At 59.8% G+C, this 57,671-nt stretch carries 42 protein-coding genes and 1 pseudogene (1 of these 43 running past the window's edge); 15 read left to right on the forward strand and 28 right to left on the reverse strand.

Annotated elements, in window-relative coordinates:
- Positions 1–369 precede the first annotated feature (369 nt).
- Entirely contained in the window at positions 370–666 is a 297-nt protein-coding gene (locus DL891_RS14105) for a PLP-dependent transferase (RefSeq protein WP_198668922.1), read from the forward strand.
- Positions 663–1,193, forward strand: a complete 531-nt coding sequence (locus DL891_RS14110) for a YbaK/EbsC family protein (protein ID WP_157962521.1) — start codon at positions 663–665, stop codon at positions 1,191–1,193. The genes DL891_RS14105 and DL891_RS14110 overlap by 4 nt, the downstream gene beginning before the upstream one ends.
- A gap of 86 nt (positions 1,194–1,279) precedes the next feature.
- On the opposite strand, the gene DL891_RS14115 is transcribed toward DL891_RS14110, so the two are convergent.
- The 6 genes from DL891_RS14115 to DL891_RS14140 form a co-directional block, all read right to left on the reverse strand.
- Entirely contained in the window at positions 1,280–2,098 is an 819-nt protein-coding gene (locus DL891_RS14115) for a nuclease-related domain-containing protein (RefSeq protein ID WP_157962522.1), read from the reverse strand.
- 564 nt (positions 2,099–2,662) lie between these two features.
- Positions 2,663–4,282, reverse strand: a complete 1,620-nt coding sequence (locus DL891_RS14120) for a thiamine pyrophosphate-binding protein (RefSeq protein ID WP_111721099.1) — start codon at positions 4,280–4,282, stop codon at positions 2,663–2,665.
- A 34-nt stretch (positions 4,283–4,316) separates the two neighbouring features.
- A complete protein-coding gene (locus DL891_RS14125) occupies positions 4,317–5,318 on the reverse strand; it encodes a dimethylarginine dimethylaminohydrolase family protein (protein WP_111721100.1) in 1,002 nt (333 codons plus the stop codon).
- A gap of 32 nt (positions 5,319–5,350) precedes the next feature.
- The gene (locus DL891_RS14130) at positions 5,351–6,121 is read right to left on the reverse strand and encodes an amino acid ABC transporter ATP-binding protein (RefSeq protein WP_111721101.1); all 771 of its coding nucleotides are present in this window, start codon (positions 6,119–6,121) and stop codon (positions 5,351–5,353) included.
- Entirely contained in the window at positions 6,114–6,848 is a 735-nt protein-coding gene (locus DL891_RS14135) for an amino acid ABC transporter permease (protein ID WP_111721102.1), read from the reverse strand. The genes DL891_RS14130 and DL891_RS14135 overlap by 8 nt, the downstream gene beginning before the upstream one ends.
- A gap of 13 nt (positions 6,849–6,861) precedes the next feature.
- Complete coding sequence (locus DL891_RS14140; RefSeq protein WP_157962523.1) at positions 6,862–7,686, reverse strand: transporter substrate-binding domain-containing protein; 825 nt, start codon at positions 7,684–7,686, stop codon at positions 6,862–6,864.
- Positions 7,687–7,791: 105 nt separating this feature from the next.
- Here DL891_RS14140 and DL891_RS14145 point away from each other — a divergent pair, with 105 nt between their 5' ends.
- Positions 7,792–9,150, forward strand: a complete 1,359-nt coding sequence (locus tag DL891_RS14145) for an aminotransferase class I/II-fold pyridoxal phosphate-dependent enzyme (RefSeq protein ID WP_111721104.1) — start codon at positions 7,792–7,794, stop codon at positions 9,148–9,150.
- Between the two features lie 211 nt (positions 9,151–9,361).
- Here DL891_RS14145 and DL891_RS14150 read toward each other — a convergent pair whose 3' ends face one another.
- From DL891_RS14150 to DL891_RS14165, 4 genes are all read right to left on the reverse strand, one after another.
- A complete protein-coding gene (locus DL891_RS14150; protein ID WP_111721105.1) occupies positions 9,362–10,135 on the reverse strand; it encodes a hypothetical protein in 774 nt (257 codons plus the stop codon).
- A 45-nt stretch (positions 10,136–10,180) separates the two neighbouring features.
- Entirely contained in the window at positions 10,181–11,629 is a 1,449-nt protein-coding gene (locus DL891_RS14155; protein ID WP_111721106.1) for an ADP-ribosylglycohydrolase family protein, read from the reverse strand.
- 83 nt (positions 11,630–11,712) lie between these two features.
- Positions 11,713–12,171, reverse strand: a complete 459-nt coding sequence (locus DL891_RS14160; RefSeq protein ID WP_111721107.1) for a hypothetical protein — start codon at positions 12,169–12,171, stop codon at positions 11,713–11,715.
- A gap of 86 nt (positions 12,172–12,257) precedes the next feature.
- Positions 12,258–13,142 carry a DUF6569 family protein gene (locus DL891_RS14165; protein ID WP_111721108.1) on the reverse strand — a complete coding sequence of 295 codons (885 nt, stop codon included), beginning with the start codon at positions 13,140–13,142 and terminating at the stop codon, positions 12,258–12,260.
- 90 nt (positions 13,143–13,232) lie between these two features.
- On the opposite strand from DL891_RS14165, the gene DL891_RS14170 reads away from it, so the two are divergent.
- Positions 13,233–13,880 (forward strand): NUDIX domain-containing protein, encoded by a 648-nt coding sequence (locus DL891_RS14170; RefSeq protein ID WP_111721109.1) that lies wholly within the window; start codon positions 13,233–13,235, stop codon positions 13,878–13,880.
- Between the two features lie 65 nt (positions 13,881–13,945).
- On the opposite strand, the gene DL891_RS17545 is transcribed toward DL891_RS14170, so the two are convergent.
- Entirely contained in the window at positions 13,946–15,007 is a 1,062-nt protein-coding gene (locus DL891_RS17545) for a hypothetical protein (protein WP_232819192.1), read from the reverse strand.
- Between the two features lie 68 nt (positions 15,008–15,075).
- On the opposite strand from DL891_RS17545, the gene DL891_RS14180 reads away from it, so the two are divergent.
- Together DL891_RS14180 and DL891_RS14185 are read left to right on the forward strand one after the other, a co-directional pair.
- A complete protein-coding gene (locus tag DL891_RS14180; RefSeq protein WP_232819201.1) occupies positions 15,076–15,219 on the forward strand; it encodes a very short patch repair endonuclease in 144 nt (47 codons plus the stop codon).
- Positions 15,220–15,480: 261 nt separating this feature from the next.
- Complete coding sequence (locus tag DL891_RS14185; protein ID WP_157962525.1) at positions 15,481–17,229, forward strand: ATP-dependent endonuclease; 1,749 nt, start codon at positions 15,481–15,483, stop codon at positions 17,227–17,229.
- A 63-nt stretch (positions 17,230–17,292) separates the two neighbouring features.
- Here the strand turns inward: DL891_RS14185 and DL891_RS14190 are convergent, their stop codons facing one another.
- From DL891_RS14190 to DL891_RS14220, 7 genes are read right to left on the reverse strand one after another with little or no spacing between them, the layout of a single operon-like run.
- Positions 17,293–17,682, reverse strand: coding sequence for a hypothetical protein (locus tag DL891_RS14190; RefSeq protein ID WP_111721113.1), 390 nt, complete (start codon positions 17,680–17,682; stop codon positions 17,293–17,295).
- 21 nt (positions 17,683–17,703) lie between these two features.
- Positions 17,704–18,390: a hypothetical protein gene (locus tag DL891_RS14195; protein WP_157962526.1), complete on the reverse strand. Its 687-nt coding sequence runs from the start codon at positions 18,388–18,390 to the stop codon at positions 17,704–17,706.
- Complete coding sequence (locus DL891_RS14200) at positions 18,387–19,547, reverse strand: McrC family protein (protein ID WP_111721197.1); 1,161 nt, start codon at positions 19,545–19,547, stop codon at positions 18,387–18,389. Before DL891_RS14200 ends, DL891_RS14195 begins: the two co-directional genes overlap by 4 nt.
- A gap of 38 nt (positions 19,548–19,585) precedes the next feature.
- The gene (locus DL891_RS14205; protein WP_111721115.1) at positions 19,586–21,904 is read right to left on the reverse strand and encodes an McrB family protein; all 2,319 of its coding nucleotides are present in this window, start codon (positions 21,902–21,904) and stop codon (positions 19,586–19,588) included.
- Positions 21,901–25,905: an N-6 DNA methylase gene (locus tag DL891_RS14210; protein ID WP_111721116.1), complete on the reverse strand. Its 4,005-nt coding sequence runs from the start codon at positions 25,903–25,905 to the stop codon at positions 21,901–21,903. The genes DL891_RS14205 and DL891_RS14210 overlap by 4 nt, the downstream gene beginning before the upstream one ends.
- Entirely contained in the window at positions 25,902–28,751 is a 2,850-nt protein-coding gene (locus DL891_RS14215) for a helicase-related protein (RefSeq protein WP_111721117.1), read from the reverse strand. The genes DL891_RS14210 and DL891_RS14215 overlap by 4 nt, the downstream gene beginning before the upstream one ends.
- On the reverse strand, positions 28,748–33,961 hold the full coding sequence (locus DL891_RS14220) for a DEAD/DEAH box helicase (protein ID WP_232819194.1): 5,214 nt from the start codon (positions 33,959–33,961) through the stop codon (positions 28,748–28,750). Before DL891_RS14220 ends, DL891_RS14215 begins: the two co-directional genes overlap by 4 nt.
- A gap of 152 nt (positions 33,962–34,113) precedes the next feature.
- Between DL891_RS14220 and DL891_RS17810 the strand changes: the two genes are divergently transcribed.
- Positions 34,114–34,266: an NUDIX domain-containing protein gene (locus tag DL891_RS17810; RefSeq protein WP_157962527.1), complete on the forward strand. Its 153-nt coding sequence runs from the start codon at positions 34,114–34,116 to the stop codon at positions 34,264–34,266.
- Positions 34,267–34,272: 6 nt separating this feature from the next.
- On the opposite strand, the gene DL891_RS14225 is transcribed toward DL891_RS17810, so the two are convergent.
- The 4 genes and pseudogenes from DL891_RS14225 to DL891_RS14235 form a co-directional block, all read right to left on the reverse strand.
- A complete protein-coding gene (locus tag DL891_RS14225; RefSeq protein ID WP_198668923.1) occupies positions 34,273–34,833 on the reverse strand; it encodes a hypothetical protein in 561 nt (186 codons plus the stop codon).
- A 468-nt stretch (positions 34,834–35,301) separates the two neighbouring features.
- Positions 35,302–35,625: pseudogene (locus DL891_RS14230) on the reverse strand (GIY-YIG nuclease family protein); the annotation flags it as partial.
- Positions 35,626–35,646: 21 nt separating this feature from the next.
- Positions 35,647–35,799 carry a hypothetical protein gene (locus DL891_RS17160; protein WP_157962528.1) on the reverse strand — a complete coding sequence of 51 codons (153 nt, stop codon included), beginning with the start codon at positions 35,797–35,799 and terminating at the stop codon, positions 35,647–35,649.
- A 455-nt stretch (positions 35,800–36,254) separates the two neighbouring features.
- On the reverse strand, positions 36,255–36,473 hold the full coding sequence (locus DL891_RS14235) for a hypothetical protein (RefSeq protein ID WP_111721121.1): 219 nt from the start codon (positions 36,471–36,473) through the stop codon (positions 36,255–36,257).
- A 654-nt stretch (positions 36,474–37,127) separates the two neighbouring features.
- Between DL891_RS14235 and DL891_RS14240 the strand changes: the two genes are divergently transcribed.
- Positions 37,128–37,523, forward strand: a complete 396-nt coding sequence (locus DL891_RS14240) for a (deoxy)nucleoside triphosphate pyrophosphohydrolase (protein ID WP_111721122.1) — start codon at positions 37,128–37,130, stop codon at positions 37,521–37,523.
- The gene (locus DL891_RS14245) at positions 37,523–40,429 is read left to right on the forward strand and encodes a DUF3427 domain-containing protein (RefSeq protein ID WP_111721123.1); all 2,907 of its coding nucleotides are present in this window, start codon (positions 37,523–37,525) and stop codon (positions 40,427–40,429) included. The genes DL891_RS14240 and DL891_RS14245 overlap by 1 nt, the downstream gene beginning before the upstream one ends.
- A gap of 179 nt (positions 40,430–40,608) precedes the next feature.
- Here DL891_RS14245 and DL891_RS14250 read toward each other — a convergent pair whose 3' ends face one another.
- From DL891_RS14250 to DL891_RS14260, 3 genes are all read right to left on the reverse strand, one after another.
- Positions 40,609–41,472: a nuclease-related domain-containing protein gene (locus tag DL891_RS14250; RefSeq protein ID WP_111721124.1), complete on the reverse strand. Its 864-nt coding sequence runs from the start codon at positions 41,470–41,472 to the stop codon at positions 40,609–40,611.
- A 78-nt stretch (positions 41,473–41,550) separates the two neighbouring features.
- Entirely contained in the window at positions 41,551–42,789 is a 1,239-nt protein-coding gene (locus DL891_RS14255; RefSeq protein ID WP_111721125.1) for an exonuclease domain-containing protein, read from the reverse strand.
- Positions 42,790–42,856: 67 nt separating this feature from the next.
- Positions 42,857–44,587: a nuclease-related domain-containing DEAD/DEAH box helicase gene (locus DL891_RS14260; RefSeq protein WP_232819202.1), complete on the reverse strand. Its 1,731-nt coding sequence runs from the start codon at positions 44,585–44,587 to the stop codon at positions 42,857–42,859.
- A gap of 263 nt (positions 44,588–44,850) precedes the next feature.
- On the opposite strand from DL891_RS14260, the gene DL891_RS14265 reads away from it, so the two are divergent.
- From DL891_RS14265 to DL891_RS14280, 4 genes are all read left to right on the forward strand, one after another.
- Positions 44,851–46,053, forward strand: coding sequence for a DUF6361 family protein (locus DL891_RS14265; RefSeq protein ID WP_111721127.1), 1,203 nt, complete (start codon positions 44,851–44,853; stop codon positions 46,051–46,053).
- Positions 46,046–47,809 carry a phospholipase D family protein gene (locus DL891_RS14270; protein ID WP_111721198.1) on the forward strand — a complete coding sequence of 588 codons (1,764 nt, stop codon included), beginning with the start codon at positions 46,046–46,048 and terminating at the stop codon, positions 47,807–47,809. Before DL891_RS14265 ends, DL891_RS14270 begins: the two co-directional genes overlap by 8 nt.
- Entirely contained in the window at positions 47,806–50,946 is a 3,141-nt protein-coding gene (locus DL891_RS14275) for a helicase-related protein (protein ID WP_111721128.1), read from the forward strand. The genes DL891_RS14270 and DL891_RS14275 overlap by 4 nt, the downstream gene beginning before the upstream one ends.
- Before the next feature lie 123 nt (positions 50,947–51,069).
- Positions 51,070–51,729, forward strand: a complete 660-nt coding sequence (locus tag DL891_RS14280) for a hypothetical protein (RefSeq protein WP_157962529.1) — start codon at positions 51,070–51,072, stop codon at positions 51,727–51,729.
- 505 nt (positions 51,730–52,234) lie between these two features.
- Here DL891_RS14280 and DL891_RS14285 read toward each other — a convergent pair.
- Both DL891_RS14285 and DL891_RS17815 read right to left on the reverse strand, forming a co-directional pair.
- Positions 52,235–52,753, reverse strand: coding sequence for a nuclease-related domain-containing protein (locus DL891_RS14285; protein WP_157962530.1), 519 nt, complete (start codon positions 52,751–52,753; stop codon positions 52,235–52,237).
- 667 nt (positions 52,754–53,420) lie between these two features.
- Positions 53,421–53,636, reverse strand: a complete 216-nt coding sequence (locus tag DL891_RS17815) for a J domain-containing protein (protein ID WP_111721131.1) — start codon at positions 53,634–53,636, stop codon at positions 53,421–53,423.
- Positions 53,637–54,164: 528 nt separating this feature from the next.
- On the opposite strand from DL891_RS17815, the gene DL891_RS14295 reads away from it, so the two are divergent.
- Complete coding sequence (locus tag DL891_RS14295) at positions 54,165–55,970, forward strand: HNH endonuclease signature motif containing protein (protein ID WP_111721132.1); 1,806 nt, start codon at positions 54,165–54,167, stop codon at positions 55,968–55,970.
- A gap of 3 nt (positions 55,971–55,973) precedes the next feature.
- Positions 55,974–56,834, forward strand: coding sequence for a DUF4097 family beta strand repeat-containing protein (locus tag DL891_RS14300; RefSeq protein WP_111721133.1), 861 nt, complete (start codon positions 55,974–55,976; stop codon positions 56,832–56,834).
- Between the two features lie 150 nt (positions 56,835–56,984).
- Here DL891_RS14300 and DL891_RS14305 read toward each other — a convergent pair whose 3' ends face one another.
- Positions 56,985–57,671, reverse strand: the 3' portion of a protein-coding gene (locus DL891_RS14305) for an SDR family NAD(P)-dependent oxidoreductase (protein ID WP_198668927.1). 141 nt of this gene lie beyond the right edge of the window; only the last 687 of its 828 coding nucleotides appear in the window; its start codon lies off the right edge, out of view — the gene reads right to left on this strand; it ends in the stop codon at positions 56,985–56,987.

The following is a 57,671-nucleotide window of genomic DNA, read 5'->3' on the forward strand; positions in this document are numbered from 1 at the left end:
ACAACATGAGGGAGCAAACCGCCCTCACCAGCGCCTAACGATCGGGCCGAGAGCCAGTGGCTCCCAACAACACCACCGCTGGCTCTCTTCCGCACGATCACTGGCTCTGAACCGCACGATCGAGTGGATCCCAAGGCATCAAATACTCAGTTTACTGAATCGGTCCACGATCAACCCTGCGCAAGCCTATTTCCCCTGATCAGCGTGACACCTCCCAGCTACAACGCCGGCCGTAGCCCCGCAAAAGCGATTGATTCAGGATAAACGAAAGGCAAAGGACCCACGACGATGCCACATCCGCGAGAACAATCCACCCGATTTATTCACGATTCGGACCTGAAGAACGCCCACGGTGTCCCACATTCGCCGATGTACAACACCGCTGCGTTCGCGTTCAAGAACACCGAAGCACTCCTCGACGTCGTCGGCGGGGATACGACCTCGCTGGTCGCCGGCCGATTGCGGCCTCTCTCGCCGGCATCCGGCCGGGGTGGTGCGGAGAACCTGACGACTCAACCGGTCACCACGACCCACCGTGGCCTCTCCACCGATGAACGGGAGCGCCGCTGCATCACGAACTCCATGATCCGCTCATTGGTGGGGCCGGAAGGCACGGCCGACCTCAGGGCAGACCTGCACCAGGCACTCGACATGGTCACTTCGTGACCGCCGGGCATCTCGCAGGTATCGATGAAGCCGGGGAGCGGGACCGGCTGCTCGAATTCCTCGCTGGTGCCGGGATCCACGCGACCATCGTGCCCTATCCGGCGCACACCACTGTCGAGGAGGGTAAGCGGCTCCGCGGAGATCTGCCCGGCGTTTTCACCAAGAACCTGCTGCTGAAAGACAAGAAACATGCATTGTTCTTCGTCACCGCGCACGAAGACACTGACATCGATCTCAAGACGCTGCACACCAAGATAGGCGCACGAGGACGGCTGGGGTTTGCCACACGGGACACGATGATCGATTTGCTCCACGTAACTCCCGGGACAGCAACACCGCTGGCCTTGTTCAATGACGCCGCCGGGGCCGTCACGCTGGTGGTCGACCATGCGCTGGAAGGTGTCGAGCAGTTGAATTTCCATCCGATGATCCACACCGAAAGCATCGGATTGACTTGGGAGCAATTCACCACCTTCGCATCCGCATGCGGCCGTGTGCCCGTGGTGGTGGATCCGGCTGGCATCTGATCGCCTCACGTGCGGCTTCAAGGTGACAGGAGGATGCCGCGATTATCAGGTTGTTGAACTCATCCGGTGGGAACGATTGATGCTGCTCATCCGAACAGAGGCGTGACGACTGCCATTGATAGGTTCACAAGCTCAGGAAAAGAAATGATCAGTCCTGCAATCATGCCAAGAGAGATGAGGGCAGCCCAGAGTCGACGCCGGGCGCGGGCGTTTCGAACCGCGCGATCGATAGCGTTGAACTTGGCCATCAGGGCTTCGGGTCGAGTCGGCTCAAGAGCCCGCCAGGTCAACGGATCATCAATGAGTGTGACCAGTTGATCGAGGTTCACGCCATCCAGAAGCACTGGTCGCTTCATCAGCCAGCGTCGCAAGTCTCGGGCGTCGATGATCTTCACCCGGTCGGGCTTCACCTTGAAGGTGATCTGTTTCGGATCCACGAGGGCGATCACGGGTTGCGCGGGTTTCAGGAGCGGCATCCGCTCCCTGATGAGTTTGGTGACCCTGTCGGCCTCGAACTCCGAGTTTCGGATGTGGGGCTGCTTTTGCCCATTGACCATGAACGTGCGCTGCGCGACCCAGATCGCCTTGCCGCGGTGATGCTTCGTGTTGATCGTGAACACCCCACCGGGACCGACGACCAGGTGATCGATGTCGGAGTCTTTGGTACCGATGGGGAGGGCATGAAAGACCGACCAGTCTGGCGGAAGTTTGGCGAGGATGGCACCCACCGCAATCTCACCCCTCGTCCCCTGGTACCAGGCCTCGCTGTCTGAGCCGAGCGGAGAAACCCCGAAGAAACGGGCGACCCCCGAGCGCTTAGGCACACTGCTTTGGTGGCGGACAAGTTCTTCCATCACAGATTGAGCGGCAATTCGCTCCCGCATGGTGTGTGAAACGATTGTCACTGGGCTCCTTTGTCGGCGTGATTCGACCGTATCCAGTTGGCGCAGGACTCCGCGAGTCCCAGAACGAGACGGTAGGTGCGGCAGGTTACTTGACGTGCCGGCCGCTCCGGAAAAATGAGAACGTTGCGCGCGAGAAAACGGGCCATTGCAAGCTTCAGGGCCTGAAATGTCGGTGGCTCCTGTCACCGTAATCTCCTCCCACCGCGCGGGAGTCGGCGAACCGTTCCGACGCGGCCGGAAGCACCACCCGACGAAGGAGGCTTCCACGACCATCCCCAGCTGCACCAAGATGCTACTCGTGATCGACCGCAGTGGCTCAATATCAGGCAGCAGCAACGAAATCAGCGCGTCGAGTCCTCCAACGATTCATTTATCCTACTCGCCCTTGACGGCAGGGCGAACAAAGAAGGAGTTGAGCGCTCACCCAAAAATAACCTGATCTGCATGAGTCAATGCTGACTACTCAATTTGAGGGACTTCAGGTTTCGCCCGGGCCCATTCGAAACAGTGGCGCTGAATCAGAACCTGTAATGCGAAACTAGAGCTTACTCAGCGCATTCACGTCTACCTCCAGCTCGTATTTTGGTGGTCGGCCTCACAAACCACTATTAGGCTCGGACGAACGTCCGTCAGGGCGTCCCCAATCGCAGCTTCCAATTCGGTCGGCGTTGCGGCGCTGTAGTACTCACAGTGAAATGCGCTCGCCAAAGCGAAGTAGTCAGGACGGTTCAGCTTTATCGCGAATGGGGCAATCCCCGCTTCTTCCATATTCTGTTCTATTTCGGCATAGCCACCATTGTCGTAAATGACGATCGGTAGCGGAAGCCCGAGTTCACTCGCAGTGGCGAGTTCCTGCACACTGAACATAAATGCACCATCACCAAGAACTGCGACTACTGGAATGCCTTTTGAAGCGAGCGACGCGCCGATCGCCGCCGGTACTGCGTAGCCGAGGGTGGCATATCCATCGGTCGTGAGAAATCGTCGTGGCGACTCAATGACTGCGGCCTGCAAAGTACCTTGATACGAAACTTGGGAACTATCCCCGGTAATGATCAACTCTTTGCCAGGTGCAGAATTCTTTGCCCCTAGGGCAATTGCTTCATGGAAAACTGCCCATTTGTCCTCAGCGCTTCTCCGGCAGTCCTGCGCTGAATCAAGCGCTCGTTTCTGCCAATCAGGGTCTGCCCGCCTCGTACCTGGCAGCGTGGTGAGCAAGCTCCGCAAGTTCGAACTGAGTTCACCAAGCACGGGAATTGCGGCACGATGGTGCTTATTCAACTGGGTTGGATCAAGATCGAACCGTGCAACTATTGTCTCGTGACCAATCGGTGCACTTTTCAGCTCGGTACCCAGTGCGAGAATCAAGTCTGCTGACGCAATCGGGGGAAATTCCGTCGAGCTACCCGCCAGAGCTCCGCAGGACAAAGGGTGACTCTCGCTCAGAGAGCCTTTCCCTGCCATCGTGGTGACCACAGGGATCCCGGTCGCCTCGACTAGCCTCCGCAGCTCGGCGGCGGACTCGACGCATCCGCCACCAGCGACTATCAGCGGGCGCCTCGCATTCTGAATTGCAGCAAGAACGGCGCCGATCTGCCCTTCAGGAGCAACGGGCGCACTTCCGAGCCATGCGGGAGCCACCACGCCCTTAGTGGGGCTTCCCATCAAGTCGCTTGGAATCTCAATGTGTACCGGCCTGCAACGGCCAGTCCGCCAAGACAAAAACGCTCCGTTGATCGCCTGCTCAAGTGCTCCACGGGATTCCACCCTTATGCTCGCAGCAGCAAACTGTGCGATTCCAGAACGCTGATCCTTTACTTCGTGCAAAAACCCCAGGTCACGCCGTTCTTGCCCAACTGGCGCGCCCGGAGACAATACCAGCATTGGCACACTGTCTGCATAAGCATTTGCGATTCCTGTTATACAGTTGGTCACGCCTGGCCCGCTTGTTGCGATCACGACCCCTGGCCGACCGGAGGCACGCGCGTATCCGTCTGCAGCATAGACGGCCCCTTGCTCATGCCGAGTGAGCACATGTCTAATTTCGTGCCTTGTTAGGCCTCGATAGATTTCGATATTGTGAGTACCCGGAATACCGAATACGACCTCGACTCCGTTTTCTCGTAAACACGCCGCTGCATATGCTCCAAGGCTTGTGGATTCAGACTTTACTTGTTCGGACATAAAGATCCCTCGCCCCAGCCGATCGACTTAACTTCTACTCCCAATCCCGCACCAGTTCAGTCACTGAGCAATGAATATTTCCACCGTTGTTAATGATCTCGTCGTAATCGATCACCACAACTTCGAAACCACGCTTCCGGAGCATTTCTGCAGTATTCGGGAAAATCGAGGCCATGATCATCCGACCTGGACGAACCATCAATGAGTTACAGGCGTTCTGCTCATCGACGTGGGGATGTATTATTTCAAAACCAAGCTCTTCAAGAGTCGCAAGGAACTGGTAAGGCAGACGATGCACGTTCGCCATCACGGTCTTGTCATCAAGAATCATGAACTGCCCATCGATGTGAATGGTGTAGCCCGGCAGCGGGATTTTGATTAGCTCGATGTTCAGCGGCTCCAACATAGTCTCGAGCTGGCGAGCGCCTTCTTCGTTGCAACGAATCGAGGTGCCGTAAAGAGCGATATCTTTGCGCAGCATGGCGAAAGATCCGCCCTCGACTAGTCCAGTTCCCGTGATCGTCCCAAGAATCGGCATTCCCAATGCGGCAACAGCTTGAGTGATACTCGCTTCTTCGCCCCTGCGCATTCTTGGGGCAAGACGACCAATGATCGCTCCGCCCGGGACGGTCAATAGCGGGTCACGTGCATAGACAGACTTTGTAAAGGTGCGCGGGAGCTCTGGAGCAACTATTACCTCAACACCCTCAGCTTCGAGAGCATCGACAAGTTGCTTGTGTTGATCCATGACTTTGTCCATGTCTGGCGGGGTAGCACGCTTGTAATACCAGTTTCGATCTGGATCAACGAGCGCTTGTGCCTCTTCGCTCCATGCATCGGCCCTAATATCCGCCATACCCGGGTTGGGGCGGCGAACTATCGCCATGCGTAGGGTGCTGGTTTCGTCAGCCCTACCCCAGCGTCTGCCCCAGTTGCGCTCCAATTCCTCTGGATCGCTGAAACCCGGCTCAGCTTCCGGTCCGAGTAGCTTGTGGAAGTAGTTCTCTGCAGGTCCGTAAAATTCTCCGATAGCCACTTGCTTACCTTTCTTCTTCTGGTGTTGATGTCTTACAGGACATGTTCTAGGAACGTACGAGTTCGTTCAGAATTGCCTGGTGAAAAAAATTGCTCGGGGGGAAGATCCTCGACGATCTCTCCACGATCAAACAGAATCGCTCTCGATGCGACGTTCTTGGCGAAGCCGACCTCGTGGGTGACCACTATCATGGTCATTCCCTGCTCGGCGAGCGACTCCATCACTTTCAGAACCTCTCGCACTAATTCAGGATCGAGTGCGGAGGTTGGCTCATCGAAGAGCATGATCTTCGGCCCAAGGGCTAGAGCCCGTGCGATGGCGACCCGTTGTTGCTGGCCGCCGGATAGCTCGCTCGGAAACTTTGTCGAGAACCCAGAGAGGCCAACCTTTTGAAGGATGCTGTCAGCGGTGTGGCGATTCTCAGACGTGGTACCGCGGCGGTGAACTTTGAGCGCCAACGTAATATTTTGCTCTACGGACATATGTGGAAACAGATTAAAACTCTGAAAAACCATGCCGATCGCGGCTCGATGGCTTGCAAGTTGGCGCTCTGACGCATTAACTCTTCGGCCTCGCTTCTGGATCTGGCCGACGAGTTGTCCTTCAAAGCGAATCTCCCCACCATCGATCGGTTCGAGAAGAGCCAATGCGCGAAGGAACGTCGACTTCCCAGAGCCTGACGGGCCAAGTATTGCGGTGACCTGGCCTGTGTTTGTCTCAAAGGAGATATTCTTTACCACGGCCTCACCGTGGTACTTCTTAGTCACATTGGTCGCTTGCAATAGCGGCGCAGTCTCATGCATTCTGGGTCTCCTTTCTCCCGCGCGAAACACGTGACAACCTCTTTGAGGTAGAGCTGTCCCATGAGTACTTCCGTTCTGCCCAGGACTGGGCGACCATGAAGAGCGAGACCAGTACAAGGTAATAAGTTGCAGCTGCTGAGTAATACTCCGCATAGCTGAACGTTCGTGATACGTCCTGTGCCGCGGTGTAAAGCAGCTCTTGGAGCGAGATGACCGATGCGAGGCTAGTCATCTTCACCATATTGATGAACTGATTTCCAGTCGGGGGGATTGCTACGCGAATCATTTGTGGAATTTGTACGTGCCAAATGGCACTCCACGGCTTTAGCCCAAGAGCCCTTGCCGCTAGCAGCTGTCCGCTAGGAATTGAAGCTAATGCCGATCGGATGATCTCAGCCATGAGCGCAGTCTCCAATAACGTCAGCCCAAGGAAAGCTGCGATATACGGACTGAACCAGGCCTCTTTCATAACGGGCAACAACTGTGGCAAAGCGTTCCAGATGAGAATAAGGATAAGTAGGGCTGGGACGGCGCGGAACAACCACACGTACGCTGCACTCAACCCGCGAACCAGCGTATTCTTACTCTCCCTCCCAAGTGCAAGGAAGAAGCCTAGAATCACTGCGGCCACCTGCACAAGAACCGCGAGAGTAATCGCCGTCACCGCTCCTTTGAGGTAGCTCTTAGAGAACAGGGCTTCAAAGTAAAGACTTGGATCGAAACTCATGAACGCGACTCGCTTACGGTGCGATCACGCGTGAGGGCATGAGCTTGAACGACTCTGCTACCGCCGCAAAAGTACCGTCTTCTGTCAGGGTAGATGCTGTTGCACGGATTGTCTCAGTAAGGTCGCTACCCTTCTGCAAGAACATTCCAAACTCAGTTTCAGCTTCAAAAAGGTCACCGAGAACCTCATAGCCTTCACCCAGAGTCTCAGCAACCTCGTTAGCGGCGACGTCGGTTTCAATTGTCGCGTCAACCCGCCCGTTGGTGAGCGCAGCCACAGTCTCGGGAAGCTCTGGGTAGCTAGAAAGTGTAATTCCTTCTAATCCCCGCGCCACCAAGTCTTCGCTGATCCGCTGAAGGGTCTTCTCATTGGCTGATGCCGCTTGGACCGCGATCCGAACGCCGGCAAGGTCATCCACACCGCTGATCTTCAGTGGATTCCCTGAGGGCACGATGAGAGCAGGTCCGGTTTGCAAGTAGGCAATTGTGTCTGCCTTTTCTTGACGCTCCTCATTGATGTACATGCCAGAACGAAGGACATCGCAACGTCCTGAAGTTAGTGCAGGGAGCAAGCCATCGAAGGCCATCTCGCTGAACTTGACCTCGAGGTCGAGAGCTTCGCCGATCTTTCTGAGTGACTCCACATCGAACCCAGTGAGTTCGCCCCCCTCGTTCCAGTACATGGGTGGGTAAGCGTTCTTCGAAATACAAACGGTCAGAACACCATCGTTCACCAAATTGAGTCCCGACGAGACTGGGGCCTGTTCGCCTTCTGCTGACTCATTAGTTGAGGTGCATGCGGTGACGCCAAGCGCCATGACAGCTACAATCGTGGCCACACCTATACGCGAGTTTCTAAAATTTAACATTGATCTTTCTCCTCCGTTGGAAACCAATATCCCCAAGCTACAATATTCTTTATATAAGATGAATAAGGTTATCCTATGAATGATAAAATTAAGATCACAAGGCTTCTCCAAGAATCCATGACCAAGTTCGACGCGGACTCATTGGTCGATGCCGTCTTGCTGGTTTCAAGAGACGGCTCGCTGCCACCTGGGACTAGATTGCCTACGATTGCAGCCCTCGCAGAGGCACTTTCCATCTCATCGTCAACAGTTAGCCGAGCGTGGGGCAATCTTCGGCAAATGGGTGCCATCGAAACTAGGCGTCGAGGTGGCTCAACGATCGCCCACCCTGTGCAGCCAACCGCGTATCGCTCCGCCGGGACACACGAAGGAAATTTTAAATACTCGCTGGCGGCAGGCTACCCGGACCCCTCGCTTCAAATCGACCTCAGCAGAATACTTTCGATCGTCGCCCAGCGAGGAGAGTTTTTAGGCTACCCCGGCAAAGATCACATTTCAGAATCACTTCGAGCGTCCCTCATCAAAAGAATCGGCTACGAACCGCATGCACTGATGCTCGAAACCGACGTTCTCGGTACAATCCCGAGAGTTTTACAAGCGGTTAGCCATCGGGGATCGGAAGTAGGGATCGGCGATCCAGACTTTCCCCTTTACTCGATCATTTTGAGACAGGGAGGCCTGACTCCGGTCCCAATTCCGTTTGATACCGGCGGCTACGACCTGGACATCGTTGCGAAATATCTTTCCTCAGGGGTACGCGTACTTCTCCTGCAAACTAGAGTCCACAACCCAACCGGACTGGCCGTGCCGACAGAAAACCTGGAAGCAATCGCACAACTCCTCCGCACTCATGATGCAACGGCCATTGAAATTGACCATCATGGTGAGCTCGTCCCGCAAAATGCAGAACGCCTAGGTGGCTTCGCCCCGGAGCGAGTAGTGTTGCTCAGTTCTTTTTCTAAGGATGTCCATCCCGACGTGCGCGTGGGTTGTGTCGCAGGACCCGCGACGGTGCTCGATAGGGTTTCTGTCTGGAGAGCGGGCGGTGGATGGGTCAGCTCAATCAATAAGGCGGTGCTAGATGTTTGTTTGAATGATCCCCGAGTGCACGTTGGAATCCGGCTCGCGCGTGAAGAGTATGCCCGACGAAGGATCATCTTTCAAGACCGCTTCATAGATGCTGGCGTCGATATTGAGTCAAATGCGGGCCTCAGCCTCTGGATACCTGTCCGTTCTGAACAGGACGCGTTGGTCTCCTTAGCGGCGCAAGGCATCTCCGTAGCCCGTGGGTCTGCATTCTCCAAGAAAACGAGCGGCCGTGATCATATTCATCTATCGCTCGGTAGTGTGGGCGCGGATAGCGTCGTGCTTAGTGCCGCGATATTGCATGCTGCTCTGATTGAGCCAGGGTCAGTTGGGCGGGGCTTTCTCTAGTGAAGGCCCTATCGTGCAGCACGGCGACGATATTCTCGTCTTCGGTGCTCACTCGGCCCATCACCGCGAGCGGGTGCTGGATGTAGTCGACGCCCAGCTTGTCCGCCTGACCAACGTGTGCGGACCGGGCCAAGTCGACGGCGATTTCCAACATCGATCGCTCTGTAATGGTCGGTGGGTATTCGTGTATTTCGTGCGTCATTAGTTCTCCTTACGGCAGGTAGGGGCCGAGCAGCTGGGCCGTGGTGAGGGTCAAGTTGCGGTGGATGTTCTCGTAGATCGGCATCAGCTCCCTCTCCCCCTGGATGTAGTGGATGACGCCGACAGCATCAACGATTGCGACCGGCTCCAGATCGCGCAGCACCGCCCAGAAGGGCTGGAAGAAGTAGACGCCGCGACCGGCCTCCAACTCTTCCTCGGCGGCATCCTCATACGCTTCGCGCGCGGCGACCGCCGTGGGAAAGTAGTCGAAGTAGTCGCAGGCCTCGCCGTGCAGCATCCGTGCCGGCACCGCGAACCACGAATGACGGGAGTCGACCGCCATGCCCAGCACGTTCGCGATCACCCGGTAGGCGAGCGACCGCGGCGTGGTCGCCGGCGTGACCTTCGGGACACCGAGGCCAGTCGCCACCTCGATGCGCTTCACCGTCTCGTGCGGGCTCGTGGCGGCCATCATCTGAATCCAACTGATCTGGTGCACCTCGCCGTTCACCAGGTACTTGCAGCCGCCGACGAGATCCCACTGGATGCTCATGCCGTCTTGCTCGTCATGCACGATCAGCAGCCGGCCGCCGTCGTCGGGCTCCACCCCCGAGATACGCAGGTGCGGATGCCGGCGAACCAGCTCGCTCGCGATCCACCACATCTGCGCCGTCAGAAACCGGTCGGCCGGCGGCAGATACTCCTCGAAGCCGTCGCCTCCGTCATCCTCGTCGTCGTTGTTCGTGAAGTTATTTCCAGAACTGTTTGATGCTTCACCACTCATGATTCGTCTCCTCGTGTCCGCCCTCGATTGATTGGCCCAGGCGCCTCACAGGCCCGATCGGCCCTGCGCCCGCACCGCCTCGTTGAAAATGTCTTGGGGGCGCGACCGCGGCAACGCACGCTTGACATCGGAGAGAGCCTTCTCCGCAGAAACCCGCAGGTGCCTCACCGAATACAGCGCCGCCACCGTGGGCGTGCGGCTCTGCGCCTGCACACAGTGCAGCAACACCGTGCGCCCCTCCCCCCGCAGCGCCGCGACCGCGTCGGCGGCATCGGTCAGCAGAAAGTCGAGATTCGGATTCTTCGCCGGATGCGACGCGTCGATCAGCCAGACTGAGACTTTGTCACGGATGCGCTCGGGCACCTGGCCACTCCCCAACCGGCACAGCGATACGACAGCGTCCACCTCGGCGGGCAGATCGTCGAGCACACCAACCGCGCCCAACCAGACACCGTCGTCGTGCGGATGCCTGGCCAGCACCCCGATGTCACCGTAGCCGGAGTAGTCGAGCCGCTCCCCCGCCGGCCAGTTCTGCTGGTCGGATTTCCCACCGGTTGCACACAGCACCGCGAGCCGCACGAGGTCGTCGGCGCGCAGTCCGGGCCAGCCCTGCAGGATTCGGCTCCAGGCCGCCGGCACCGCCGACGCGCCCCAGTGGGCGCCCAGCAGGGAGCCGGCGATCGCCGCCACCGTGTCGGCGTCGCGCCCGCCGCGCACGGCCGCCTCGAGGGCGAGGCGAAAGTGGCTGGCATCCGTCTGATCGGTGTGCACGATCGCCGACCAGGCCGCCTGGAACGCCTGCACCACCCAGCCGTTGCGGTCGAAGTCGCGCGGCCGCTTCTGCTCGGCCTCGGCGATGCGCTCCTCCCAGAGCACGCGTCGGTCTGCCGGCAGCCGATCGAGGCCGACCCGCACGTCGAGGCCGCCGCCGCGCACCGCGTGCCGGATGGCCAGGCACCAGAGCACGCAGGCGTCGCCGTTGTCGGGTTCGAAGTGGGTGAGGTCGCTGACCGCGCAGGCGGCCTCGACCAGGCCGTCGGGGTCGCCCAGGTAGGCGAGGGCGACGGGCGCGGTGCGCATCAGCGAGCCATTGCCGCCACTGCGGCCGTGGGCGTCGTGGGCCCGCCGGGCCGCCGCCCGGGCCGCTACCGCGGACGTGTCGGCACCGAGACCGCGGAGAACCCCGCGGGTCTGGATGCCGACATCCGGGGCATCCGCCACCCAAGCAGCCCAGTCGGCGACGATCCGGTCGAGCACGGCCTCCTCTTGCAGGTCGAGGCCCTCGGCGGCGGCGCGGGCGATCGGCACCGCCATCGAGGTGTCGTCGGTCCATTCGGCGGGGGCCCAGCCGAAGCCACCGCCGCCCTTCATGGTGACCGGGGTCGCCGGTTCAAGCGGCGGGCCGAACTCGTAGCCTGCGCCGAGGGCGTCACCGCAGGCCAAGCCGAGCAGGGTGCCGGCGGCGCGGTCGAAGTTGAGTTTATTAGTGGTCATGGTGCCTCCAATGGGGAAGAAAATGGAACAAGTCGGGGGTGAGGGAGCGGCACGGTCGGCGCGCGACAGTCGCTCGCCTTCCGTCAGTTGCGGGCAAGCAGGTAGGCGGTGACATCCGGCCAGGTGAGAAACGGCTCCGTGCCGAACTGCACCAGTTCGCCCTTGAAACGGTCGGCGCCGTTCTCGGTGCGATCGTCGACAAGGTAATGGCCGCGGTTGAGATGTTTGTGGTGCGAGAGGATCAGCCGTTTGTAGGCGGGCGTGCCCGTCTCGTGGCCGAGGTGTTCGTGCACCCACTCGATCTTGTCGTGCCATGCGCTCGGGTTGTCCCACGGCGCGGTCGACAAGATGTAGGTGTCGAAGTGCTCTGCCAACATCCGGTACGCGTCCAGGGCACCCGGCAGCGGTTCCATCAGGGCGAAGATGCCGGGAGCATCGTCGTAGTGCCCCTCGTAGCGGGCCAGCGCGTGGGCAGGCAGCCGGTTGATGCCGCTGGGGAAGTCCACCAGCGTGTTGTCGAGGTCGATGTAGAGAGTTTTCATGTGAGGCTCCTGTCCCGGTGCGACGGGTGTCGCACCGCATGGGGTCGACAGCGGTGTCCGGCTGTCTCGGTCAACATGGTTGCGGGTCACGCGTCCACCAGCAGAGGGTGGGCGTTGTCAAAAACGGTCAGGTGGATGATGCGTTCGAAGTCCGCGGCTGGGAAGAGGTCGTCACGCCCGACCGCGATTCCGGATGCCCGCAGCCGTCCTGATCCTGAGCGTATGTGCCGCGCAAGCCCGGCGTCTCCACCGTCTTCGAGGGTCGTGGCCATCAGGTGGCGGGCAAAGCTCCTGGCCCGTTCGGCTTGGGTACGGATTGGCTGCGCGAGCCGGGCGTCGAGGGCGGCGGCGTCCACGATCCCCTGCCACCTGGCCCGCAGGCCGCTGGTACTGCCGAACAGTTCAGCGCCCACCACTCTCCCGCTGATCCCGATGATCACCCCGCGCTGCCCCTCGAGGCGACGCAACTGGATGGGCCCGTTGCGGTCGAGATGGTCGAGCATCGACGAACTATCGGTGCGGCCAAGAGCAGTTTCGTAGCGGCCGATCCGGCGCCACACTTCGCCCTGTCCGCTGCCGGAAGCGTTGCCGTGTCTCACGCTCATCGCGCTCCGGCGGCCCTGGGCGCGGTGGGCGCCGAAGGAGCCGCCATGCCAGCGGCCCTGCTCGACGCAGAACACGTCGACGACGCGGGCGTCGCCAGGGGCGAGAAGGATGCTCGATGCGAGCATCCGATCCTGCCAGCCTCCGCGCAACAGGTCCCCCTCCAGAGCGACGGTCGGGCGAGGCACGCTGTTGGTCAGGACGAGTTCGCCGACGACCGGTGAGCCCTCGCGTTCGTCGATCCGAAGGCTCCCCGCATCCCAGCCGATGCCGGTGACGCGGGGCGCGTCGATCCAGACGGGGAAGACGCTGAGTGCGCCGATGTGGGTGCCGTGCCCCACGTGCAGTTGTGGCAGTTCCTGGGTCATATCAGGCTCCGATCTGTTTGCGCGATCCTGCGCAATTACAGAGTATGGAGAGCCACCGACATTTAGGGCAGATCTGCGATAATCGATGCCATGCCTGTCTATCGCGATTCGTCCGGACGCTCCCTCACCGACTACCCGCGCCCGTCGGTGGCAGTCGACACGGCTGTGCTGGCAGTCATCCCTGACAAGGAGACCCTCGGCGTGCTGCTGGTGCGAACTGGCGATGGCTGGCGCCTGCCCGGCACGTTCCTGCATGAGGGGGAACGGCTGGCGGATGCCGTGCTCCGGTCGCTGCGGGTGAAGGCCGGCGTGTCCGGTCTCGCCCCCACGCAGTTGCACGTGTTCGATGACCCGAGTCGCGACGACCGCGGCTGGGTGCTCTCGGTCGCCCACGTCGACGCGGTCCCCTGGTCGCGGCTGACGATCGACGAGTCACTCGCGCGAGTAACCTCGGTGACGGAGGTCCGGGAACTCCCCTACGGCCACAATCAGATCATTGATCTGGCCGTGGGCTCATTGCGAGAGCGTTACCGTGCTTCCCCCGATCCGGCTCATCTTCTGGAGCCACCATTCACGCTGCGCCAGCTACAACAGCTGCACGAGGCAGTAGCTGGCGAGCCGCTGATGCGCGACACGTTCCGCCGAACCATGGAGCCGGAGCTGTCGCCAATCGGCGAATTCGCTATCGGCACCGTCGGGAAGCCGGCGCGACTGTTTACCCGGGAACCAACGAGGTGAAGGCCGCGTTATAACGCGAACCCGAGAGCGGATTGCCACGATCGCCGCGGAATGCATCGCGAACTTCAGTGATTGCCTGCGGAGAATTTTCCGTCGTTGCCAGCAACGTGAAGCCGGTGCCGCCCAGAGAACCAGAGCCCGGTCTCCCGAGATTTTCGGTAAGTACCCAGATACCCAACGGTCTTGACGAAGACATCCACGTACCAGGATGACGCTCCGATATCAGGAAGGCCCGCTCCCAGCTTTCCGAGTTCAAGATACCAACCGGCCATGTTGTCCGCGAGTAGAACGGCGCGCCGCTCTTCCAATGAAACAACAGCGATGGTGGCACTTGAGTCGGCCCAAATGGTCTGCCCCGTGTGCCCAGTCAAGTGAAATGGGTCCGTTCCCCCAGCGAATGGATGCTCCTCGCGCTCGCGTGCGCCATGAGAGCGCTTCCATTGCTCCCATTCGTCCGACAAGGGCTCCCGTAGCTTCTCGCCCTCGTCCATGACGTCGGCCCAACTTACTGCGTTCGAAATATCGAACCTGGGGCGCCCTTCCAATAACCAGCCCAGATAGTGATCGAGTTGGCCGTCGCGATCCCACACCTTAGAAATCAACTTCAAGGTTGGATCGTCGACAGGCTTTTCCTCGTCGTACCACCACCGCAGACCTCGGTCCGGCCTGGTCCAACCCAGCCGGTAAAGAAGGAGGTACTGCAATGAAGTCCAGTAGCTGAGAGAATCGCGCACATCACGGATCTCCCTCGGCAATACCGGGACGGCCTCACCCGTTCTCGGCGACGCCAGAGCCCGAAAGACTCCAGGGATTGACCAGAACCACTCAGGCTGCCCTCCCAGGGCTCGTTCTAGCCCCGAATTGTCATTATGGCTGTCCAGCCACTCAGGTCGCGGTACTCGCGTCACAAAATACTCAGTCATGAATTCTCCGGGCACTCTAGGCTGTTCGCTTTTATACTCTCCCGAAGGAACACGCTTGAGCGCCTTCGCCGATTGAGTCACTTCTTGAACTGTACTCACCGCTATCGCGCCCCCTCCGCCGCGACCGTCGAGCGCAATGAATCGTTGCAAACACCGGCGCTGACGGCCGGTCGCCTGACGGGAAACCTCCGATGCCGAAAGCATTGCAGAAGTAGTGTTGCATCATGGGTGCGACATCGTGAGCATCTCCAGAAGGCGTTCGCCGGTCGATGATGGCGAATCGGGGCCGCGATACCGGTCCCGAGCTGGCTATCCGCCGTCTCCTGCATGCGAGCGGCCTTCGCCACCGTGTCGACTTTGCACCGCTCGGTGGGCGCCGTGAGGCCTCGCGCGCGGAAGTAGAGGTAACTGCGTAGCCGAGGTGCCCCAAACACACTCACCTGTAATCATGCGCGATGCCACGGTCGCATAGCTTCGTAACCGCGCCCTTCGCAGCGTATGACTTGAACTGGTCGCCGCATCCGCGGGTGTGACCTTACAAGCGCTGGCTGCCTGACACAACGACATCGCGACCAGAGCGATCGACCTGGCAACTTCAGCACGGCGAGTAGCCCTATGGTGCCTGTAGCTGGACGGTTTGATCGATAGCATGAGCGTGACCCCGGGATGGAGCGCACGTGAAACTCAAAGAAGTATCTGTAAGTAACTATCGATCCATCGCGAGACAAACCCGATTTGCGGTCGGGGACTTAACGACTCTTATCGGCCCTAACAACGAGGGCAAGTCGAACTTGTTGCGTGCTCTTGGGATTGGAATGCAGCTGATTCAGCGGTGGAGCGCTCTACCGGACCGCCTTGCCGGTAAGGAAGAACTCACCGGCATCGATGCTGTATCGTTCCTTGGTCGCGGACGAATGCCACGCAGCGGCCGGTCGGAAGAAGAGGCGCATGGGTTCAACTGGTCACGTGACTACCCTCTTCAAAAGCAGACCATCAAAGGCGCACAACCGACCACGCTTCGATTTTCGTTCGAGCTTGACGACGCCGAGGTTTCTCGGCTTTTCGACGCAACCAGTCTCCGAAACAACGGAATACTCCCGATTGAACTGAAGCTTAGTCGTGGAAGCGTATCGTTGGGCATCGTGAAGCCAGGTCGCGGGGCCGCTTCGCATAAGGCGAAAGCACGTGAAATCGCAAAGTTCATCTCCGAGGGTGTCGCTTTCGTCTCAATTCCAGCGATTAGGACTAGTCGACAGGCGCAATCACTAGTAAACGACCTGGCGCGAATTCGACTTCAGACGGTAGCCCGGTCTGAAGAGTACAGACAGCTCGCCGAAGAGATCAACGCGTTGCGTCGGGCAGCAGTGAATGAGATTGCTGACGAATTGACTCAATCCGTCAAACGGTATCTGCCAGCCGTGGATGCCATTGACATTGAGACTGTTGATATCTCGACTTCCGATGCTGTCGCGGACCTTGTAATAGATGATGGGGCATCAACCTCGATCGACAGCAAGGGAGACGGGATCAAATCGCTTGTCTCGATGGCGCTCCTGCAACAGTTGGCGAGTGAACGGGCCGGGCAACAGAACATCATTCTCGCGGTGGACGAGCCCGAGGCCCACCTCCATTCCGCATCGGTTCATGAGCTGCAATCGCTGTTCACGCAGATGTCTGGATCGCAACAGGTCATTCTTGCTACGCACAATCCGATCTTTGTGAACCGCGAGGAGGTACGCTCGAACATTCTCGTGCGCGCGAACGATGCCAAACCCGCGCTAAACGTCGACCAGATTCGCGAGGCTATCGGCGTTCAACTCCATGACAATCTCGATTCGGCCGAGAAGATCGTGTTGGTTGAGGGGCTGACTGACGTGGCTGCCTTGCCGTTCTTACTAGAGGCAGTCGACCGCGGCTGGCGTGAGTTCGTTACGTCTGGACGAGTGGTGCTGAAAGCGACCAAGGGTGTGGGGAAGCTCAAGTCTCACGTTCAGCGAGAAAAATCGACGCTTTGTCAGATCTTTGTCGTAGTGGACGGAGACGCGCCGGGGAAACAGGAGGCCGCAAAGGTTATCGATGAAAAGCTCCTGCCTTCCCGCAACATTTTTGCACTCAGTGACGGGCTTAGGAAGCAATCTGAACTTGAGGATCTAGTCGAGCCAGCTGTGTATCTGAGTGCTCTAAGGGCCACTTTTGGGCGAGTCTTCACAGACGCTCACTTCAAGAACAGATCTCGAAAGTGGGCTGACAACTTTGAGACCGCGGCAACCACGCTGGGAATAGTTGTTACTCCGACCACGCTTGATGATGCGAAACGCACGGTTGCTGATGCTGTCCAGAACGCAGATCTGTCCGAATTGGTGCGGGCAGAAGCTAGGCCGTCCCTCGAAGCGCTCAGTGCCCTGATTCGGGGCACCACCTCTTAGGGCTGCTTCTCCCAGTTTCTTGTCGTCTGGCCCTGAGCCCGTAGGAGTCACACGGCGGGGGGCCTACCGCGGCCCCCGGTCCACCGCCTCCAACCGCGTTTTCCCGATCACTTCGGATACAGCCATGCCGTAAGAGGTTATGGCGTCAGAGTCCGATGCCGCGTTCTGGCTGCGAATTTGGACTGGACTGCGATGCGGTGACAGGGCGAGAGACAAGAGTCGCCGTTGGCGCTGTTCTGTCCGCCGTTGCGCGAGCTCTCGTTCTGCACGCTTGGTCTCGATGAGCCTGGCGGCATCGTCTGCCGAGAGGCTGCGGAGTTCTTCGCTCTCGGTTCGAAGCAGTGCCGTGCGTGTGCGGGCATCGCGGGCGATGCGGCTTGGGTTGAGTGCGCGCATCCCGAGCTGGTGGGCGCGTGCGTTCTCAGTTCCGTACTCGCGCGCGAGCAACGCCATGCGCTCGATCCGGTGGCGCTGTCATGTTGCTGCTCGCTTAGCGCGGGCAGTTTCGACGATTTGGTTGGCGTCACTTACGCGGGGTTCGTTCTCTGCCCATTGAGCTGAGATCTGTCCAACCCAGGCGGGTAGTGATTCGGGAGTACGTGGTGGTTCAGCTTCCCAAGCCTGGCGGAGGTGTGATCGTGCGGCCTGCGCCTGTTCGGTTGCGGTGCGGTGCGCGTCGCGTGCCTTCCGTTTCCCGAACTGTCCGACGGTCGCGAGGCGTGCATTCGCGGTCGTCTCCGCCTCGACGGTGGCGAGGTAGGCCGCACCCTCGCGCTCGGCCTCGGCAGCGAGCGGTGTGGCGACCTCAGCGCGTACCCGCGCGGCCTCCTCTTCGGCGTGGCGGAGCACGGCGGTGGTCTCGTCATCCTGGGCCCGGTGCATCGCGCGTTGGACGTCGAACCGATTGGCGGTCTGCTCCCACCGTTCCGCCTGCCACTCGGCACGCTGCGCTTCCTGGTCAAGCCTGGCGAGCACTTCGCCGACGCGCTGCATCGGCCCGTCTTTGATAATGCCCCGCACCGCTTCTCGCGCAGCGTGGGTGGCGTGGTCGAGGCCACGGTCAGCGGGGTCGCGTTCCATCGCCTCGACGAACTGCGCCCTGGCGCCAACTATGCTCTCAGCGACGACGTGCAGCCGGTTTATCTGGCGGCCTCTCGTCATGCCGACGTAAAGGATGCCGCGAGCAGGTCGAGGGCGCCCAGCATCTCCGCGGGCGTTTGTGAGAGGTCGAGTGGATGCTCGGTCACATCGATATCGGTGAAGGCAACTCGACGGGTAATTGGCTGGGCCTTGCCCGCGTACACCAGAACCGCCCGCTTGACTTCGAGCGCCGTGCAGTAGGCGAACATCTGGTATTGGTCGGCATTGGGAGAACTGCTCGAAGAGTTCAGAGCCTTGTACTTCGCGTCAAACACGGTGGCGGGACGCCGCCCTGCGAAATGCACGAGGTCGACGTTCATCTTCACTCGAGCGCGCCCATCCAGGCGCGGCTCATCGAGAAAAGCAGGGTACTGCATCTCAGACCTCTCACCACGTCGCGAGAGCGACTCCCGCAAAGCGGTGGTCACAAAGTCCTCAAACACCTTCCACATCGAGACAACGAACGCTGCAACGTTGGTGCTGCCCGGCCCCGCCTGTGCCGAGGCATTGGCAAGAATGATTTCGGAGAGCCGCAATGCAGCATGATAACGAGAGTTGAGGCGTGTTGCCATCCACGGCGGCCGGGCCACACCAGCCCTGAGAATCCCTACCCCAGTTAGTCGATTATCCAGGTGCGAGAGCCTAGCCTTCACGTCTGCCGGGATCCGCGGAACGGCCTGCATACGCCGAAGGGCCGTGCGCAAAATTCGGTTCTCGGCAATATCAGTGAGGTATTCGTCATACGTAATCTCTAACGGGAAAGGCAGCCCTGTTTGCCGACGCAGCTGGTCGCCAACCCGTATCCGGCCTCGCACCACCATCGACGACTCGTCGACGGTCTGGTATCCCTGCAGCACACCATGAAGCAGGGCACGCTCTGCCTGTCGCGCAAGGCTTTCTGCGAGAGCCGGCCAAAGTTCATCGTATTGTTCGGCCGCTACGTCTGTTGGTAGAAAACCAGGGTTGCTCGCGTAGCCGAGCATGAACATGAGGTGTGTGAGTTCTACCTTCTCCTTGGGCCAGACCTCTACTTGCACGTCTCCCACTCGCACGGCGCCGACCAGCCCGGTCGGTACCACACGCCACCACCCGTTGCGCTCGGGGCGCATCTCGACCAGTCGAGATGCCGAAAGCATGGCGGCGATCTCGGTCGGCAGCAAATGCCGCTCACCCTCCATTGAGGTCTCTGCAAGCGTGATGCGAAGGAGTGGCGCCACTAGACCTCAGCACTTTCTGATGCGTCTGTGACAGCGAGGCCGGCTAAGTCCGCGACAATGTGACCTGGGGCGCTCACGTCAGCAGGACCGATCCCACTCTCGGCCGTTCCTATCTCGCTCAGAAGTGCGTCGAGTCCGAAAAACTCGCGGATGGACTCAGGCGAACGCTGCCCATAGTAGTGATCCTCCAGAAGAGGCAATATGTCGTACTTCCAGATCATGTCGAGTCCACTGCGCGTGGCTGCTTCACTTTTCATAAGGTACGACGGGCCGATCTGAAGGTCGCGCTCATCGATACGTGCGTTGAGCGTTTCGAGAAGGCGCGCTCGAAGCGGATCTTGATGCTGAGCAGAGAGGTACTTATCCAGAACGCTCCGTATCGGCTCGACACTCGGGTGAAGCTCTACGAACGGAAAACGTCGGCGAATCGCCGCATCGACCAGGGAGATTGAGCGATCGACTGTGTTCATCGTTCCGATGATGAAGAGGTTCTTTGGCAGCCGGAATTCCTCCTCGTTTCCGCTGTACTGGAGGCGGATGCCGTCATTTCGATATTCGAGGAGGTAGTAAAGTTCGCCGAACACCTTCGCGAGATTGCCACGGTTCATTTCATCAATGATCAGCACGTATGGGTATGCCGCATTCTCCGCGAGGGCTGCCTCATCTGCAATTACTCGCAGCGGCCCCGGACGCAGACCGAATGTCACGCCCGTGTCGGTTGCCTCAGGGCGCAAGCCCTCGAAGAAGTCTTCATAGGCGTACGACGGATGAAACTGCACGATGCGAACTCGACTTGTGTCTGTTCCAACCATGTGGCGTCCAAGGGCTTGCGCGATGAACGTCTTGCCGGTGCCAGGAGGCCCGTAAAAAACTGCCTGCTGCCGCCGCTGTAGAAGGTCGAGGATCTCCTGCAAATCGTCCCGCGGTATGTACAACGACGCGGCAAGCGTGTCTGTCGCTGGAGGCAAGTCTGGAACCGAGGCTACGGCCGGCGGAATGGCGACCAGGTCATCCTCATCGCTCGTGTCGGGCTCGATCGCATCGACCAGGAACTTTTCGAGAACGCCAAGTGCGCTCGTGAAGTCAACGACGACGCCTTGCCCGTCAAGGAGCCCGGGAAGAGGCTCCGGAAGTTCGCCACGCGAAAGTCGAGATGAAGACCACGCGACCCCGCGCCTCAGGCGCGAGTTCCCTTTTTCTACGAGCTCAGGGGAATCAATTATGGTTCCCACGATGAGCGAGTCATCGAGCATGCCGACGACAACGTCGTCGACGTGCATGCGCAGGACAAAATCGGTGTATTCGCGGATCATTGTGAGCCGCTGAGCGTAGGTGAGGTGTGCATAGCCTGACTCAACGGACTGTCGCACGTCTTCTGCTGTCGCCGAATCGATGTCAAGGTTGAGGTTGCTCGCCGGCAGTGAGATGAACCCCTCCTCCAACCACGCCTGCGTTAGCGCTGCACCCCCTTGCTTCGATCGCACCAGCCATGCACGCGTCCCGGCCGTTGACCGTGAGGATCTCGGCGACCACTCTTTCCTGAACGGTTCGTCGTACCAGTCGATACGATCACCCGTTTTAGCGTCGATACGTTCGCGGATAGCGAGCAGATCTCGATCGACAGCTTCTTCTGTCGAACCGGTCGCGCCACTGATCTCATGGGCAAACGTGTCGCGGATGCGTTTACGATCGCGCAGGTTGACGACCGCTTCGAAGTATCCCGGCCACACCATGTAGCACAGCGAGGCGCGAATGGCAGGCTGGTCTTCCGGCGTTGAGGCAGCGAGCGCTCCGAAGGCCCACGGATCCGCGAGAGCCGCTTCACGCGTGCCTTCGTCGGCTGTCTGCCACGTCTCTACAAATCGGCAGAGCCACAGCATCTGCTGCCAGATGAGCATATTGAAGCCCGTGCCGCCGCTAAACACCCCGCCAAGCTCCAGACCACTCCGCATAGCATCGGGGAGACGGCGGCCGCTAGGCGACCACGACAGCACCCGCTCGACGCGATCGATCTTCGTCTCCGCCCTGATATTCACAAGCGGCAGTGCGTGCACATACAGTAGCTCTGCAGTGAAGGCGATTAGGTCATCGCTTTGCCCTTGCAGCTGATCTTTGAGCTTGTCGAGGAATCCGCGATCGCCCATGTCGGCGTTTTCACCGGTAACGAGTGCGGGAAGTAGTCTCGCGTTCTCTACCGTCCAGGTTGGTCGACCGAGGATCGGAGAATCACCCACGGTGAGTGATGGCTGTAGAAGAAACCAGGCGGCGTCCTCGACGGTTGCGGATGGCCCGATTCCACGCATAGTCAACTCAGTCATGTAGCGTTCCTTTCCGGATGCCGCGGACCAAACCCGGGCGCGGGGTCAAGTGTCGAAACGAAGTTTGTGCCGCGATCGATGCACACCTTCATCGCGTCGTAGTTTTCAAGGATTAGACGTTTGGTTCGGTACTCGCCGAAATCGGAGATGTCGTGTCGTTCAACAATCGGGAAAGTGTCCATGATGTAGTCCGCATCGTCGCGTCCCACACCGAACAATAGAAAAGTGGCCGCATCGAGCTCGGCACGGATCACCGACCGCCGATGATTGTCCCATCGAAAGGGAGCGTCATCGATTCGGCCGGGGCCGCCTAGTTCGAAAGAATCCCAACTTACATATGAAAGCTCACCGATGCGCGGCGCGCTAAAGTCGTGGAACGAATCAACTCCTAGCAGGGGGGACTGAACTCTACTCGGCGTCGGGATAGCCAGCTGTTGGAAGAGATGGTACGTGAAATTGACGCCCCCTACCTTCTGGCGCGCCACGTAGTCGGAAGCGAAAGAGTTCAGGATCGCCACCAAGGAGGGATCGCTCAGGCCGAGCATTGTCGGTTCTGAATGGCCAACGCCGGCGAAGGGGAATGCGCTTGCGACAGTCGTCCGAACATCAGTGGCTCGAGCGATATTACGCCAACCTGCAAGCCAGCCCCTTTGTCCACCAGCACGGGTGACAACTTCGGCCTCTTCAACCCAATATCGTGGCAACACGACGAATTCCGGGTCAGACTTCTCTTCAACTGACGCATCCCGAAACATCCCGCCCGCATACGTCGACCAGCGATGGTCAAACTGGTGGAGCATCTTGGCCTCGTAGAGCGGCAGCATACGTTCTGTTCCTTCCCCCGCTGCTTTCCTTTCACGACTAAACGTGTTGCCCTTTGGAGTCCAGCCGTCTTCTTCGAGTTCCTCGCCAGTATAAAAGAGGTGAGAATCGGTAGACATATCAAACATGCGCAAGAACGAGAGGCCCCACGGATTACCATTCGCCGGGTCGTTCTCGTTGATCAACACGGGCATCCGTCGATAGATGTCCAGAGTAATCTCCGCGTCCCGACGCGTGCGGAAGATGGGAACGGTTCCAGTGTTCGGATTGAGGAGAATGATCTCAGAGGGTGTCAGAGTGAATCGCGATGATTCCACCTGCAATGGGCTGGTGAGGAAGAAAGCAAAGTACGCAGTCTTCACTGCTAGCTTCCTTCCAGCCGTCGAGAGGATACAGAATTTAAAGCTGCGGTGCACGCCGTCGAACAAAGCATTCGAGTTCTCGAAATCGTAGAGCGCTGCGATCGTCTCCGTCTCGACCAGATCCCTAAAGAAGTACTGTGTGGTGGCGTCCGTTGCAATCCCGGTCGGCACAATGACCCCTGATCGTCCGCCTGGCGCCGTGAGGCTCCGGAATAGTTCCGCAAAGATCGCATACGTATTAACGTCGCCCCGACCGTTTAGGGGGTAGCGGCCCGATCTTCTAAGGAACGCACTCACCCCTTCCGAGCGCCGGCGCTCGATGAGGAAATCAACGTGAAGCCGACGATCCACCTCACTCCCGTTCTTGAGCGCGGTGATGAGGCGCTTTCGCGCAGCCGCATTCGGAGCCTTTGCGATTTCTTCATCGCGTGATGCGAAGAATTCCTGCTCCTGGAGCTTCACACGTTCCCATGGCGGATTGCCGAGCATGCAGGAAAAGCCCCCCGACCACCCGTCGGGGCCGGCATCGTTTCCGTAGGGATCGTCAAACACTTCAGGGAACTCGAGATGCCAGTGGAAGAACTGGGAGTCGCGAGCGAGTCGATCAATCTGCGCGGACGTGTCGGGATACAGTTCCGCGCCGCCAGGTTGAGAAAGACTGTTAACGACCCCGGTCGTGGGCGGTTCTATTCCTCCCGTGCTCAGCGGCCAGACGAATGCAGCCGCCCACGCATCCGCATGAAGCTGAAGGGCACGCCTCTCGGGAGAATTCATCAGTGCTTCCCATTTGGCGCCACGGGCACGGATGCGTGCGAGATCGTCGGTCGGCGCGGTGAGCTGGCGCCGCGCGGACGCATATGCAGCCGCGGCCGCCGAGTCGGTCGAGCCCCCGAAGAGGCCCTGTCCTTGTTGCTCAATGCGATTGCGCTTGCGCACGGACGCCGCAACTTTCTTGTCGTCTCCGTCAATCTCCTTGAAGGCATCGTCGGGGACACCTGCGTTCAACAGTGCCGGGGTTGCGCCAAAGAGACTGTTTCCGATGCGGATTCGCGCGTCGAGGAAGCCGAGCGGCTTGCCCGGTTCTAGCGCCTCTAACCAGAGTGACACCTTCGCGAGTTCTGCGGCAAGATCATTCATGTCGACGCCATAAATGCAGCGGGCAACGACGTCATGAAGTGCCGACTGCACCGCTGCGGGCGTCGGCTCATCTTCGCCCGAGCGCACCTGAGCGACGCGCCTCGCGATTCGCCGCGCCGCAGCCACTAAGAACCCCCCGGAGCCGCTAGCCGGGTCGCAGACAGTTAGCGCAAGTAGGTTGCGTTCCTTCGCCTCAGCATCCGCCCCGGAGTCGATTGCCTCGTCCAAGACTGGATCGAGTGCAGAGTCAAGCAGGGCGGATACCAAACTGGGTGGCGTGTAGTAGGAGCCAGTTGTCTTCCGCTCGTTACCGGAGAGGTGCTTGAGGGTGAACTCGCGACCTTCGACGTCGACGCTCGGCACGAGCTCGAGAAGCGACTCGTAAACACTACCGAGTTCCTCTGCCCCTAAGTGGCGATAGTCGATGGGCTGAAGACGCTCATTTTTGACCTTGATCCACGCGAGGTGACGGATCGCGGAGAGTAGTTGCAGGTTTGTTAGTTCAGCACCAAGAAGCAGGTCTCTGTGCGGCGCGCTCGCGATGATGGGCGCACGCCGGTCCGGGTCGAACAGTCCACCCAAAGCGGGAATCGCAACCGGCGCCAGTCCATCTCCACCGAGAGCCAGAAGTATCATTCGCTGTGATCGCCAGAGATCGGGATGCTTACCGCCGCTGCGCAGGCGGGAAAGCTTGCGCAGGCGCGACGTAGAGAAGTACTCGACATACCTTGCCTTGGCCTCGACTGAGGCATCGGGTGCCAAGAGCGCGCCTCGATCCTCTGCGACGAAGGCGAACAACAGCCGGTAGATCAAACGCAGGAGCGCCTTGTGATAGTCACGCTCAGTTAGCGAGCCGTCAAAGAGCGCCGCTCGGAGCCAACCATTAGACGCCAGGAAACCGGACCCGAGCTCTATAATTGCTGCTTCAACACCCTCACGGAGACGGTCCAAGGCCCGAGCACCGGCATCAACCGCCTCCGCTCGCCAGGCCTCGAGCCAGCAGTCTTCGGGGCCGGCGTCGGCTCCGCTACGTTTCGCCACCCGAGACACATGGCAAATCTGCCAGAGCAAGAGGAACTCCGCGTATAGCTCGCCGTCGAATATCGCTTCGAGATCGAATTCGACGTAGGCCGACCCGGCCAGCGCGGTCGAGTCTCGCAGGAGTCGCAACCGGATTCCGTTACTCAGAATGCCCCACAGATTTTCGTCAACCCGGTTGAGGTATTCCTGCAACATGGCCTGTGGCGCACGAGCAGCTCCAGCCACGCCCTTGTTGCGTTTATCGAGGTCGATACGAGGACCGAGCAAGTGAACCGGAACGTGATTCCATCGGTGGGAAATGGGATAGTCGACTCCGTCGATGTGCTCCGCCTCGGCAGAAGCAGGAAGGCGCCCAAACCCCAACTCGCCGAGCAGCACGAGTAGCCACTTATCGCGGGCCAATCCGGTGCCGGAAGACGTGGCGTCCTTGACATTTGCCGCCCGCCATGCTGCCCAGGCACCTCGAAGATAGGACCATGCGCGCGACGCTGCATCACGCGGCTGTTCGCTGCCAACGAGGAAATAGGACTGGGGCGAAATGCTATCCCGATCGTTCAGCTCGCCGCTTTGTATTCTGCCAAGCAAAGATGCAGGCAGAACACCACCTACGAGCTTGATGGCTTGCAGTTCGCCAGTCACGAACCCTCCCCCGGTCGGTAAACGTAGATGCCCAAGATATCGGGCGGCAATTGCGGTCGCACGCTGAGTCCTCGCACCGCGAGTTCCCCCGCGCGTTCACCTCGCGCCGCACGCCGGACGGCGATGTGGTCGTCGCGCAGCTTCGCGGCGAGCTCGCTCGCCTTGCCAGAGAGCGCCTCGGTGAGCTGCGGAATCGTCTTGACCACGTAGCTCAGCACGTTTGCTGCCGCGTCGGCGGGAGTGTTTCCAGTAGGCACGGCTTGTAAAAGCAACTCGACCGCTTCATCATCCATCCATCTGGGGTTCTCTGGCCGACCGGTGAAAGCCACGATACGTGCTTCTTCAGCCAGACTCGAGCGTTCACCCGAGCGAGCCGGCAGCGAGAGATGGGTGCGGAATCGAACGAGGAGTGCGACGGTGGTCTCCGAAACATCCGCTGTTTTGATCACACCTGCGCGTCGGGCCGGTCGCTCCTTGTCTGGGAGGTGCGAATCTAGAGCATTGTTTAGAACGTAATTAGCCAGGGCGGTCACGGAGGGGTCCACACGGTGAAGTACCGCAGCGCCTTTCGGGGCGGGAAGGTCTCTCACGTACTCTTCGGAGATCACACCGGTCGCGCTACTCAAAGCATCACGCAGAGCAACAGGGGTCTGCGAGAGATCGATAGTGAATCCATCTTTAGTCTTGGAGATCAGCCCGCCCAGCTCCAGGAAAGCATCCTGCACGAAATCCCTCACGTCACCAGGGTCTCCCAGGCTCTGTCGGGCAGCGGCCATTGCGTCCATGACCTCATCGGGGTGGATGGACGCCTGCGCAAATCGCGTGCGACTCAGCTTCTCGCGCGCAGCGCTGCTGTCCCACTCGACTTCTAATGCCTCAACCGCGCCGTCATCGAGACCCAGATCAAATTCGAGCTGTTGACCACGGCGGCCTCGAAGAAGCGCACCCTCCACGAGTGCCGCCAAAACCTGGTTGCTCTGCGGAGGTACGGGAACACTAACGCCGAGGTCGCGGCGGATGCGTTCATGCTTTCGAATCAGAACGTCGAGCACGATACCGTCGATCCCATTATCGCCGCCGTAAAGGGTAAGTGCCCGTACAATCTCTCTGCGTTGCCCAAAACGGTCGACGCGGCCCTCGCGCTGCTCGTGCCGCGTCGGGTTCCAGGCCAGGTCGTAATGAACGACCGCCTGGAAGTCATCTTGCAGATTTACACCCTCGGACAAGCAGTCGGTAGCAACGAGCACCCGCTGGCTGCCGACGGTGCGATCGGCAAGTGCAGCGATCCGAGCAGCTCTCTCCTCTGACGGCAGCTCACCCGTCACGATCTCCACCTCCACACGACGGAGCTCGTCCGCAAGATGCGCCTTCACGTAGTGTGCAGTTTGGATGAACCGGCAGAAAACGATCGGACTGTACCCGTCTCGAAGCAATCCCTTCACCTGTTGCACGACAAGAGTTAGCTTTGCGTCGTTGGCACGGTCACCGGCGAGCTCTTCTGCCCGAGTGGCGAAGGCCATCAACGTTGCCGACTCGGTGGGCTCGTGCGCGGCTCCGGGAACGACGTCCGCTGCGTCGGCGTTCTCATCCTCGAGCTGGTCCAGCACCTCAGCGGCCCCGACCGCGTCTACTTCTTGCACGTCGTCCGACGCTGTGGTGGCGGCACGTGTTCGGAGCGTCGCGGCTGCGGCCGCTGGCGAAGAAGCCATAGCGCGGAGCAGCGCGAGCGCAGACCACCAGCGCACGCGTTGCTGGAGCCTTGTACCCGAGGCGTCTTGCACTTGGCCACGAGCGTAGGCAAGCACGTCATCAAAGAGACTGGCGTGGTCGTCAGTCAACGAATAGCTGAGCTCGCTTGTCTCCCGGTCTTTCGGGAAGAACGTATCCTGCCCTAGATAAGCCCGGATATCCGCACGACGGCGTTGAACCATGTGCTCGGCCAGTAGACGACGGCCCCGATCCGTGTCGAGCTCCACTGTCTTGAGCTGGTTATCCAGGAGCCCAATCAAGTTGCGGAAGGCTCCCTCATTGCCGCTGTGCGGGGTTGCCGTTGTCAGGATCAGGTGTCGATCAGCATCGTCGGCAAGTGATCGAACGAGTTGATACCTCTGCGTGCGCCCGCTGTTGCCCTTGCCGGAATCGTCAGCGGAGACGCTGTGGGCCTCGTCAACGATGATCAGCTCCGGCGCTGTGCGCTGGAACTCGTGTCGCCGTTTTTCGGCTTTGATGAAGTCAAGCGAAACTATCGTGATCGGATAGCGCTCGAACACTGACTCGTCCATACGGAGCCCGCGCTCGAGAGCAGTGATGGTACTCGGGAGCACCAGTTGTGCTTCGAGGCCGAACTTCTCAGCCAGCTCCAGCCGCCACTGTTCAGCCAGGCTCGGTGGACAGAGTACGGCCAGTCGCGACACCGTACCCTGTGCAAGAAGTTCACTGGCGATGAGCCCAGCCTCGATTGTCTTGCCTATTCCAACGTCGTCAGCGATGAGGAGGCGCACAGTCTCCTGACGAAGCGCCAACAAGAGCGGCACGAGTTGGTAAGGGCGCGGGTCGACGTTGAGGCCGGCAAGCGAACGAAACGGGCCAGCACTCGAGCGGAATCCGATGCGTAGTGCGTCACGCAGCATTCGCCCGCTACGATAGTCGCCGCGGTCCTGGGGCGATGGCGGTGGGAAAGTGGCCGCGACTACTTCCTCCACGCCTGGGATGAGACCGGCGACTTCAGCGTCTGTAGCGCCGAGGGGCCGAGCGATAACGAAGTCGGGCTCAGAACCTGGAAGTACGACCCACTCACGGCCGCGCGCGGCCACGAGGGACCCAACGGCGAACTCGGTCGACGTCATGGGGCCACCTTTCCGAAGACACTTTCATTTGCCGCAATGACTTCATCGAACTCAGCATCAACAGGCACGGTCACCACATTCCATCCATCAAAGACAAGCGGCGAAGCATCGACGTTGACAACGCCGTCATGGACGATGACCACCGCTTTGTCTATTTGGTCATAAACGAAGTCCACCTGGAAGCCACCGACCTCGTTCCCGTACCGTGAGGGTAAGCGAGCGCCAAGCTCCTGGAGCCTAGCGAGAAATGCGCGAGCGGTCGCAGAGCTGGGATTGTCGCCAGCACCCGCGTCGAGCCCATTTGTGGCTTTGGGCACAATAAGTTTGGATGGTCCCTCAACGCCGGTAGAGGCGGCAATCGTTTGAGCGCGAGCGAGTTGCTGCAGGAAAGGTACTGCTTCTCGACGGTCGATCTTCTCATGCATGTTTTGGTTTGAGTACGACAGTAGGCATCGGTAGCAACCGCGGACGCAAGAGTCTTTGTCATCTACTCCGGTGTCGAGATCAACGTGGATGATACGCAGCGCCTCCATGGCAGCCTCAGCGAGCGCAACTGGTTCTGCCTGCAATCGACGAAGCACCCCCGCACCACCCTCTGCAGCCTCAATTAGCAGCAGCCTGCCTCGCTCATCCGAATCCGGAAGCAGCTCACTAACCAGTTCAGAATCTTCAAGCTGAAACCGCGCTTCGATACCACGCTCAAGCGCAAACTGGAGTGTTACTGCCTGCTCTTCAGTGAGTGGTTCATCCCAACGCACAACTGCGATGTTGCGACGATCCTCAACATAGGGAGTGACGATTGCCTTGGTCTTGACGTCCTTGGGTAGGGGCATATCGAACTCGTCGGTGTCTTCATCGCTGTCTCTGGCATCTTTTTCGCTCAGCCAACGGCCCTTCACCAAGTCGAGCCAGAAGCCGTGACGATCAACTTCCTTACGTGTTCGACGACCGAGGTTCGTTACTCGAATCTCGGCCGAGTCACCGTAGGAGAGTTCGAGGATCGAGTCACCCTCGGGTGTCACTGCGGATGCTGTCAATTTCCCCGGGTGTCCAGCCTTTGGCACGAATCTATAGGTCGTACGAACTTCATAACCGACGCGGTTGCGCTCCTCTTCGTCGGCTGAAATTCGCTCACGCCGACGGGTGATTACCGTCTGGAGCTGAAGAAGCTGCTTCCACGCCGTCGGCAAAGTTGTGCCGCACGACTCGCAAACGTCGAAAGCCTGCGCATCCAGGTGATGAGTCCCGCACGCCTCACACACTTTGGCCTCTGTCAACGTGACCTCACCGGCACCCTCCCCGCCTTCCTGGCGCGGGAGGCTGATGCGGGTCACCTGGTAGCGCGCGCCCTCGTGGTAGATGAGTGAGCCGGGCCCAAATTCGGTGATCGCCAGAAAGCGCGGGCGTTGCAACCAGCTGCTCGCCTTGTTGCCCCAGCCCGGGATGAAGGCGGCGAGCGGGAGCCGAGGGAACGAATAACCTGGCAAGAAGCCCTCTGACGCCAGGTACCGGTACGTATAGAAGTCGGACTGGCTGTAGCCCGAGTCTGACGCATCGTTGAGGAGAAGGTCGATTCGTTGACGGGCCTCGCGCTGCCGGCGCTCTGCTTCCTCACGGTCTTTGCGACCTGCGGCAACATTGGTGGTCTGTTTGAACGCTGCGTCTTGCTCACGACGAGCGGTGGAGTAGAGGTTGCGCCATCGGTCACAAGCGGCATCGAACGATGACACGGCGCCCGCGATCACGTCATCGATCCAATTCTCAGACCACCACGTCGATGCGGACAACTCTGGCTCTAGCGGTGCCAGCACTTCTCTAGCGGCGATCGCCGCTCGCCGCGCAGGCTCTGGGCTTTCGAGCTTTGATAGCAATGACGGAGCGAGCGGATAGCGTGCCTCGGGCTCGGCAAGCGAGAGCACGTCGCGCATCGAGCTGCCAAGCCCCGTGTGCGTTGGGGCTAGCACCTCGGCGACCCAGATGGCGTGCACGTGCGAGCGAACCAGGTCCTCGTTGGCCAGGTCGAGTCGAGGAGGGTGCACCTGGCCAGCCACCATGAGGTGGGAGCGCTCAAAATAGTAGGAGTCATGAGCGTTGCCGGAGGAGCAATACGTGACGACAATCGCGGGTTGACCGGAGCGGCCTGCCCGTCCACTGCGCTGGGCATAATTCGCTGGCGTTGGAGGCACATTCCGCATGGCTACAGCGTTCAACGCCGCGATGTCGACCCCGAGCTCCATCGTCGGAGAACAGAACAGCAACGGAAGTGCCCCCGAGCGGAAAGCGTCTTCACGCTCCATGCGAACATCCGCGGGCACCTGAGCGGTGTGTTCAGCGGCGGTGATGCCGGTGAGCTCTGCACTCGTATCACGGTAAAGATCTCGAAAGTACTCGATCACGCGTGGGCGACGCTCTGACTCGAACCGGCGGCGCACCGGATCAGGTGCCCCAGTCATCCCATCGCCGTGACGGAGCAGCATTGCCGACGACTTCAATCGGTAACCGACGGTACCTTGATCGGCAACCTTCGTGACGATCCCCGCTCGCTCAAGAACCTCAAGGAGCGAGGCAATGACGTCGTTCGCCGTATCCACGTTAATGATCTGGCCAAAGCGGTCTTTGTCACGCAGCCATTTGCCATACGCACCGCGACCGGTGAGCGTCAGGATGGAGCGCGCACCACCCTTCGCCCCTGCTTCTGGAATGGCGAACCCGACGACTGGTGCTGGTTCCATTTCACCGATCGCCCACAGCCCTGAGAGATGCTCGCGGCTCTCCCGTTTCAGCCGGTCGAAATTATCCGGGCTTAGCGCCTCCGCGTCGATAGCGAGAACGCGCCGGAACTCATCGAGCATGACCTTGGCGATTTCGAGACGTTGCTCGGGACCAGCTTGATCTAGAAGCGGATGGGCGTCGGCCCAGCGCTCATCCATGGTGGCGAGCATCTCGAGCTCTGGGTACTCGATGACGAGTAGGCCTGTCTGCTCAAGGTTTGGGAGTGTTACCCGCCAGCCGCGCTGCAGGTCGGCGAGGGCCCGCAACTCAAGCACGTTGCGCATTGCCCGCAGCGACGCTCGCTTATTGAGCCCCTCCGGTGCAGCGAGGAAGTCTTGGGGGTCGAGCTCGAGAGCCACAAACAACTCGGCACCAATGTCAAGGAGATCGAGTCCGTCGGGGGCTTGCTGCAGCGCGCGGTACTGGGCACCGCGCAGTTGTACCACCTGAACGAAGTCATTCAAATGTCCTGCCTGAAGCGAGGCATCCTGTCGATTGTCAACGAAAGTAAGGAGCTTACGAGCGCGCGAGTCGAGCTCATCATCGGGCAGATCCTTGAGCGACGTGATGATCGAAGTCGCGAGCACTGTCATCGCGCTACTACGACCTTCGCGGTCGAGGGTAGCGAGCTTGGTGTACTCAGAAGTGCGGACCGCTTCGTATGAAACGCCGCAGCGCAAGCAGAAGCGGAAGGTTCCGGGTATCCAGGTGGCAAGCGTCTCGCCCTCGGCTGGCTCTCCTCCCGTTAATGGTGTGACCATTCCGTCCGGGGATATCCCTACCCGTGCCGGCACGTCGCCAGCACGGGTCTTGGTGACCACCGTTCCGGTTGGCCCCTGCAACAGCCACGATCCGGGGAGCCTTCCCTCCGCGATAGGGTTCTGCGGCCAGGGAAGAGAATCTGAAAGGAAAAGGTATCCGTCCCCCTTTTCTGTAATTCGTAGCTGGTGCCGTGCTGTGGCGAGGGCAGGCTCAGCTGTGGCCCGCCGATGGACTATCAGATAGTCCTGACCACATTCTCGACAGAAGGCCAGCGGATACAGCCTGCGTTCTGGTTTTCCGGGAAGAACGAGTTGGAACGCCGTCGTGATCTCGCGGGTCGCTTCACTTTCCGCAGTAGTGAAGATCGAGCCACCCTTCGAGAGAAACTGGTGAAGTCTAAATGCGAAGAATGGTCGGCCAATGGAGTTCTTGGCTTGAGAGCCGGCAAGCAGCGTTGCCCGGATGGCGTTTGCAGCAACTTCCGCGCGCACTCCCGCGGCCTCGGCGAGTGTGACACTCGCGTTTTTAACCGTCATCGGAGGCTTGCGAACGAGCGCTCCCGACTCGGCCTCGGGGTAAACGCCGAACTCTTGCTCGATCCAGCAGGCAAGCGGATCTTTCGCTAGTTGGGTAGCGTCAAGGACGACTTTCGCAGACTCAGTGTGGCCACGCTCATTCAGAATTGGCGCGAGGAATGCCGCGTCCGCAACCACCTCGGCGCCTGCACGTATGAGTGACTCGGTAATGACGGAGCTGGGTTCAACGGTACTTCCGAAGATCCGAGTCGCGACTTGAGCGACATCATGGCGCTGGTGGGCGATGGTCCCCCCGCTTGACATCGTTGCGGAAGTGCCGACGCATTGAAGCGTCTCTGTCGCATCGCATGCCTCGCGTACACGTCGCACAAGCATGCTGACGTCAGCGCCCTGGCGCCCGCGATACGTGTGGAGCTCGTCGAGCACGAGAAATCGTAGGCCCTTGGCTGCCTTGATCAGGGACATCCGCTCGTTGGGACGCGTGAGCACCAGTTCGAGCATGACGTAGTTCGTGAGCAAGATATCGGGCGGATTTTTTAGGATCTCGGCGCGCTCCTCCTGTGATTCCTGACCGGTGTATCGCTTGAAAGTGACCGGCGGTTTCCCTTCGAAGCCAAACTCGAGGAACTTGTTGAGTTCTTCGACCTGGCTGTTCGCGAGCGCATTCATCGGGTAGACGATGATCGCCTGAATCCCTTTACCGCTGCCGTTTCGAAGTACGTGGTCGACGATCGGCACGATGTAGGCAAGCGACTTTCCGGATCCGGTGCCAGTAGTGAGCACATAATTTTTGCCTCTACGCGCAGTCTCGATCGCTTGGCGTTGGTGCTTGTGCAGCACTAAACCCGAAGTGCCCCTATCGGCGGGATCCTCTTTCGGACGAAAGATCAATTCAGCTGTCGGGTGCAGGATCCCTTCGGAGACGAGCTCTTCAATCGATCCGCCCGATTCGAACGACGGGTTTAGGGAAAGCCACGGATCAGGCCATTGGGCCCCGTCGGCGCTCGCCTTGTTGAGGTGGTCGAGAATGCGTGGATCGTGAACGTCTACGAATCCCTCTGTGAACGCGCGATAGTCCTCGATGAGGTCACGATGAACCTTAAATGCGTCCACGCATACGCTCCTCCGTTGGAATTCCAAAGCCCGGCAACAGTTCCGCGGCGGACTAACCCCGCTCGGGAAGTCCCCCTCGTCGAGCCTACTGATGTAAGTAGTGCCCGGATGAACACTGGCGGGTGAAGTACCCCGAAAAGGGGTAAGTGGTGCAGACGTTTACGTGAGGTCTTCAGAAGGTGGCCTTTGAAGGATGGATCGAGCCAGGAGAATCACCAGAACAAGCCCTTCGACGAGAACTCATTGACGAGCTTCACTGTGCGGTCGAAATCGTTAACCAGATCGAGACCACGAAGCATGAGTCGACTTCGGGACGGCCCTATTTATCATGAGATGCCCTATGTCGATTGGGTGTGCGGCGCGACGGGATTGATTCCGTGGAATTGTAAGAAGTCTCGTACTCCCTTATGCCCATCTTCGATATGGCCAAGCACCTGTGACAGCGAAAGATGCCCGAGGTGCCAGCCTTCGAGCCTTCGCTGGATGTCATCGAGTGTCTCGAGTGTGGTTTCCGGTTGCAGCGACTGGCGTGAATCTTGGAGGTATCCAACGCATAATCGCGAGAGGTGTTCAGCGTCGCCCCGAGTCGTCAGCTTGACTAGCTGCGCCCGAATCATAAAGTCACTCTCCGTCCCGGGATTCCTCGCCGCAACATCCGTGTACTCTGCGATCGCGGATGCTATACCTTCGATCACTGTCGCCCGATCGACAAAAGCTTCACGCGCTTCCTTACGCAACAATTCTTTTTCACGTTCGCGTCGTTCCGCCCGTCGTTCAAAGTCCCGGGAACGTATCTGCATGCGTGCGACGCCGTAGGTGGTGAATGCCCCGACGATCGCAATTCCTAACGGCAGACCAACAGAGACGGCGAGTTGGAAAAGGTTGCTTGCGGGTTCCATATCAAGAAGCATCCCAATTCGACCAGCTCAAGGGCAGCCCCTGCCTGGGGGTCACCAATTTCCTAGGGCTAAGCCGCCAGCAAATCCGCAGCAATCGCCCGGGCCGCGCCCCAATTACGCACGCCACCTCCGCTTACACGGCATCCAGATGCCCACGCTCTCGAATCGCTCAGCCTGACGCGCTGCTGTCGGGTCGTCATTTTCGATGCAGAAACCCGGACCCCGCCCCATCCGGCGTCTTCTAGCCAGGGCTCGCAACACGCTGAGCACTGCAGCGCCCACGTCACATGAGGAGACGCGACATGCGGCATTCGCCCGAGGCCGTCCCGGTTTCGAATAGCATCGCCTAGCTCGCTGACCGGCCGAATGTGCTCGGCATAACGATCTGTTTCCTGATGAAGCCGAAACTCCTCCCGCGCCATTCGCCTCGTCGTGACCCAGCTTTCATCGTCAAGATTCCCACCCTGCTCACAGGGCCCAAGCCCGCTGCTCTGCTCGCGCCTTGGTCAGTTTGGCGTGGAAATCACTGCCCTTGTTCTGGTCGAGATTGAGCGGGAGCGGCACTGAGGCGATGAGCGCACGTTCGACAAGCCATGGCGCCGGATGCTGCGTCCAGCAGACTCGCGAATGCCCGGCCATCCATTCCGACAGCGCGTTCTCGCCCACGCTGAATGTGAGCCGCCCCGAATTGCTCTGCTCAAGCCCAATATCCAACACTTCATTTAAGAGCGAGCCGAGAGTGAGACGCAAGGTGGACTGCGAGGCGTTCCCCCGGTAATGGCTGCGGATGCGCGTTCGGAGCGTCCCGCTACTCTACTTGCCGTCACTTCGTCGTGGCTCTTTCGGTGAGATGCCGGCGTAAAGCAGCACTCTGTCTCCGACGCGGTGTACCCCGGTCGTCGGAACTCCTGGTGAGACTTCGTCGAAATACCAGGCGTAGATTCCGGAGGCTCTGGGTAGCACCATTCGACTGAGCGTCTCGTCTCTCGAGACCCATCGCTCCGGCCGAAGCAGCGCCTCACTTGCACTCGAAATGCTTGAATCCGCCATCGTACGTCCCCTTCGCAAATACGACCTTGCTTTATCTGCACAGCCGCACGGTGACGAGCGTACCCAAATGGCCGAAGTGTCAATGACCGCCGATTAAGCTCAGTTACGTGCTCGAGACAAAGGCGAGACGGCGAACTAATTACTTCCAAGTAGAAATAGCCAACAAAATAGGGTCATGAAACTCGGGCCCTTATTAGGTCAACCCGATCGAGTTCCAGGCAATCGAGAAAATGCCGGCCGCAATGTCTGCCTGACTTAGGAAGTTTCACCTACTCGCGCAGCGAACTCTACCGATAATCCCAATTGCTGGCCTCTCCGGACAGCCGGAATCATCTTTGCCGTCAAGCCGATGCGTCGAATGCATTTCTGCATCATTTAGCCTTCCCCCAGTCATCGTGTTTCTGTATCAACTCTGCGACCTGCGAAACCAACCACCCAGTGCCGTACCACCAGATTGCTACCAGGCCGATAGGCGCCGCCCAGGCGAGGATTAAGACGCCGAGCACAGCGAAGAAGTTCCAGCTGAAGACGGAAGCAACGAGCACCGCGAAGATCACTGTCAGAACCGCGACTACCTTGAGGAGTGTCATGGCCTCACCAGCATTTGTGCCGACTGCCGCATGTCGCTCCTGCCTATCCGGCCGAATATGCCCTCGGCCACATCTCGCAGGTCGAAATGTCTGTCCTCAGTGTCATGCTCGGCTATACACTCCCCCTGTTCATTTTTCTTCAACATGCACTATTTCCTGTTCGCGCGTCATCGCTGGTGATCAGACGGGAACGTATGCCATCCGTCAAAAGGTTATCTGATGATTCCGCTCTTGGCGCACAGCCACAAGAGCTACCACCGCCATGTCTCCTCACGCTCCCGCGCCGCCTTCAATTCGGTAGCGGACCTGGCAGCGTATTTACATCACCAGAAAGATTCGGGCCAGAACGCTCCGCCATACGGAGCACTTGAGACGACAGAACCGTCGGACGCGCATAAGTGGTCGTCCTCGCCGCAACGTTGACAAACGGAAACGTTAACGGAGCACGATCAGCCTCTGGTCGCTCAGTAGGGTCAGCGACTGACCATCCCAAACGCAGTCACAATGTCCGATCGGGCTGACAAAGCTTTGAGCGCGCAGTCCATTGACTCTCTGTTAGGTCGGTACGTTCAGGACCGTCAACAAGTTTCGTTGTGGCTCGGCCCTCCCTCGCTAAGCTTGCCCTGTGTTCGCGTTAATGCAAATGGGGCGGAAGTGAAGAAACAAATCAACGTGGTGGGTGCGGTTCTGACGCGGGGCACGACAGTTTTTGCGGCCAAGAGAAGTTCAGAAATGTCGCTGCCTAACATGTGGGAATTTCCTGGTGGCAAGATAGAGCCCAGAGAATCACCTGAAAAAGCGCTTCGGCGTGAGCTCATCGAAGAGCTCCATTGTGAAGTCGAAATCGGTGACCAGATCGAGACGACGGCATATGAATACGACTTCGGGACCGTCATTCTTACTACGTTTTACTGTTCACTTCTTGGTGACGAGCCGCGGCTGACCGAGCACTCTGAGATTCGGTGGGTGCCGGCGGCTGACCTGGATCAACTTGAATGGGCGCCCGCTGATATTCCTGCGGTAGAACGTGTCATGAAGGACTTCCAATAGTGAGCTCAACCCGAAGTCAGCTGACGCTTGATATCACGTTCGGATTCCTGGACGCGCAGACACCCACCGAACAGCTCTTTCAGCCCGTCCTTGTTTCCAACACGGGCAAGAACACCATGCTCCGAGCTGTCCGAGATGAGCTTAAGCGTTCGCGGCGCTTCATATTTTCTGTTGCCTTTGTCACGCCGAGCGCGATCGCCTTACTCAAACAAGCTCTCGTCGATTTTGGCGGGCCGGGGACGATCGTCACCTCCACCTACCTGGGATTCAACTCCCCGTCAGCGTTTCGGGAACTTCTCAATCTCGAGAATGTCGATGTACATATCTACCCTGACGTGGCAGCGGGATTCCACGCCAAGGGTTACATCTTTGAGCAGGATGAGAGCACGACCGCGATTATCGGCAGCTCAAACCTGACCGAGTTCGCATTACTGAAAAACCACGAGTGGAACTTGCGCTTCTCCGCCCTCCCCGATGGCGACATCGTTCAGCAACTCAATCATGCCGTTCAGGCGCATATCGATGCGGCATCACCGCTGACCCCTGAGTGGATTGCGGCTTATGAAGCCACCTGGGTTCCACAAGCGCGGGCTGCCTTACTCATGCCTGATCCCGCGGTGCCCTTCGGGGATATCTCGGCGAATGCGACCATCCAGCCAAATGTTATGCAGATCGACGCACTGGCGGAGATTAAGAAAGCACGGGATTCCGGGGAGAGCCGAGCCGTAGTTATTTCTGCCACGGGCACCGGGAAGACAATCCTTGCCGCCCTCGACGTGCGCGCCGTCGCCCCCAAGCGCATGCTATTCATCGTTCACCGCGAGCAAATCATCGATCGGGCCATTTACGAATTCAAGCGCGTGCTCAATGCCCCTGACAGCGACTTTGGCAAATTTGCCGGCTCCAGCAAAGAGATCAATCGTCGCTACGTCTTCGCGACCATTCAATCGCTTTCTCGGCCCGACAATCTCCAGTTGATCTCTCCCGACGCGTTTGACTACGTTCTCATCGACGAAGTGCACCGAGCGGGTGCCGCGAGCTACCTCCGGGTAATCGAGTGGCTCCGCCCCGAGTTTCTTCTCGGCATGACCGCCACTCCCGAGCGCACCGATGACTTCAACGTGTTCGAGCTCTTCGACTACAACGTGCCCTACGAGATTCGCCTCCAAAAGGCACTCGAGGCGGAGATGCTGGCACCGTTTCATTATTACGGGGTGACTGATTTTGTGGCATCCGACGGGGAAGTCATTGATGAAACAGCGGAGCTCAGCAAACTCGTTGATTCCGAGCGGGTGGACTATCTCCTCTCCGCGGTCAAGAAGTACGGGCATGCGGGTGCGCCGGTACGTGGCCTAATCTTCTGCAGCAGAAAAGACGAGGCGAGCGCGCTTTCCGCGTTACTGAACCAACGTGAAATGCACGGACGCCTGCTTCGCACCAGAGCGCTGACCGGCGACGACTCCATCGGCGAGCGTGAAGCTGTGGTGCGAATGCTGGAGCGCGGCGAGCTTGAGTACATCGTCACTGTAGACATTTTCAATGAGGGAATTGATATTCCTTCGGTGAATCAAGTCGTAATGCTCCGGCAGACCCAATCCAGCATCGTCTTCACGCAACAACTGGGTCGAGGGCTTCGCAAGAACCTCGGCAAAGATCATCTGGTCGTGATCGACTTCATTGGCAACTACGCCAACAACTACCTGATTCCGATCGCGCTGTTCGGCGACAACTCACTCAACAAAGACTCGATTCGCAAGAACATCATCGATGCCCAAGAGGCGGGCGCGATTTCGGGCCTCTCCAGCGTCAACTTCGACATGATCTCAAAGGAGAGGATCTTCAAGTCGCTGGCGTCGACCAAGTTGGACAGCATGCAGAACCTCAAGCGAGCCTTCGTCGAGCTTGAGAGCAGGCTCGGCCATCCTCCACGACTGATGGACTTCGCTCGGTTCGACACTGTCGATGCCGTCGTGCTGGCCACCAAGGAGGGCAACTACTGGAAGTTTCTCAACAAGCTGAAGCGTGTGGATGCTGTGGCCGGCGCCTATGAAGATGCGGTATTGACGTATTTGTCAGGCGAGCTGCTCAACGGTAAACGTCCCCATGAACTCCTGCTTCTTGAGGAGCTCTTGGACCAGACTTCATCGGTTTCTGCAGAAAGCTTTATCGAGATTCTCGCTAAGAACAGTCTCGCGAATGACACAGCAACAATTGAATCCGTGCAGCGAGTGCTCAACCTAGAATTCTTCACAGAAGCAGAGGCCACCAAGTACGGGGCCAAGCCAATAGTTGAACTTGGCGACGAGGGCTACCACCTCGGAGACCAATTCTTGGGGCACTGGCGAAAGAGTCACCTGTTCCAAGAACAGGTGCGGGATGTCATCGAGACCGGCTTGTACCTCGCCAGACACCGTCACAACTGGAGCAGTGAACTTGAGGTCGGTCGCCGATACTCACGCAAAGACGTCTGTCGTCTGCTCAATTGGGAAACGAACCAGCAAAGCACTATCTATGGGTACAAGGTGGATTATTACTCCAGCAGCTGCCCCATTTTTGTCACGTATCACAAGGACGACGAGGTCTCAGCGAGCACAAAGTACGAGGACGAATTCCTCAGCCCGTCAACCCTGAATTGGTACACGCGAAGCAGACGCACGCTGAAAAGCGGCGAAGTGCAGGCGATTGTCGAGAACCGCTTCCCGTTGCACCTCTTTGCGAAAAAAGACGATGCGGAAGGTACCGACTTCTACTATCTCGGCGAAGCCAAGTCCCAAGGCGCACGTCAAGAGCAAATGCCCGACGAGCACGGCAAGGCCCTCGATGTCGTGACCATGAAGCTCGATATGAAGAGCCCCATCGAGTCGAGCCTTTACGAGTACCTCATGACCCCATCGAGTGGACAGTAACTCACGCGCAATTCGCGCCATGCCCGAAAGTTAAACCGGGTTTGCGGCGACGCCACTTACACCTTTTGGTGACCCGGCCGTGGGAATGAACCCGTGTGGCGCCAACTCCGCCTTCATTCCGAACGAGGCCAATCAATCTCGCCCTGAGCACGATGATTTCGTGGGGCGACGGCGTCAGGTCATTTGATTAGCGACGATGCCAGCGTCATGAAGAAGTCGATCAGCAGCGGAAAGGCCGCGATACCAGCACCGATGAAAGCAGCGGTGAACAGGAGTGCCCACAGGCTACGCCCAAAACGTGCAGATTTAACTTCCGCGTGAAGGTTATTGAACTGCGCCATCAACACACTGGCATCCGCTGCGGGCGCCGGGCTCCAAGTTGCAGGGTCGTCGATGATCTCGACAAGTTGATCCAAGTCGGCGGCGGTGAGCGCCACCGGTCGTTTCATCAGCCAGCGCCGCAGGTGTCGGGCGTCAAGTACCTGCACCTGCTGAGGTTTTTGTTTGATGGTGAGTTTCTTCGGGTCGACGAGAGTGATCACGGATTGTGCGGGCGCTAGTTGCGGCATCCGCCTCTGGAGAATTTTGGTAACTCGTGCGGCTTCATGTTCTGAATTGCGGATGTACGGCATTTTTTGACCGTTGACCATGAAGGTGCGCGGTGCAACCCAGATCGATTTGCCGCTGTGGTGTTTCGTGTTGATGGTGAAGACGCCGGCCGGTCCGACGACGAGGTGGTCGATGTCGGAGCCTTTGGTTCCGACTGGGAGTGCGTGGAAGGCGGTCCAGTTTTCGGGCAGCCTGGCAAGGATGGCGCCGACCGCGATTTCACCGCGGGCGCCCTGATACCAGGCCGCGCTGTCGGCGGTGAGCGGCGAGCGGCCGAAGAAGCGGGCCCACAGCGATCGAGGCGGCGTGCCGGCCTGATGCTGCACGAGTTCTTCAAGGACTGATTGCGCGGGGACGCGGTTACGCATGGAGAAGACAGCGGCGTTGGCCGTGCTCTCAGCAGGTTGAGTCGTCGTGTCTAGGCTCGCGGTCATGTGGCTCCTCAGGGCTCTCCCCACGGTACCGAGCCACGGGCAACTCGAGGGAGTCCCCGAACGGGCCGCAGAGTGCGACTACGCGGCCAGGAGTCTTCGCAACCCTGTTTCGTCCACCACCGGAATGTTGTAGTCTCGCGCCTTACGTGCCTTGCCCGAGAGTGAGTCCGGGTCGGCGGCGACGAGCAGCTTCACCGTCTTGGTGACTCCGCTCCACGGGACGAAACCGAGTGCACTCAGCTCGGCCTCCCACTCCGAACGCACCCGGGCCATTTCACCCGTAAGCACTACGAGATCTCCCGGAACAAGGGTAAAAGCCTCAACGGCGGCGTGCCCAGCATTAGCAGTCGCCACATCAATCGGTTTCCCCAAAGTCTCGCTAATGAGACCGGACGGAATGGCAAGGAGGTCACCCACCTTCGAGATATCCGCCATCTCGTCGGGCGTCAGGATGCCGTCGGACCACGCGACCCGAACCAGCTCGTTGAAGTACTGCAGGTGCAGTTCTTCGCAATCATCGCGGCCCAGACCGGACTCCTCAGCCAAAGCGACCAGCCCCTGGGCCTCGTGAGCCGAGATGGAGCGGTCCAGGAGGCATCGGTCAAGGAGAGCCAGGTAGTCGAGCCGTTCGACCGGCCCTGAATACTCCGGCAGTTTGACGGTGATCCTTTCCAAAAAGGATGCAGCTGTCGTTTCCGGAGTCGCCCAACTTGGAGCACTTTCCCGAGGGAGCCACTGGCTCTCTTCTCCGGTCAACGCGGGCCATGGCTGGGCTGCGGCCGTGTCGATGTGCCATTGCCAGAAGCTCGGGTCGCCTCCAATTTTCATATACGCGCACAGAAGTTGTGCGGTCGCAAGCGCGTCGGCGGATGCCCGGTGCGCGTCGACCAGATCAATGTCGAATGCGGCACAGCGATCAGCCAGGGCGCGCCCCGCGCCCGGCAGGAAGTCCCGGGCCAACCGCATCGTGCACAGGGACACCATGCTGGGTACGACCTCGCTGCGTTCGAATTCGGCGAGCAAGAATCGTGTGTCGAAACTGGCGTTGTGGGCGACCAGCACGCGGCCGCTCAATAGCCCCGCTAACCGTGGGGCGATTTGCGCGAAGGTCGGCGCGTGCATCACGTCAGCGGCTCGCACCCGATGAACCCGTTGCGGTCCCAGATCGCGGCCCGGGTTCACTAACGTGTCCCACTGCCCCTCGACGATGCCATTCGCGTCCACGTGCACAACGGCGATCTCAACAATGCGATCGTGGCCGCCCGGAAAGAGTCCGGTGGTCTCTACGTCGACGACGGCGAATCCGGTATTAGACATTGATGCTCCCATTAGTTTCATTTACGCAAAGCGCGACCCGAGTCAATCTGGTTTTTGCTCCTCACGATTAGGGTGCCCCAGCCCCGTCGAGCACTACACACCGATACTTCGCGCGGGTGAGCCCCACATAAAGCAGGTCCTCCCAGTTGAGGTCGGTGCCGTCGATGAACGCCTTGGCCTCATCGTTGAGGTCGCAGATTACTACGGCATCCGCTTCGAGCCCTTTGAACTTGAAGATTGAGCGCCAGCGGATCTTCCCAGGCGAGCCCTCATGTTGCAGTTGCTTGCGCAACCACCTCTCGTCCTTGCTCTTCTCGGGGCGCTTCAGGAGCTGTCCGACCGTCGATGTGTTCTCGCCGAAGGGACTCAGCACCACGATGTCTTCTGCATCGTGATGCTCGAGCAGTCCACGCAGGGCCGCGGCGAGCGCCTTCGTCTCACCACCGGGCTCGACCGCCACCACGTCAAAGCCGCCGGGGACACTTCGTGAAACCTTGTGGCCGGTAAAACCCAGATTGTGGCCGAGCGTCTTCTCGGCGCCGTCGATGACCGCAGGCACCGTGCGACAGTTTCGCCGCACCCGCACGTGAACCAGGTCCCCGATCCGCTGCCGCGCGATCGCATAGGCGTTGACCCGCTCAGCGGCCGTGCGCAAGATCTGTTGCTTATCATCCCCCGCGAACACGAGCTGGGTTCCGTCGGGGCCACCGGTTCCCGAAAGCGCGAACAGCACATCCAAGAGGAGAGGGTTGCCGGCGACATCCTGAAACTCATCGACGCAAATGGCTTCGTAGGAGCCCAGGTAGGGCTTCTCCCGCAATCGCTCCAAGGTCATGCGCGGAAGTTCATCCTGATACCAGCCGCTCTCGGCGCCTGACGGGTTGGTTGGCAGACCACAGATGCTCAGCATGACGGAATTGAGATCGGCAACTTCAATTTCGGTGGCGTGCGTGCCTACGAGAGCCCGCAGCTCGTCGGCCATCAGCAGGTTCCAGCAGGTGACCAGCACTCGTTTCCCTTGCTTGGCGAAGCTGCGCGCCGCCCGGGCTAGGAGGAAACTCTTCCCGGTGCCGGCCGGCCCGTCGAAGTAGACATGGTCGTTGGTCTCCACCAATTCCAGCACGAACTTCTGCTCCGCAAGCAGGCGCTCCTCCTGAGTGCGTCGCTCTTTGAGTTGTTCCGCGCGTGACTGCTGCGCCTTGAAGTCGCTGACGAGCGCACCCGTGATCGCCTGCGCGTAGCTGGCGGTCAGCGCAGTGGGGTCGAGTTGAACTTCATCAACCTCGCGAAACCAGTTGTTGTGTTCGTCGAGCACCTTCTCCACCAGCCAGGTCGGCTTTTGCAGGTCGTCGTGCCAGCCGAGTTCCCATTCGAAGAACTGGAGGTCACCGGGTGACTTGTTCTCGAACTGGTGGCGCCCGAGCGAGGTGAACCACAGGAGCCGTGCGATGGGTTCATCCCCGCGCAGCAGGTCGCGTTCTCGTAAGAACCCCCGGATGCTGCGCCGCGCGCTGTCCAACTGTCTCAGCGGATCTTTGTGCGGTTGCGGCGTGCGATCGAGATACCAGTCCCCCGCCTTGTACTCGACATATTTGGGCGACTTCGCCTCAATCAGCAGGATGCCCTTGCCCGGAGCAATCACGACGAAGTCTGTTTCGCCCATGAGCGCACCTAGATTCTGTGCCACCGTCAGGGAATGGATCACCACCCACTCGGGCCGATCGAGGATGCCTTCGAGTGCACTGAAGATCTGCTTCTCGGAACGGTTCGCTCCGGCGCGCGGGTAGGGCGGGATCATGGTTACCACGACGTATGACGCTCCTTCATCGGTCAAGCTCCTGGCTCCACGAGCCATTTCCGATGCTATTAGTCACGGGCCAGAAGCAGCATGTCCCAAAACGGGGTGCTGGAGGCCGCGGACACACATGCCCTGCGCGCAACTGATGGCATTCGGGTGCCCGTATGAGCAAACGACGGGTTCCCAGGACTGAGTGTCTGCACCCGCCGATAGGGTTGAAATTGCCAAGGAAAACCATGAACGGAACGCACAGGGGGAACTTAATGGCGGCACTTGTAGCGTGGCTCGACGCGTCGAGCGAGCAGCAGCGCCGCATGCGCGAAATCGTGAACCTCTTCAGCGACCGTGACAGCCGAGACGAATTGGGCATCGGCCAGATCCGGGATGCCCTGAGCGACACGCTCTTCCCGGGCACGTCCACCCTGTTCACTCGCGCACGCTACATGCTTTTCGTCCCGTGGGTCTTCGTCACCGCCCATAGGCCCGGCCAGGAAACAAATAAAATTGCCGCGCGCGTCGACAAGAGTGAACGCACCCTGATCTCGACGCTCCTTCAACAAAGTGATGGTGTTGGCCTCATTGGCAAAGAGGCAGGAGCAGCGCTAAAGACGCTGCCGTCAAACTTCTACTGGGTGGCCCTTCGCCAATATGGGATCCTTCGCGTTCCGAGCATGACCCGATCTGATGTCATCGCGACCGGCATCGGTACACCTGCCACCGAAGAAGACCAACCGTATGTGCCGGGGGCCTGGTCACCCACGCTCCCACCGGCGCCAAAAGACTTTCCCGAAAACACCGACACCGGTTTCGACCTGAGCCGGCCGGAAGCCGAGTGGTTGCGTGACCGTATTCTTGAGGGCGCAGAAGGTTCTCTCCTCGCACATCTGCTCGGCCACCGGCCCCAACCGACAAGCGACCACCCGTGGTCGGATCCGGCAACTTTGTCAGCACCCACTGCCGTTCGCGAGCAATTGCGTCACGCTCGGTTGTTCTCATTCACGGTGAACGGAGCCTCGTTGCTCTACAACTTGCTGTTAGCCGAAGCCTACGATGCTTCCGATTTCGATCGTGTCGACGGCCGTGTCGACGACTACCGACTGCGCCTCTCGGAGTGGGAGCGTGAACGCGAGAACCTCGCCGGCGATCTCCACAGCTGGGATCGCGATGACTTTTGGGAGCTCGTGCAAAAGAAGAACTCGCGCATGGCCGGATCCATGCGATTTATGAATGAGTGGTTGGACAGAGTGCTTACTGATGGCCCCCTTGACCTGGCCGACGATACGGACCTGCGTTCGCTCATTGCTAACCGCGAGCGCCGCAAGGGCGCGCAGGCGAGGCTGCGCAATGCACGCCTCCTGCAGAGTTGGTCGGGGGCCGCCGGAACCGGTCGTCTGACGTACCGCTGGGGGCAAGTACGAGGAATCTTGACCGACCTGCACGATGGGCTGGAGCGAGACGATGCTTGAACCCGACGTGCGCGCCGCGCTCACCGAACAACTGCGACCACCCACCGGATACGAACTGCTGCACGCCGTTGGAACCACGTTCACCCTCGATCTCACCAGTGCTCTGGCGATCCCGCTCGCCTTCGCCGGCCACCAGGTAAGCGAATCTGACGATCCGGTGGCAATTCTCGATGCTGTTCGACGGGCAGCCGATCTCGTCGATATCTTCGGGCAAGCCGGCCAGATCGCGGTGCCGAGAGAGGCATCCGATCTCGTCGCGTTCTTGGAGCCTATGGTGCACCCAGTCGGACCCCGTCGGCCTGGAACTTTGTTTCACCCCAAAGTTTGGCTGCTCGAATACGCCCGCGGCGAGCACCGCAGCTTTCGGCTGCTCTGCTCAAGTCGCAACATCACGGCCGACCGCAGCTGGGATCTTGTGGTGCGCCTGGATGGCACGATGAGCGCCGGCGGCCACACGAGGGAGCAGAACGAACCGCTCAGCGAACTGGTTCGCGCGCTTCCCTCTCTTGCCGTGACAGCTTTGCCTACCGAGCGCGCGCGAAGGATTGAAGATCTGGCCGAACGTGTCGGGGCGGTCGAGTGGGAGTACCCCGACGACATTCGTGATCTGACGTTTCATGCTTTGGGCCTTGGTCGCCCCACAAACATTGACTTCGGTGGTGCACGCCACCTGATCATTTCGCCGTTTCTCTCCGATGAAGGAATCAACCGTACCTCCCTGTGGAGCCAGGAGCGGGCACAAGTTATCTCTCGCGCGGACAGCTTCGAACGGCTTCAGCCGAAGACACTGACGCTCATCGAAGCACATGTGCTGGACGATGCAGTACGTGACAGCGACGAGGCTGACGACGACCCGCTTGTCGGGCTGCACGCCAAGGCATACTTTCTCGACCGAAAGTCGGGCTCACGAGCGATCATCGGTTCTGCGAACGCCACCAGCGCGGCGTTCGGCGGCAACATCGAATTTCTCATCGAAATGGTGGGGCCACAACCCCGGGTCGGCGTGCACGCAACCTTCGGAGAGAAATCAGCGCTTCGAAACCTCACCGTCCCGTACACAGCAACAGGCGGGGCTGAGGAGTCCGAGACCGAGAAAGCTGACCGGGCGCTGGAGGTCGCGATCCGCTCCCTAGCGTGTGTTCGGCTCCGGAACGTTGTGGAGCAAGATGGAGCGGATAGCTTCGCACTGACGGTCGAGTCGATCGAGTCGCACTCTCCTCCGAGCGACATAGTGACGGAGATTCGGCTGTTGACACGACCGGCGAACACACGTGCATTCCCGGTCGAGAACGCAGCCCGGTTCGAGGGTATCGAACTCACCGATATCACTCCCTTTGTCATCATCCGTGCGACCGATAGCCGAGGTGAGGCTCGGAGCACAATCGTGTGCGCCGAGCTAATCGGCGACGTTGCCCACCGACGTGACACCGTACTCGCCCGGCAGATTGACACGCCGGAAAAGTTTTTGCGCTTTCTGTTTCTCATGCTCAGTCTCGGCGGGGCAACCAGCACCAGTGCACAATCGGTCGTGGGCTCAGGTGGCACTTTCGGCTCCTGGACCGGCGATGGGTCTGGAGTCTTCGAAAGCCTCGTGCACGCATTGGCCAAGAATCCTCGCGGACTAGACGATCTTGCGAAACTCATCGAACGCATGCGCGCCCAAGAGGGGACTGCGACGGTGTTGCCGCACGGCTTCGACGAAGTCTGGGAGCCTATCTGGCAGGCCCGCGTGGCACAGTCGGGGGTGCGCTCATGAATGGCTTCTCTGCGGAACCGGTCCTTGCCGAGCTGAAAGATTTCCAGCGCGATGCGGTCGAGCACGTAATTCACCGATTTTTCGGTGACCCCAACTCGAGCGGTCGATTCCTGGTCGCCGATGAAACGGGGCTGGGAAAGAGTGTTGTTGCGCGCGGGGTGATCGCCCGAACTATTGAGAGGCTGCAACACGATGACACCGTCAAACGAATAGATATCGTCTACATCTGTTCGAACCAAGATCTGGCCTCGCAGAACCTGCGCCGGCTCAATGTCACGGGTGATCCGCATATTGGTCTCACCAGCAGGTTAACTTTGCTCGCCCGCGAATCGCGGCGCCTCAACGAAGCAACTTCCGCACATGGCAAGCCGATTAATCTTGTCTCATTCACCCCTGGCACCTCATTCGAGATGGGGTGGCGCACGGGCACTGGAGATGAACGGGCCCTACTTCATCTCATTTTGACCGACATGCTAGAACTTTCGCGCCCTGAACAGAGAGCCTCACGGATGTTCTTCCAAGGGACCATCCGCACGAAAAGTGCCTTTGATTGGCGTATTCGCAACATGCTTTACGAATTGAAGGGCCCAGTCGACCCGAATATCGTTGCTGCGTTTCAAAAGAGCATCACCGAATCAGGCCTGCAGGACGACTACCTTACGACGATCAGGAGTTTCGCCTTCAAGAGCACCATCCCGGCTGGCGTGACCAACCATGTGTGGCATCTCACCTCGAAGCTCCGCGGTGCCTTAGCCGCGGCCAGCGTCGACACGCTGACCCCTGATCTCATAATTCTCGACGAGTTTCAACGATTCCGGCACCTTCTCGATGTCGATCAGGGCAGTGATGCAGCAGAGCTCGCGCACGCCCTTTTCAACTATTCATCTGCCAAGGTGCTCCTGTTATCAGCCACCCCGTACAAACCATTCACTCAGGCAAGCGACGATACCGGTGATGATCACTACGCCGACCTCATGGCGACATTGAACTTTCTCATTGACGGCTCAGATGTGTCGCTGGCCGATATTCGTGGGGGTTTCGCCGAGTACCGTGACCAAGTGGTCAACAATCACGTGGTCAACAGCTCCATTGACCTACTGCGCGACAGGCTGCTCACAGTCATGAGCAGAACTGAGCGACCGCAAATCGGTGCTGGAGACATGCTCCGTGAACGCAGACTCGAATCTGCGGCTCCAGAAGCAGAGGATCTTGCCGGTTACATCGCCCTCGAAGAACTCTCGACAGAGCTCGAAGCACCCACCGGTATCGAATACTGGAAGTCGATTCCGTACTTCGCCAGTTTCATGGACAACTACAAGGTATCCAAAGCGCTCGACAGGCGGCTGGCCGAATCTCCCGGAGACCTCGAAACCCACATTAACGCCCTGCAACGACTGAACGCCGACGCCATCGAGAGTTTTTCGGAGATCGATCTAGGCAATAGCCACCTGCGCGCGCTTGCCGCAGAAACCATCGATCAGGGCTGGTGGAAGCTTTTGTGGATGCCACCGTCTCTGCCCTACTTCAACCCCGGAAACGTCTATGATTCGGTCGCATCCGGCAGCGTGACCAAACGAGTGGTGTTCTCTGCCTGGTCAGCAACCCCCACGGCAATCGCAAGCCTGCTGAGCTACGAAGCCGACCGGCGGACCGCCAAAGGCTCCCGTCTGACGGACAACTCGGCCACTGCTCGCAAATCGATCCGGGGGCGGCTCATCTACAGCCTCTCAACCGACACCGAGAAGCCCGCAAGCATGTCGACGCTCGCGCTGTTCTGGCCGCATCCGGGGCTTGCCAAAGTTGGTGACCCACTGCGGCTGGTGCGTGGAGCGAAGGCGAACATCCCCGCAAGTGAGGCCGAGGTCACGCTCGCGAAAGTGCTGGCTACGGGAGAAGACGTTGGCTTTGCATGGGAGGCATTCTTCGCAGCTCCTGGGGCGATTCCTACCGGTCTCACAGAGAATCCTGCCGAGTTGACGCAACTTCTAAGGGCTCACCCGCGCGACGGCACTGACGAACAAGATGAACAAACCGCGGGCAGCAGGCACACTGCTCACACCGCCCATATCGTTCAAGCAATGGAGACGATCGAAGCGGCACAGTCGCCCACGGCACATCCCGAGCTCGCCCGGCTCGCACTGCATGCGCCTGGGAATATTGGGTTTCGCGCTCTCGGTCGTCTCCGAGAAGAGGATGACGCCACGAGCGACGCCGGCCAGTGGCGGGCCGCTGCAATGTTGGGGAACGGGCTGAGAAGCCTGTTCAATAGGGCCAACTCGATGTTGTTGCTCGACCAGATCAAGCAAGCCGATGAGGAATCGTATTGGCAAGTGGTTCTCGACTACTGCGCAGACGGGAACCTTCAGGCATCGCTCGATGAATACGCGTTCCAATTGCGCAGCGAAGCCGCCGGAACCGCACTCACTGACGAGATGCTTATGAACATCGCGGAGCGGATGGTGCAGGCCATGACAATGCGGCCCTCGACCTATCGAGCGCGGGATTTCGACGCCGAAGACGCTCATATTCCACTGACAGCACGGTTTGCCTTGCGTTACGGGGGCAAAGACCAGAACGAAGAGAGCGCAAGGCAGCCCGAGATTCGTCACGCATTCAACAGCCCGTTCTGGCCGTTTGTGCTCGCCTCAACCAGTGTCGGGCAGGAAGGAATCGATTTTCACTGGTGGAGTCACGCAGTCTTGCATTGGAATGTGCCATCAAACCCAGTGGATTTCGAGCAACGGGAGGGCCGCGTCAATCGCTTTGCTGGTCATGCGGTGCGCAAAAACATTGCAGCCGCGCATCGTGAACAGGTGTTCGCGTCAAGCGATCCCAACCCTTGGAGGGCGGCGTTCGCGGCAGCCGCCGACAGTCACAAGGAACTCGGCGAGTTCTCCCCGTTCTGGATCTACCCCGGAGAGGCAAAAGTTGAACGGCAGCTCGTGTCGTTCCCACTTAGTCGGGATCTGGCCAGAACTGACCGGTTAAAAGAATCGCTCGCTCTCTATCGATTGACTCTCGGCCAACCTCGGCAGGAAGACATGCTCGAAATCTTGCGGCGCAGAGGTATCAGCGATTCAACAGTTGCGACGCTCGACCTCAGACCGCCGCGCCGAGAAGAGACAGCCGGGCCTTAGCCGTCGGCAAGAGCTCAGCTTTACCAATTTCCCAAGATGGCGTCCCCCGAACGGTGGCTATCACGCGATCGCTTCGTCCGCCAAGCTTGCCTAGGACTTACTCAAAATAAATAGTGGGAGACTATGAAATTCATCATTCCGGTAACTGCTGTGGTTGCGATTACTCTGACGTTGGTCGGCTGCGCAGGCGAGGTTCAGACCGAGTCGGACGAAATCAAGCCAGCAAATTCAATTACAGAAACAAGTCCCACTGCCAGTCCAATTCCAACTCCAACGAGGGACCCGGGGCCGGTGAAGCTTACTGACACCGATGCGTCGGAACGATTCTTGAACTTGGTCTGCCCCAACAACATTGCAATCGCCGAACTCATTGCCTCGTTCGACTCGGGCGAGAGTGAGTTGTTTGACGGCGGCGACCCAGATCCGACTCCGGTCAAAGTTGCCGCGCAGAAGCGCGTCGACCTCAATAGGGCGACGATTGCATTACTCGACGACGAGTACTTCGTTTGGCCAGTGGCCGTCCGCGACCATATTGGGCACATACGCAACTCGTATATGGCAGAGCTTTCGACCTTGAACGCTATCGCGAACACTGCAACTTTTAGGGATGCCTATTACGCAACTTGGGTAGAGGCTACTCCTGAGCAAGCGGCCGCAGGCCAAGAGATCCGGTACCAACTTGGCCTTGACGCAAACACCACAACAAGTTGTGACGGCTATGAGACTGGCGTAGACGACTTAACTCAAGAACAAGCTTCTCGTGAAGCAGAACTGGGCGAGTAGATAGCACTTCCTAGTCGGCGTCGTGCTGGGCTTGATCCGCTGGAACTCGTGCCGACTGTACCTCGCACCCGGTATGCCGACAGTGCCAGCAATCATGGTGCCAACCTGAGTCGTTTCGCATTCAGCTGCCTCGGGAGCGTTCAACGTCATCGAGGACTAACCACGAGTCGTCGTTGGCATCATCGAGGGAGTCCGGGAGGCGATTCAGGCGACGGTGATCATTCTTACTCAGCACATCTAACGGCGGTTTACTGACTGCACTTATCGCCGCGAGCAGAGTCGGTCCATCATCGAGGTGTCGCTTGCGATCCCGTTGATAGATAAGATGCGCTGCAGATTTGATGACAAGCGCCTTGAGGCAATTGGGAACACCGATTTGAGCGGTTTGAGTCGTTCCTCGAATCGTAAATTCTTCACGCCGAGCTACCGCTTGTCCTCCGGCGTCCACCTCGAACGCGTTTCGTTGCATGAGTCGCGACGGACGCATCCAAAAGAACCAGCGCGTTCAGGCGAACCGGGCAACGCCAGCCGCACTATCCCGCAACCGTCCGTGCCGCCCGCGTGAAACCTGGGCCATGCCCGGCAGCCCGTTCAGGAGGGTGTCGGCCAGCCGGGAAGATCCGACCGCGAACGCGGGCACCGGAAAGCCGTCAATGCGTTGATGCCCAGGGTCGACCAACGCTGCATCTGCAAAGACGAGAAGAATCGCCGAAACATCAGGGAATATCCGGCTGGCCGCTAGCATCCGGGGTCGGATCAACTCCACCCACGTGGATTCCCCGCCCTTTGTCAGCCGCCTGTTTCGCACAATGATCGGATCTTTCTCCTCGATCGATTCGACGAGGACGACCCCTTGGTGGCCCACGACGATATGGTCGATCCCCGCAAGCTGGCCACCGGCCATTACGCCGATGCGCAGGTCATGCCAAACCGAAAAGTTCGCGTTGAGGCGGGCCAACACGCGCGCGGTCTCCTCTTGGGCGTGGGCCTTGTCAAGCCACCGTCGAATGATCGCCGGCACCACGCGTAGGGCCTCGGCCGAAAATGGGGATGCGGGCAGTGCATTGGGGCCAGAGACCGAAAATTCTCCTCGTACACGCGTTTCGCGGCACGAAATGCTGCGTTCTCGACTTCGTGTTGGCGCTTTTTCTCCTTTTTGAACCACACAAGTTCACGCCAATACGGGTCGCGCCAATGTCGAAGCAGGGAGATCGGGATAGAACTCACTATCCCGGGCAGAGCGGCTGCTCCCGCGGCCAGTGCGACGACCGGCCAAAAGGTTGCGGTCTCAGAGCTCAGGCGGCCCAGCCGCCACCCGGTCACCAGGGAAACTATCGCGCCAACCACGGCAAAGTCGATTGACATCTTCAGGCACAGCCGAAACCATGCACGGAGGCAGACACCACGGATGGGCCGAACAGGTCCACCTTTCCGGAGGCGCGTTGGGGGCGCCGGAGGTCGCGGGTTCGTTGCCCAGTTGCCCAAATGCTCTAGGTAGCTTTGCCGAGCGCTACCGCCCGGATGCCCGCAACTGTCTACTCGGTTAGGTCTGGGGGTCGGCCCTGACCTGTGCGTCGGCCCGGGTCTGCGTGTCGGCCTCGGTTGGCCCGTGCGCTCGTCTTGCGGGTTCGACGAGAACGGTTCTGGGCGTCGGCTCGGCGCCCATCTTGAATTCTGGGCACCGGTGGCGCTCATTTTCTCTTGCTGTGAGCGGTCGTACTCAGCGCGCCGACGCGGCTCCCCCGGATCGCCCAGGCAGCCTGCACGGCGTGGAACTGTTCCGCGCTGCCACCGGTATCCGGATGAGCGGAATGTTGTTTTCTGCGGTAGGCGCGCTTCAGCTCAAGTTGAGTCACGGAAGGGTCGACTCGGAGAACCTCGTACAACGGAGGACGAGCAGCCGTCACAGAAACCCCAGGATCAACTCTTCGATGCTATCCGTTGCCTTCACCAACGGGTATTCCCCGATCGGTGCACACCGTGTTCTGGAAAGTAGGCAGCGGATCCCGGCGCGACTCACCGATATTCATTCGACCTGGACCCGCGGTGTCACCTGCTCCCGGTCTCCCGCACTCGAATATTTCGGCGCCAAGAATCCGCTCCTGTCGGCGCAGCTTCCTGCGGTTTGGGCGCCCGGCGGCGTGCGGGTGACATCCGGGGGCGTATCCAATCGCGCGTCCAATTGCGTTCGGGGGCGTCCAAGGGCATGTTCGGGGGCGCGTCCAGGGGGCCTTCAGCGGCGCCTCCGATGGCGCCGGGGGCGCCTGGTGGGCCCGCTGAGGGGCGTCGCGACGCGCTGAAGGGATGATCAGGGCAGGCGCTCCGTGCGGATGCCCGGCCGTCGGGCGCCTCCTCTACAGGCAATCATTCGAGATGTTACCCCCAGATTAGCGGCATTATATCCGAATGTCAGTGGCTCCAAATACCATTGAAGCATGTCAGAGATCGAAAACCTATTCGATGGGTTGGTCGCCCAGGTGCAGGCCGCGGGACTCCGCGCCGCCTCCTACACCGGCCTGTCCGACGATGAGCTGACGGCGGCACACGTCGCCGCCACCGAACTCATGCGTGCCGCCGAACGGGGCGCGTCGCTATCGGCCGCGGAGATCGACCGCCGTTCGAATCGAACACTCGGCCAAGACGGCCTGGCGTGGCGCAAGGGGCACGTCAATACCGAAGCAATGTTGCAGAGCCTGACCGGCGACGGTAAACAGGCCACGCGCCGCCGCTTGAAAGTGGGCACCATGGTCGCCGAGGCCGAAGCTGCCCACGACTTGGCCGTCCAGTCCGCGCAGAACCCCGACGATGACGGGTTAGCCCGGTTGGCGGCCGCCGGCCAGGTGTGGCATTCTCCACTGGGTATAGCCGTGGCGGGCGGGGTGATCGGCGCCGAGACCGCGCATTCGATCCGTCAAGGCCTCGGCGAACCGGCAATCGGGGTGAGCGGTGAGATGCTGGCCGAGGCGCTGGTGGGCCTGATCGCCGAGTGTGCTCACCTGAACGCCGACCAGGCGCACAAGGAGGCCCGCTGGGCACGCGACCAGATCGACGCGGCCGGCATCGCTGCCCGCGCCGAGAGCAAACGCGAACGACAGTCACTGACGGTGTGGGTGCAGACCGACGGCATGGTCGCCGGCAGGTTCCTGCTCGACCCCGAGAATGGCATGTTCCTCAAAGACGTCGTCGATCAAATGATCTCCCCGCGCACCGGCGGGCCACGATTCGTGAAAGAACCCCGCAAGAAGTGGTACGAGCGCGTGCTGCACGATCCGCGCAGCACCGAGCGCATCGCCGCCGAAGGGCTCATCGAGCTGCTGCACGTGGCGGTGAACGCCGACCCGGGCACGATCTACGGCGGTGCCCGGCCCGGAGTCAGACTGATCGTCAAGGAGACTTCGCTGGAGGTGGCCGGCTCCGGCACTGGGACTGGCACCGGCACTCGCGCCAATTCCGACACCGGGCACGGTTTCATCGAGGGGCACCCCGACGTGGTCCCGATCGAGACGTTCGAACGGGAACTGTGCGCTACTGGAGCGGTACCCATCATGTTCGATGACGACGGCCAATGCCTGAACGTCGGCCGGCTGTTGCGACTGTTCAACCAGAGGCAACGACAGGGGCTCGCCGCGCGCGACGGCGGCTGCATGTGGCCCGACTGCGACCGACCACCGTCATGGACCGAGTCACACCACATCGAAGAGTGGAAACGGGATCGGGGCAGAACCGATATCGGTCTCGGGATCCTGCTCTGCAAACGACATCACCTGCTCCTGCACAACAAGAAGTGGAAGATCACCCGGGTGGGCAACGCCGAATACCAGCTGGTCCCGCCGGTGACCGAAGACCCCGCCCAGCGACCTATCCCCCTGCACAGTAAATCGCGGCTACACCTGGGCTCACCGGTGTCCTCTGGTCGATTGAAGTCAGCGGCATCAGCGGCATCTACAGCATCTACAGCATCTACAGCATCTACAGCATCTACAGCATCTACAGCATCTACAGCATCAGCGAAGTCGCAGCAGACAGCAAAATCAACTAGTTCGGGCTCATCCGGGCCCCATCACCATTCAGGCCATCCGGCGAAGCTCGGCACACATCGTTTCCCCGGGCCAGAACTAACCCCATACCAGCGTTTTCGGTTGCCGGTAGCGGGGCTACGCTGGAGAGTGCATTACGAGGCGAGGCCGCCGACAGATAGCGGCATCCCCAGCCCGCGACAACGCGAGAACGAGACTCCCTGACGTATGACGTACACACCGAATCCTTCGCCAGCGGCTCAGCCCGGACATCCCTCCCCGCAACCGCCCGCTCCCGGCGCCGTCAAGCGCTCGACGATCCTGTGGTTGGCCATCGGAATCCCGGTCGGAGTCATCCTGCTGCTTGCGATCATCGCGGCGCTCATTTTCGCGTGGTTCAGTTTTGCCCCGGCCAAAGCCGTGGACAGGAGTGCGACGCTGGAGGGCGCCCAAAGCGTGTCGATCGACGCCCCGAACGCCACCCTGAATCTGCTCGCGAGCACCGACGGCCAGGTTCACGTGACGATGACCGGCAGCCATACCGGCCAGGCTCCCACCCTCAAAGCAGAGGTGGCGGGCACGGTTGCTCAGATCGACGCCGAGTGCCCGCGGTTCTGGTTCTTCTCCCGCTGTGACGTGACCGTCACCGTTGCCCTCCCCGCGAGCCTGAATGTCGCCGCGCACGGCATCAACGGGCGAATCACCGTGAGCGACCTGGCCGGGGACATCCGCCTCGAGACCACAAACGGCAGCATCGAGGCGACCGGCACAAGCGGGTCTCTGGGGCTGATCACGACCAACGGCAGCGTCCGGGTCCAGGAGGCCACGTCTGCCGCGGTGCACGCGGAGACCATCAACGGCTCCGTCGAGCTCGGCTTCATCGCCGCCCCAGAAGACATCAGCGCGACCAGCACAAACGGCGCCATCACGGTGCGCGTTCCGGACGATGGCACCCGCTACGCGGTGACCGCCAGCACCGTGCTCGGCCGGGTCGACACCGCGAGCGTGCCCACCGACCCCACCGCCACGCACACGATCACCGCCGAGACGGTGAACGGCGCGATCAGGGTGGCGGCCGGGGGACGCTGAGCCGGGCCTGGAGAGCCAGGCCGCTGAGCCGGGCGTGCTGGGCCGGGCCTGCTGAGCCGGCCTGTTGAGCCGGCCGTGTGTGCTGAGCCGAACCTGCTGATCCGAAACTGCTGATCCGAACCTGCTGATCCGAACCTCCCAAGCCAACGCTCAGGAGGCCAGCCAGCCGCCATCCACGTTGATCAGCTGACCGGTGATGTAGCGTGAGGCATCGGAGAGCAGAAAGACAGCCAATCCCCCCACGTCGGCCGGGTCGCCGAGACGCCCCATAGGAATACGCCCGAGGATTCGCTCATGGTCGCTCGCCTGGCTCAGCAACCCGTCGGTCATAGCCGTGTGAAAGTACCCCGGACCGATCACGTTCGCTCGAACACCTCGCCCTGACCACTCCGTCGACAGCGAGCGGGCCGCGCCAAGCAGACCAGTCTTCGACGCCGCGTAGGGGGCCACCCCGGCCAATCCAATGGTGCTGTTCAATGAGCCGATGAAGACGTGCGACCCAGCGCGCTTCTCGTCCAGTTGCATCCGCGCGATCTCCTGGCTGAGAAAAAACGGAGCCTCAAGGTTCATGGTCTGCACGAATCGCCAGTCGTCGACGGTCAACTCCACCGCCTTCTTGCGCACCTGAACGCCGGCGGCATGCACCACGCCGTCGATAGGCCCGTTTCGCTCCACGATCACCTCGAGGTGCTTGCGAAACGCCGACGTGTCGCTCAGATCGAGCGGGTACGGCCGGGCGAGGCCACCGGCCTCAGCAATCAGCTGAGCCGTCTCGTCGAGTTGGGCACCTGAACGGGCGATGATCGTGACCAATGCTCCGGCAATCGCAGCCGACGC

Origin of the sequence: Homoserinimonas sp. OAct 916, assembly GCF_003260275.1 — a bacterium.
GTDB lineage: Bacteria > Actinomycetota > Actinomycetes > Actinomycetales > Microbacteriaceae > OACT-916.

Bases quoted from the DNA above. Each gene is read 5' to 3' on its own strand.
- DL891_RS14200 (WP_111721197.1), bottom strand. From the start codon at position 19,547: ATGGAGGGTGAGCGGCATTTGCTGCCGACCGAGATCGCCGCCATGCTT.
- DL891_RS14260 (WP_232819202.1), bottom strand. From the start codon at position 44,587: ATGATCCCGCCCTACCCGCGCGCCGGAGCGAACCGTTCCGAGAAGCAG.
- DL891_RS14170 (WP_111721109.1), top strand. From the start codon at position 13,233: ATGCCTGTCTATCGCGATTCGTCCGGACGCTCCCTCACCGACTACCCG.
- DL891_RS14150 (WP_111721105.1), bottom strand. From the start codon at position 10,135: ATGAGTGGTGAAGCATCAAACAGTTCTGGAAATAACTTCACGAACAAC.
- DL891_RS17545 (WP_232819192.1), bottom strand. From the start codon at position 15,007: ATGCTTTCGGCATCGGAGGTTTCCCGTCAGGCGACCGGCCGTCAGCGC.
- DL891_RS14165 (WP_111721108.1), bottom strand. From the start codon at position 13,142: ATGACCCAGGAACTGCCACAACTGCACGTGGGGCACGGCACCCACATC.
- DL891_RS14270 (WP_111721198.1), top strand. From the start codon at position 46,046: ATGCTTGAACCCGACGTGCGCGCCGCGCTCACCGAACAACTGCGACCA.
- DL891_RS14215 (WP_111721117.1), bottom strand. From the start codon at position 28,751: ATGACGTCGACCGAGTTCGCCGTTGGGTCCCTCGTGGCCGCGCGCGGC.
- DL891_RS14265 (WP_111721127.1), top strand. From the start codon at position 44,851: ATGGCGGCACTTGTAGCGTGGCTCGACGCGTCGAGCGAGCAGCAGCGC.
- DL891_RS14130 (WP_111721101.1), bottom strand. From the start codon at position 6,121: ATGCATGAGACTGCGCCGCTATTGCAAGCGACCAATGTGACTAAGAAG.
- DL891_RS14300 (WP_111721133.1), top strand. From the start codon at position 55,974: ATGACGTACACACCGAATCCTTCGCCAGCGGCTCAGCCCGGACATCCC.
- DL891_RS14205 (WP_111721115.1), bottom strand. From the start codon at position 21,904: ATGACTGAGTTGACTATGCGTGGAATCGGGCCATCCGCAACCGTCGAG.
- DL891_RS14275 (WP_111721128.1), top strand. From the start codon at position 47,806: ATGAATGGCTTCTCTGCGGAACCGGTCCTTGCCGAGCTGAAAGATTTC.
- DL891_RS14120 (WP_111721099.1), bottom strand. From the start codon at position 4,282: ATGTCCGAACAAGTAAAGTCTGAATCCACAAGCCTTGGAGCATATGCA.
- DL891_RS14155 (WP_111721106.1), bottom strand. From the start codon at position 11,629: ATGACCACTAATAAACTCAACTTCGACCGCGCCGCCGGCACCCTGCTC.
- DL891_RS14255 (WP_111721125.1), bottom strand. From the start codon at position 42,789: ATGTCTAATACCGGATTCGCCGTCGTCGACGTAGAGACCACCGGACTC.
- DL891_RS14195 (WP_157962526.1), bottom strand. From the start codon at position 18,390: ATGACGAGAGGCCGCCAGATAAACCGGCTGCACGTCGTCGCTGAGAGC.
- DL891_RS14105 (WP_198668922.1), top strand. From the start codon at position 370: ATGTACAACACCGCTGCGTTCGCGTTCAAGAACACCGAAGCACTCCTC.
- DL891_RS14160 (WP_111721107.1), bottom strand. From the start codon at position 12,171: ATGAAAACTCTCTACATCGACCTCGACAACACGCTGGTGGACTTCCCC.
- DL891_RS14225 (WP_198668923.1), bottom strand. From the start codon at position 34,833: ATGGAACCCGCAAGCAACCTTTTCCAACTCGCCGTCTCTGTTGGTCTG.
- DL891_RS14190 (WP_111721113.1), bottom strand. From the start codon at position 17,682: ATGGCGTTGCTCGCGCGCGAGTACGGAACTGAGAACGCACGCGCCCAC.
- DL891_RS14135 (WP_111721102.1), bottom strand. From the start codon at position 6,848: ATGAGTTTCGATCCAAGTCTTTACTTTGAAGCCCTGTTCTCTAAGAGC.
- DL891_RS14235 (WP_111721121.1), bottom strand. From the start codon at position 36,473: ATGACACTCCTCAAGGTAGTCGCGGTTCTGACAGTGATCTTCGCGGTG.
- DL891_RS14295 (WP_111721132.1), top strand. From the start codon at position 54,165: ATGTCAGAGATCGAAAACCTATTCGATGGGTTGGTCGCCCAGGTGCAG.
- DL891_RS17160 (WP_157962528.1), bottom strand. From the start codon at position 35,799: ATGGTGCTACCCAGAGCCTCCGGAATCTACGCCTGGTATTTCGACGAA.
- DL891_RS14145 (WP_111721104.1), top strand. From the start codon at position 7,792: ATGAATGATAAAATTAAGATCACAAGGCTTCTCCAAGAATCCATGACC.
- DL891_RS14280 (WP_157962529.1), top strand. From the start codon at position 51,070: ATGAAATTCATCATTCCGGTAACTGCTGTGGTTGCGATTACTCTGACG.
- DL891_RS14250 (WP_111721124.1), bottom strand. From the start codon at position 41,472: ATGACCGCGAGCCTAGACACGACGACTCAACCTGCTGAGAGCACGGCC.
- DL891_RS14180 (WP_232819201.1), top strand. From the start codon at position 15,076: ATGGCGAATCGGGGCCGCGATACCGGTCCCGAGCTGGCTATCCGCCGT.